Origin of the sequence: Clostridium minihomine, assembly GCF_900240385.1 — a bacterium.
In the GTDB taxonomy this organism is placed as follows: domain Bacteria; phylum Bacillota; class Clostridia; order Oscillospirales; family Acutalibacteraceae; genus Faecalispora; species Faecalispora minihomine.
Genome location: NZ_OEQH01000002.1, coordinates 573,090 through 630,760 on the forward strand (window position 1 = coordinate 573,090; position 57,671 = coordinate 630,760).

Sequence of the window (57,671 nt, forward strand, 5' to 3'; positions counted from 1 at the left end):
AATCTTCGCCATCTTTTCCAAAACGGCCTTGTCATCCTGATATTTCAGCAGCCGATCCAGACGGGCCGCATTATGAATATAGCTGTCGCCAATCAGTTCGGTAATCAAATCCGCATATTCCGGATTTGACTGGTTCAGCCAGCGGCGATAGGCAATTCCGTTGGTTACGTTGCGGAATTTTTCCGGCATTTCCGTATAAAAATCCTGAAATACCGTTTGTTTTAAAATCTCGCTGTGAAGCTTTGACACACCGTTTACCGAATGGGTGCTGACCACAGCCAGATTAGCCATTTTTACATATCCGTCATTCAGCGGCGCCATACGTCCCACTTTTTGGCCATCCACACCCCGCGCATGCATCTCTGCACAGAAACGCCGGTTAATTTCTTCTATAATCTGATAGATGCGGGGCAGTCGGCGGCGGAATAAATCCACACCCCAGCACTCAAGCGCTTCGGCCATAACGGTGTGATTGGTATACGCCACAGTGCGGTTTACAATACTCCATGCCTGATCCCAGCCATAGCCGCATTCATCCAGCATAACCCGCATCATTTCGGGAATAGCCAGCACCGGGTGGGTATCGTTCAGGTGAATGGCCGCTTTTTCCGGCAGATTGTCAAGCGTGCTGTAGCGGAACAGATGGCGGCGAATGATATCCTGCACGGTAGCCGAAACCAGAAAATACTGCTGGGTCAGGCGCAGGCTTTTTCCTTCCGGGTGGTTATCTTCGGGATATAGTACCTTTGTAATCACCTCTGCCATAGCATTCTGCTCCATGGCGCGCAGATAATCGCCGCCGTTAAACAGCTTCATGTCAAAATCCGCTTCCGCAGAAGTCGCCGCCCAAACCCGAAGGCGGCTGACGCCCCGGCCGTCCATTCCCGCCACATACAGATCATAGGGAACCGCCAGAACCTTGGTGTAATCCTTATGGTTAACCACATGATATTGGTTGTTCCAAGATTCCTCAATGAATCCGTCAAAATGCACTTCCACAGCGCGGGTAGGCACCGGCTGAAACCATACCTGGCCGCCCGGCAGCCAGAAATCCGGCAGTTCGGTCTGCCAGCCTTCCACCAACTTTTGGCGGAAAATACCGTATTCATACCGCAGTGAATAGCCCATGGCCGGATAGCCCTGAGTCGCAAGCGCATCTAAAAAGCAGGCGGCAAGCCGCCCCAATCCGCCATTGCCCAGCCCGGCATCCGGCTCCATTTCATACAGATTATCCAAACGCACGTTTAGGTCAGAAAGTGCCTTTCGAAAATCATCCTCTATCCCCAGATTAAACAAATTATTTTTCAGCGAACGGCCCAGCAAAAACTCCATACATAAATAATAGATGTTCTTTGTGTCAGTTTGTTCCGCCACATCTTTAAATTTCTTGCGCCCTTTCACCAACATATCACGCACAATCAGCGCCACCGCTTTATAATAGTGCTCATCGGTAGCGTCCTGCCACTCCACACTGAGTTCATGAGTCAGCTTATCCTTAATTTGCTCCTGTATTTCTTTCTTGGATATTTTATAATTCATGTGGGGTATCCTCCGCTCTGATCCCAAAAGGGATGATAAATAAATCTTTTTCCCATAATATTACCAATTTAGCTTTATGTTTATTGTATACCAAAATACCGGCAATTACAATTCTAATAAACATACAGAATCCAAATGTAAAAAACGTAAATATTGCCCGTATTTACCTATGAAACAGTGCGGATTTCTTCTTTTTCTTTTCGCGCCCTGTTATTGGCAATTTACCCCTCTGTTTTTGTGCATATTAAACAAATGTCTTGACATGAACTTTGCTTTGCTCCCGGACAGGCTCTAAAGAAAATCCGGCAAAACGGCCCAGCCCCTTTTCTATTTTTATAAAATAGCTTATAATAAAGGGGATTATATTGAAAGTTTGCCTGCTGATGGGGCTGTGAAAGGATGGTCAGCATGAATAAAAATAAAATCCGCCTGAATATCTGCGGCGCAGAGTGCACGATCACTTCGGAAGACAACGAAACCTATGTGCTTGCACTGGGGGATGAGGTTGAAAAAAGCATCCAAGGCATCATGTCCAAAAACGACCGGGTCTCTTTGACCTTGGCCGCGATTATAACCGCCCTTAGTTTCTGCGACGAATCCAAAAAGGCCGTAGCGGCGGCGGACAACCTTCGCTCACAAATCAAAGACTATTTGGAAGATTCTTCCCGCAGCCGGCTGGAAGCCGATGAAGCCCGGCGGGAAATTGAGCGCATGAAGCAAGAGATTCAAACTTTGCGCACCCGGTTGGCCGCCGGGGAATCTGCCCAAGCAGCAGAACCGCCAAAGGCACCTGCCGCACCCATAGAGCCTGCACAAGCTTCGGCTATGGAAGAAACCGCACCGGAACCCATGCCGGAAAACGAAGCGGAAGAACTTCCGGCAGAGTCGGCACCGGTTCAGATTCCTGCTGTACCCAATGTACAAACCGGCAGCTACTCGCGGCCTCAATCTGTCGAAAGAGCGTTAACCCCAGAAGATTTTGACCGCAACAGCTTTATGAGCTTTTTTGAAAAAAAAGAAGTCGACTAAGGCATTTTGAACATAGAAAACAAAGGTGTTTTCCCAAATATCCAAAAGCGCCTTGCCTGTAGTCCCGTAATATCATATGGTTCGGGCGGGCGGAAAGGACACCGTTATGAATAACCGAAGTTATACAATCACCATCATTGCGGGTGCGGTGATGGTCTTAATCGGTTACAACCTGCTGAACTTATTTCTTCCCAACGAAGCGGCATCTTCTACCTTTGGCATTATGCTCACTGTGGTATTCGCTTTATTTTTGTCTTCTATGGGAAGAAAGAAGCCCAAAGGATAAGCCTGCCTTTTCGGCACAGCCGAAAGACGGCCCAATCTAAATTTCATCTTATTGTCATTTTATGCTTTTAAAAGGTTGGTATACAAACCATGGAAATTTTATCACCCGCCGGTTCTCCGGAATCCCTAATTGCCGCGGTGCGCTCTGGTGCAGACGCGGTTTATTTGGGGGGCAGCGCCTTTTCCGCCCGGGCGTCCGCCAAAAATTTTGACAACGACGCTCTGCGGCAGGCTGTGGAATACTGTCATGCCCGGGGCGTTAAGGTCTATCTGGCATTAAATACGCTTTTGCGGCAAGAAGAACTTCCCGCCGCACTGGAACTGGTGGAATATGCCTGTTCTTTGCCTGTGGATGCACTCATCATACAGGATATGGGTCTTGTAAACCTGATTCAGGAGCGGGCCCCCGATTTGCAGCTGAATGCTTCCACCCAAATGTCAATTACCTGTCCCGCCGGGGCCCGGTTACTGGCCAAAAACGGTTTTGGCCGTGTGGTGCTGGCACGGGAACTTTCGCTTGCCCAAATACGCGAAATTAAAGAAGGAACGGCGGCGGCCCCCATTGAACTGGAAAGTTTTGTTCACGGGGCGCTGTGCATGTCTGTATCCGGCCAATGTTATTTCAGTTCGGTCTTAGGGTCGCGCAGCGGAAACCGGGGCATGTGCGCCCAACCCTGCCGCCTTCCCTTTTCGGTTCCCGGCGGCACAGGCCACGATCTGAGTTTGAAAGATTTGTCTATGATCTCTCGTCTTTCAGACCTATCGGAGGCCGGGGTTATCAGTGCCAAAATCGAAGGGCGCATGAAGCGGCCAGAATACGTTGCGGCAGCCACCTCTGCCTGCCGAATCTCTGCCGACGGTCTGCCCGTCCCAGAAGAGCTGACCCGCGATTTAACGGCGGTTTTCTCCCGCTCGGGTTTTACCACCGGCTACCCGGATGGAAAACTGGGGCGGCATATGTTCGGCATCCGCTCCAAAGAGGATGTGACCGGAGCCACCAAAGAAGTTTACGCAAACCTGCACGGGCTGTATAAGGACGAGATGTCCCGAATTCCGGTGCGGCTCACGCTTTCCATTCAGACCGGGGAGCCAGTGACCCTGACCGCCAAAGACGGAGAAGGGCATACCGCTCAGGCCAGCGGCGACTGTCCAGAGCCTGCGGTTAACCGCCCCATTGACACCGAACGATGTCAGACACAGCTGCAAAAAACGGGGGGAACCCCTTTTCTTGCTGAAGAAGTGGAGTGTCAGATTGGGGAAGGGCTTTCCATTCCTATCTCGATGCTCAATCGTCTGCGGCGGGAAGTTTTGGAACAGCTTTTGGCTATGCGAGCCCAGAGGGCTCCCGTGGCTTTTCATCGCCTTCCCATTTCAGAATCCTCTTATCGGGCAGGGCCGATGCGGCTGCGCGCCAGCTTTCGGCAGGCAGCGGATGTGCCGGAGCTTGCCAAGCAGTGTGAACTGGTTTATCTTCCTGCTTTGGCACCAGAAGCGCAATTTGAGGACTTGCTGTCCCGGGGATTTTCGGTAGCAGCGGCGCTACCCCGGGGAATTTTTGGAACCGAGCAACCGCTCAAAACCAAACTAAAGTGCCTGAAAGACAAGGGAATCCACCACGTTTGGGCGGGAACCCTCGGCGCGGCAGGTCTTGCTTTGGAGAACGGCATGGAGGTTCACGGTGGATTTTCTCTCAACACCATGAACACCCCGGCGCTGAACTGGCTGGAACAGCAGGGATTGCGCGACACCGAGCTTTCTTTTGAACTGACTTTGGCACAGGCAGCAGCTTTAGGCGGCAATTTGCACCGGGGACTGGTTCTGTACGGCCGTCTTCCACTGATGCTTTGCCGCAACTGTCCCGGAAAAAACGGAGAAACAGACTGTGCCGTCTGCGGCAAAAACGCACAGCTGACCGACCGCCGGGGAACCGATTTCCCCCTGCAATGCGATGGGGATGCCAGCGAAGTGTTAAATTCGGTTCCGCTGTATTTGGCAGACCGAATGAGGGAGGTTCGCAACCAGGATTTCGGAGTTTTACGCTTCACTGTTGAAAACTCTGTTGAAATTGAGGAAATCTTTCGGAATTATCTTGGTTTGCAGACTGTGGAAAACACAAAACGCGACAAAAACAGCGATCCTTTTACCAGAGGACTGTATTACCGCGGCATAGAATAGAAAAAAACAGGCAGGAGGAATTTTTAGATGCAAGCCATCCAATTTCAAAAATTACACCCCCAAGCGGTCATCCCCCGCAGGGCCACCCCGGGCAGTGCCGGCATGGATTTAACCGCCTGCCTGGAACAGCCCGTCGTTCTTGCACCAGGGGAACGCACCATGATTTCCACCGGACTGGCTCTGGCTCTTCCCACTGAGGAATGGGTGGCACTGGTCTATGCCCGCAGCGGGCTGGCGGTGCGCCACGGCATTTGCCTTTCGAACAGTGCGGGCGTGGTGGACAGCGATTATCGCGGGGAACTGAAGGTGGGGCTGTGCAATTTGGGCAGCGAACCTTATACCATTGAGCCGGGCGAGCGAATTGCCCAGCTGGTTATCACGCCGGTTTTGCTGCCGCCCATTGAAGAGGTTTCTGCTCTGGATGAAACTGAGCGGGGAACCGGCGGATTCGGCTCCACCGGAAAGCAGTAGCAGACAAACAGCGAAAGGGGAAAACGCCCATGAAACACAATTTGCTAAGAAATCTGTTTTTAATTATTTTACTGCTTCTTGCTGTGGTGCTGGGGAAGGTAATCGGCACGGTCACACAGGGCATTTCTTTTTTGTCTTGGCTGGGCGTAGGGGCAAATTTTGGTCTGGAGCCGGTTACCGTCAATTTATCTGTGGTCACATTTACCCTGGGAATGATGGTCAGCATCAACGTGGCACAGGCATTGCTGCTGGCAATCGCCATTTTGATCTTCAACACCGTAAAACTGCGCGGTTAACGGGCAAAACCGCAAAAACCCTTCCGGCCACAAAACGCTTTTGACTCCGCAAGGAAAGATAAAGTCTGCGCTAACGTCTGCAAAAGCTTATTTAAAACGGCTTTTGGACCGACAATTTTAGAACCAATAACCATAACCTTACAAAAAAATGAATTTTTTGTGATTATTTCGGATTCTTGTTGAGAATTGGATTCTCAGCGGTTATAATAGTATCATTCTAAGGGTTTTCTGCGCTTTTTTAAGTGCTGCTGAAAACAAAAAACCAACAAATGCTTTGCTGCGGGCACATTAGGGCAATAAAAACCGCAGAAGCAAATAAAGCATTTTTAACACAGAAATCATCTTTTGCAGAAAAGGCAAATAAAGGATGCGGTGTTTTCGGGCAGCTTTTAGACGAAAAAATGAAATGAATCTCTAATTTAATTTTTAGATGTAGATAAAACGGGCGGGAATGAAAGGGGAACTTCCATGTTTGCAAAGGATATCGGTATAGATTTAGGAACAGCCAACACATTGGTGTTTATGAAGGGAAAAGGAATCGTGATGCGCGAGCCGTCGGTTGTGGCGGTAGACATCCGCACCGACACGGTTTTGGCTGTGGGAACCCAGGCAAAGGAAATGATCGGCCGTACCCCGGGCTCTATCGTTGCAGTTCGTCCGCTGAAGGACGGTGTAATCGCCGATTTTGACATTACCGCGACGATGCTCAAGCATTTTATTAAAAGAGCAACCAAATCCAATATGTTCAGCCGGCCCCACATTGTGGTTTGCATCCCTTCCGGTGTTACCGAAGTGGAGCGCCGCGCAGTGGAAGACGCCGCACGGCAGGCGGGCGCCAGTCAGGTGGATTTGATTGAAGAGCCCATGGCCGCAGCCATCGGTGCAGGCCTTCCCGTGGCGGAACCCACCGGAAGCATGGTGGTCGACTTGGGCGGCGGAACCACAGAAGTGGCCGTTATCTCTTTGGGCGACATCGTAACCTCTTGTTCCGTTCGTGTGGCTGGGGACAAGTTCGATGAATCCATTATTTCTTATGTGAAGAAAAAATATAACCTGCTCATCGGTGAGCGCACTTCTGAAGAAATCAAGATCACCATCGGATCTGCTTATCCCACAGAAGAAACCGAAGACGCTTCTATCGTAATCAAAGGCCGCAACCTACTGGACGGGCTCCCCAAAAACGTAACCATTCATGCAGACGAGGTGCGGGAAGCACTGTATGATCCGCTGGCTTTGATTGTGGATGCCATTAAGAGCACTTTGGAAAAAACACCGCCGGAGCTTTCCGCGGATATTATCGATCACGGCATCATGCTGACCGGCGGCGGCGCATTGCTGCGCGGTTTGGATTTGCTGATTTCAAAAGAAACCAACATGCCGGTTCATGTGGCCGAAAGCCCGCTGGACTGCGTGGTGGACGGCACCGGAAAACGGCTGGAAGTCACCATGCCGTCTGAATACTACAAGGCGCGGAAGAGATAAGCCTTGCTGCAATAATACTTTCGCGGAGGGTTCTGAAACGGCTCTCCGCTTTTTTCACTCCAGAGTATTTTTGAAAACAGAAAACAGCCGGAAAATTTGCTGAAAACAGACTGATGCAAGGCAGAAAAGTGCTGGAACAGCCCAATGTATTCCAAGTATTTTTCACCCGGCAGGTGTTGTTTGCAGTGGAATTTACCAAAAGTTTGGGGTTTTCAGAAACACCCCAGTGGACTTTTTAGCGATGTTTATGGAGGTGACGTTTTGAAGGATGTGTTTCACAGCAGGGGATTTAAAGCCTTGCTTGCCACAGTATTTGTAATGCTGGGAATCCTGATCTATTCGGCGGGAGCCGGGGGTAGCTCTGTGTTTGCAAGTACATTGGGGCAGGTCTTTACCCCCATGCAAAAAGTTTCCACCGTCATTTCCAACAATGCGGCGGCCAGCGTTAACCGCTCCGCCGAAGATCTGGAACAGGAAAACCGGGAACTGAAAAAAGAGGTCGACGCTATGCGAGCCAAGCTGATTGACTATTATCAGGTTAAGCAGGAAAACGAACAGTACCGAACTTTTTTGGAACTGAAAAACGAAAATAAAGATTTTACCTTTGTGGCCGGCTCAGTGGTGGGCCGCGACCCCAATGATTTATTTTATAGTTTCACTGTTGATAAGGGTTCTTTGGCCGGGGTCACCGTGAACAGCCCGGTAATTACCGAAAGCGGTGTGGTGGGCTGGGTATCCAGCGTCAGTTCTACTTTTTGTGAAGTGACCACCATGCTATCCGCTGAAACCAGCATCGCTGCGCTGGATCAGGGAACCCGAGAAAGCGGCGTCATCAGCAGCAATATCAAGCTGGCAGAACAGGGGCTGGTGAAACTGAACTATCTGGCCGCCGATACCAAAGTCAAAGAAGGCGACCTTATTGTCACCAGCGGATTGGGCGGCCTTTACCCCAAAAACCTGCCGGTGGGCAAAGTGAAATCCATTGGGCCAGAAGAGTACAATGTTTCTTATATGGCGGTGGTTGAGCCTTTTGTCAATGTAAAAACCGTGCGTGACGTTTTTATTATCACCGGCTTTTTGGGAAAGGGAGATGTTCTTGAAAAGGTGCCGGAGCCGTCTGTGCCGGATGCGGAGGCATCCAAATGACGGATCGTAAAAAACTGCTTCGCTATTTTGCCTATACCATTGAAATCATCGTGATTTACCTAATCAATCAAACACCGGGGCTGATTCCTTCTGTTTTTGAGGTGCGCCCCGTATTGCTTTTGCCCGTGGCCGTGTCCATCGCTGTTTTTGAAAGCGAGACCGCCGCCATGGGTTTTGGGCTTTTTTGCGGGCTGCTGCTGGATTTTGGAATGACCGGCGGGGCATCTTTGGGCTTTCACGCTCTTTTGCTTTGCGTGCTCTGTTATTGCGTGGGCCTGATGGTGATTCATTTGATGCGCACCAATTTACTGACTACGGTTTTGCTTTCTGCTCTGGTAATTCTGTTGATATTTTTACTGCAATGGCTGTTTTACTATGTATTGGTCGGGTACGAATACCCCGGATATGCATTAGTCCGGAATTTCCTTCCCCGCTTTGTTTACACCTTGCTTCCGACGCCCCTTATTTATGCTTTTAACAGGGCTTTTGCTTTGACCATCCGGGAACGCGCCGGCTGACAGGAGGTTTTTCATGAATCGGTTAAAGGGTTCTTCCCGTTATGTTTTTTGTATTGCCGTGGTTGTTTTTGCCTTTGCCATCTATGGCCTTCGGCTAATCGACTGGCAAATCATTAACGGCGAACACTGGCTGAATGTTTCCACCAAAACCAACACCTCCTCGGTTAAAATGACAGCTGCCAGAGGGGAAATTCTGGATCGGAACGGCAATCCGCTGGCTGTGAACAAAACAGTCTATGCGATTGTATTTGATAAAGTATATTTAACCAAAGAAACTCAGAATAAAACGATTTTGCAGCTGACTTCCCTTTTGGATAAACGGGGGGAGGCCTGGCGCGACGAGTTCCCCATTCAGGTAACGGCTTCCGGTGCTTACGAATTTATTCCCGACCGGGAAAAAGATGTGGATGCCCTGAAAAAGAATCTTTTTCGCGGCAACACCTATGTGACCGCAGAGCAATGTATTCTGGAACTGGTGGGAAAATACGACTGTGCCGGATATTCGCCCCAACAAACCAGAACCATTGTTTCGGTTCGGTATAACATGGAGAATTCCGGATTTTCGGTATCTACTCCTTATACCTTTGCTACGGGAATCTCTTCCGATACTGTGGGAATCATCAGCGAAAACGCCCAAAATCTTCCCGGCGCCACCATTGAAGTGACCACTGTGCGGGATTATCCCGACGGAACAGTGGCCCCTCATATTTTGGGAACTCTGGGCGCAATTTCTCAGGAAGAATACGCAAAAAAGAAGGATGAGGGAAAAACCTACAACTCCGATAATCCCAGCGGTTATGCATATAATGATTCCATTGGAAAAAGCGGTGTAGAATCTGCCTTTGAAAACTATCTGCGAGGGAAAAACGGGGTAAAGGTGATTGAAACCACCCGAACCGGTGCACTGGCCTCCAGCACGGTCACCCAGCCCCCGGTGGCGGGAAACTCCATCTTTTTAACCATTGATAAAAACATTCAGAAAGTGGCTCAGGTTTCTTTGGCCAACAATGTAAAGAACGCTCAGGCAGAGGGAAAGCGCGCCCGTGACGGCCGAGGTGCAGACTGCGTGGCAGGCGGTGCCGTAGTTCTGAATGTAAAGGACTTTTCAGTTTTGGCGGCCGCCACTTTTCCCAACTATGATCTGAATCAATATACCAACGATCCAACTTATGTATCCAATCTGTTTAAAGATACCACAAAACCCATGTACGACCGGGCTCTAGTCGGCTCCTTTATGCCCGGTTCCTCCTTTAAACCGGTCGTGGCCGCGGCCGCTTTGCAGGAAGGTACCATCACCTCTTCCTCTATCGTCACTTGTCACAGAGTTTATACCTTTTGGCAGGATTACCGCCCCACCTGCATGGGGTATCATGGGCCTTTAAATGTGATACAGGCACTTCAAAAATCCTGCAACATTTTCTTTTATGACACCGGCCGCCGTTTGGGCATTGATACGCTGGATTTATATGCCAAGCGTTTTGGTCTGGGGCAAAAAACCGGGCTTGAGATTAACGAGGGAACCGGAATTCTGGCCAGCCCGCAGGTTCGAACCGCGGCAGGCGGAACCTGGGAGGGCGGCGATGTGGTTCAGGCTGCCATCGGACAGGCCGACAACTCATTTACCCCTTTGCAGCTGGCTACTTATGTGGCAACTTTAGTTAATGACGGGGAGCGTTTAAAAACCCATGTGATCAGCAAAATCACAAATTATAATCGCGATCAATCCGTGATGGAGAACTCTGCGGATTCTCCTCAGGTGGTCGATAATGTGAATATCTCCAAAGAAAATCTTGATATCGTTAAAAAGGGTATGCGTGCGGTTACCCAACCCGGGGGAACAGCAGCCTCTTTTGCCAACTATGGCATTGCCATAGCCGGTAAAACCGGTACCGCAGAGGTACCGCCCCATTCCGACAACACCGTGTTTGTGGCTTTTGCCCCTTATGACAACCCAGAAATCGCGGTGGCGGTGGTGCTGGAATACGGTGCCTATGGCAAATACTCCACTGCGGTGGCCAGAGATATTTTCGACGCTTATTTCTTTGGAAAAACAGTTGATGAGTCCGGCAATCTGGTATTCCCCAAAAAAGAAACCCCGGCGGAATCTCAGGGAGCTTCCAGCTCATCGGCAACCGAAACAGCAAGCCAGACCACATCATCTACCCCCGAACAGGGATAACCAAGGGTTTGCGTTCTATTTTTTAATGTAATTTATGGATTGTAACCATCCTCCGTTAAAAAATAAAAAAAACTTTGACGGAGATACACAATTGTGTTAGTATGATAAACGAGGAAGTGACATATGGGAGCGGTAACTGTAATCACGTCGGGCAAAGGCGGGGTGGGCAAATCCACTGTCTGCGCTGGGCTTGGCCGGGCTTTGGCTGAACGAGGCCGCCGGGTTTTGCTCATTGACGGTGACGCCGGCCTTCGGTGTCTTGACCGCATGTTTGCCTTGGATGACCGGATTCTGTTTGATATTTCCGATGTAGTCAACGGCGCCTGTGAGCCAATCCGGGCGATTTATGACTGTGATGTACCGGGCCTTTATTTGCTGCCCGCCCCCTTTCGGGAAGAAAAAACGGTGCAGCCGTCTTTGATGCGGCAGCTGGTGCCCATTCTTTCCCGGTATTACGATCACATTCTAATTGACTGCCCCGCCGGAATCGGCCTGGGGTTTGATTCTGCAACTGTCGGCGCCACAAGAGCGTTGGTCGTGGCAACGCCCGACCCCGTGTGTCTTCGCGGCAGTGATAAGGTACGTTTGCTTTTAATGCAAAAAAATATTGCTTCACAGCGTCTTGTAGTGAACCGGTTTCACTATCAGAACTTTATAAAATCCAGCCTATACGACGATTTGGACAGCGTGATCGATTCCGCCGGAATCCGGCTGATAGGAATCGTTCCGGAAGATCCCATGCTGGCAGCCTGCCTGACCGGCGGCAGAACCGTTCCATCCAATTTTTCCGCCGCAAAAGCATTCCACAGGCTGGCGGCCCGGCTGGAAGGTGAGCCGGTACCCTTGGCCCGGCTGGAAAAATTATAGTATTTTTACTATATCAGACAAAGGAGGATAAGCCATGAACATTGCACTCATTGCCCACGACGCCAAAAAAGAACTGATGGTTCAGTTTTGCATCGCATACTGCGGGGTACTAAGCCGCCATAGTCTGTGTGCCACCGGCACAACCGGCAAGCTTGTAGCAGAAGCCACCGGGCTCAGCATTCAGCGCTTTTTAAGCGGCGCTCAAGGCGGCGACCAGCAAATCGCCGCGCGGATTTCTTACAACGAGGTCGACCTTCTTCTGTTTTTCCGCGATCCTTTGAGCCCGAAGCCCCATGAGCCCAACGACATGAACCTGCTGAGTCTGTGCGATATGCATAATATCCCGGTCGCCACCAACATTGCCACTGCAGAGGTTCTGATTCACGGATTGGAGCGCGGTGACTTAGACTGGCGCAACATTTTAAATCCGAAGTACTAATCTTGGGATTTATCACCATTTTGGGTATTATGTCCCTCGCTCTCAGCAGAGCGGGGGTTTTTGTTTTCACGACGCGTCTGTCCCGGCGCGCCGCAGATGTTATGGATAAGGAGCGATTATACTATGGCTTTATTAACTCAGGCACCCAAAGGAACACAGGATCTGCTGCCCGAACAGACTGCACACTGGCAGACAGTAGAACAGGTAATCCGCGAAGAAGCGGCTTTGTTCGGCTTTGGCGAAATCCGCACTCCTGTTTTTGAGCACACCGAGTTGTTTCAGCGTTCTGTGGGCGAAACCACAGATGTGGTGCAAAAGGAAATGTACACATTCGAGGATAAAGGCGGACGTTCGATCACTCTGCGTCCCGAAGGAACCGCAGGGGCGGTGCGCGCTCTTTTGGAACACGCCATGTATAACGACGGCCTGCCGGTGAAGCTGTATTATTTCACCTCTTGCTATCGCTACGAAAAACCACAAGCCGGCCGCCTGCGGGAATTCCATCAGTTTGGAATCGAGGTCTTCGGTCCGGCCAGCCCCAGTGCCGACGCTGATGTGATTTGCATGGTCAACTCCCTGTACAATCGGTTGCAGATAAAAAACTTTTCTCTGCAAATTAACTCCATCGGCTGCCCCGAATGCCGAGCCAAATACCACCAGGCCCTCAAAGAGTATTTTGCAGGTTCTGTGGACAAGCTTTGCGACACCTGTAAAGGTCGTCTGGATCGCAATCCCATGCGGATTTTGGACTGCAAAAATCCGCCCTGTGGTGAGGTGGCGAAAAACGCCCCTGTGGTTTTGGACTATTTGTGCAATGACTGCCACGATCACTTTGAAGAAGTAAAAAGCTATCTGGACTTAGCCGGACTGAGCTATCAGATCAATCCCACCATTGTTAGGGGATTGGATTATTATACCCGCACCGTATTCGAGTTTGTTTCGAACGAAATCGGCTCTCAGGGTACTTTGTGCGGCGGCGGACGCTATGACGGCCTGGTGCAGGAAATGGGCGGGAAGCCGCTTCCCGCATGTGGCTGCGCCATGGGGCTGGAACGCCTGATGATGGTCATGCAGAATCAGGGAATTGAACTCCCCGAACCGTCTAAGTGCGAACTGTTTATTGCTTCCATCGGCAATCAGGCACAGAAAAAAGCCTTTTTGCTGGCACGGCAAATGCAGGAAAGATCGGTATTCGCTCTGTTTGATACCTGCGACCGCAGCCTGAAAGCACAGATGAAATATGCAGATAAAATCGGCGCGGCTTTCACTCTGGTTTTGGGGGAAGACGAGCTTGCCAGCGGGCGTGCCCAGCTGAAAAATATGAAGACCGGGGAAAAGACCGAAATTTCTCTTTCTGAAGAGGAGTTTGCGTCCCAATTCCTAACGGCTTCCACAGATTCCCTCCCTTCCCTGTAACCACTGGGATTTGACGGAATGATGCTTTTTTACTATAATAGGATTATCATTTTGAAACTGGCAGGCTGAGCCTGAGGATAGAGGAACGAGAGATATGGCAGAATTTATGAGCGGATTAAAGCGTACCCATTACTGTGGGGAGCTTCGGCAGGAACACGTTGGAACAGAAGTAACTGTATGCGGCTGGGTGCAGCGCCAGCGTGATTTGGGACAGCTGATTTTTGTGGATCTGCGGGATCGCACCGGAATTTTACAACTGGCCTTTGATCAAAACACCCAAAGGGAAATTTTTGAAAAAGCAGCGGGAGTGCGGGCCGAATATGTACTGGCTGTTCGCGGCTTGGTACGAGAGCGTTCTGCAAAAAATTCCGATTTACCCACCGGTGACATTGAAATCGAGGTAAAAGAGCTGCGGGTTTTGGCCAAAGCAGAAACCCCGCCCTTTGAAATTACCGAGGATTCCAAAGTAAAAGAAGAACTGCGCCTGAAATATCGGTATTTGGATCTTCGCCGCCCCGATATGCAGGATAAAATTATTCAGCGCCATAAAATCGTAAAAATTGCGCGGGACTATTTTGACAACAACGGGTTTTTGGAAATCGAAACTCCGGTTCTGATCAAATCCACACCGGAAGGCGCCCGCGACTATTTGGTGCCCTCTCGTGTATTCCCGGGGCAGTTCTTTGCGTTGCCCCAATCTCCTCAGCAGTATAAACAGCTTTTGATGCTGTCGGGTTTTGACCGCTATATGCAGGTAGCCCGATGCTTCCGCGATGAAGATCTTCGTGCCGACCGCCAGCCGGAATTTACCCAAATCGACTTAGAAATGTCCTTTGTGGATCCGGATGACGTAATGTCTATCGGCGAAGGCTTTATCCGCGATGTATATCAGAAACTTCAGGGCATTGATGTTCCGGTTCCTTTCCCGCGCATGAGCTGGAAAGAAGCGATGGAACGTTTCGGTTCCGATAAACCCGACCTGCGCTTTGGGCTGGAACTGGTCAACCTGAGTGAAGTTTTAAAAGACACCCAGTTCCGTGTGTTCGCCGGCGCATTGGCGGCTGGCGGTGCGGTTCGCGGTATTAATTTAAAAGGCAAGGCCGATGAGCTGAGCCGCAAAGAAATTGATAAGCTGACTGAAAGCCTGAAGGCTTATGGCGCTCAGGGACTTGCCTGGACACGATTGACTTCTGCCGCTGAAAGCTCCAGCTATGAAAAATTCCTGACAGAACAGGAAGCTTCTGCCGTAAGATCTGCCCTTGGCGCAGAAACCGGCGACGTGCTGCTTCTGGTTGCCAGTGAAAAACCCAGCGTGGTATTTGCCGCTTTGGGTGCGCTGCGCTGTGAACTGGCCAAGCGCTTTGATTTAATCGACCGCTCGAAACCCAGTTTGCTTTGGGTCACTGAATTCCCGTTGTTTGAATACGATGAGGAAGAAAACCGTTATATGGCGATGCACCATCCCTTCACCGCCCCACAGGAAGAAGACTTGGATAAACTTTCTACTGACCCGGGCAGCGTTCGTGCAAAGGCATACGACATGGTACTCAATGGCAATGAGGTGGGCGGCGGCTCTATCCGCATCAACACGCCAGAGCTTCAGCGTAAAATGTTTGAAGCCCTTGGCTTTACGCCGGAGCAGGCTCAGGAGCGTTTTGGATTTTTAATTGACGCGTTCCGTTTTGGCGCCCCGCCCCACGGCGGCATGGCATTTGGGCTGGACCGCCTGGTCATGCTGATGCTGGACTGCGAAAGCATTCGGGACGTAATCGCGTTCCCCAAGGTTGCAAATTCCAGTGAGCTGATGAGCAATGCACCGTCTTTTGTGGATGAAAAACAGCTGACGGAGCTTGGACTATCCATTTCAACTCAGCCGGCAAAGAATTAGTCATTTCAACGCCGTTCTGTGAGCAGAGCGGCGTTTTCTCTATTACTAGAAAATTATTTTCTAAATTTTTCTTAAAACATGCAATAAAACGGCATGTATTTTCATTATGTTAACAGAGGGATCTAAATGTTGAGTGGAAACGGAAACAGTAACCATCAATCATATCAAGCCCCCACAGACCAACTAATGCGGCAGGTTGCCGCAGGAGATGATCAGGCTTTTGCTCAGCTTTATCTGGGTACGCAGCATGCGATTTACGCTTTGCTGCTTTCGCTGGTTAAAAATCCTGCAACCGCAGAAGATCTGATGCAAGATACTTATCTCTCGATTCGGCAGTCTGTTAATGCTTATATCCCTCAGGGCAAGCCAATGGCGTGGATCTTTACCATCGCCAAAAACCTTGCCTATCAGGAGTTGCGCCGCGCAAAAAAGCAGGGCACTGACAGTTACGATGATAATGAAGAGATTTCTGACGAGATATCCAGTGAGGATGAAATTTCGCAGGCTCTTGACAACATCGTTCTGAGAAGCGCCTTGACGATTCTAGAGGAGCGCGAACGGAAAATCGTGCTTTTGCACGTTGCCGCCGGAATGAAATTTGTAGAAATTGCATCTTTGACGGAAACGCCGCTTGGCACAGTGTTATCCTCTTATCACCGTGCGATGCGCAAGCTTCAAAAATCTGTCCGAGAGGAGTCAGTTCAATGAAACGATCTGAACTGAAGCAGTCGCTGAAACTCGCTGTACTGCAATCCACCCCGGACTTACTTCCAACCCTTCTGCCGGGCTATTCGGCAGAGGAAGCCCTTTGCGGAATCAACCAACCGGCTGAGCCAAGAAAAAGGCCCCGATTTCAGATTGCATGCGTCATGGCAGCCGTGTGCATCATGTTCTTGGGAGTTTTTCACTTGGTCCAGCCCGAGGTGGATTCTATCGTCAGTATTGACGTGAACCCCAGCATCGAGCTTACAATTGATCAGAATGACCGCGTCATCAAGTCAAAAGCATCCAACGATGACGCAGCCGCCATCTTGAAGAATATGAAGCTGCGGGACAAAGATTTGCAGGAAGCCACCGGAACCATCATTCATGAAATGTTGGAAACAGGCTATTTGAGTGCGAACAGCACTGATAATGCAATTCTGATTTCTGTAGCCAGCCGGAACGAGCAAAAAACAGGACATTTGCAGGATAAAATTACGGACAGTATTGACGCTGTTCTGACACAGAACAATGCCAGTGCCAAGGTGCTTCGCCAAGCAGATACCCTGTCGGACGATTTGCAGGATTTTGCCCGGCAGAACAGCGTATCGGTCGGCAAAGCGGATTTGGTTCGTAAGTTAATGGAAAAAGACAGTTCTTTAGAAGCGGAAGCGCTGTGCAAAATGCCGCTGAAAGAACTGAACTCCCTGATTGAAGCGAAAAGTTTAGAAATCAACGGACTGGTGATAAAAGAAGAGGGTGGAAAATCCACTTCTTCTGAGCTTCCACCCGTCGATCCTTCCTCTTCTTCCAATCAGCTGGTGTCAAAGCCTGACAACAACTCGCTCCCGGCCACAGAAGGCCCCGCAACCGAAAGCTCCCGAAAGCCCGGATGGTCTTCCTCAAGACCCCGGCCCTCTTCGTCTCAGCCAAGCAGCAGCGGCTATTTCGGTAATTCCTCCAGTGAGGGCACCGAAAGTGAAGAACCCATTGATATTCCTCCGGATATTGAAGATCCGGACGGTGTACCGGACTATCCCTTTGACGATCCGGATGATGTTTCCTCTGGTTCTGTCAGTTCGGGTTCCTCTGCTCCTGCTTCTTCCTCAAGCGGTGCCTCATCTTCTTCCAGCTCTTCAGCGGTGTCTGAAAAGCCGGCATCCAGCAAACCTTCTTCCTCGTCGGCCGCATCCAGCGGTTCTTCGTCCCAGAAGGCAAGCTCCGGTTCCTCTGATAAATCGGAAGCTTCTTCGCAAAAATCCGCTTCCTCACGGGACAAAAGCTAAGATTCCGGTACAGCGAAAAGAAAAACTCCCGCTTCTTCCTTTGGGAAGAGCGGGAATTTTTTATGAGTAAAGCTGTTTTACATTTCTTCTTTGAATAAGTCAGGTTTTGTTCCACCCACACCAAGGTATCAACACAGTTTTTCGCCCGTAAAGCACTCCTTTTTTCCACAACCCGCAGGGAATCTGTTAAAAACTTTTGGGTTCGAGTGATTCCTGAGGTATGGTTCGGTTCATTTGGCCACAAAATTGCCGCAGAACAGCAGGAAAGAGAACAGTCCCCAGACATCGAATAAACGCTTCAAAGCGGGCATAACGGCCGTATGGCAACCGAAAACCACAGTTCCTCTCAAAAGCAGGGGCGAAGGGGTAACCCGCCCCATTATCCGGCCGGGAATCAGCCGGCGTCAGTCAATTTATGTTTAAACCGGCTTCTTTTTTTGTTCTGTCACTCTTTGTTTTCAAAAAAATATCACAAAATATTTTAACTAAAAATCCACCGATAACGAACCCCAGATCCGCTTGAACAAATAGGGGATCTGTGTTACACTCAGTAACGATAAGTTTTGATTTAAAGGGGGGAGCCTCCGGTGAAAAAAGAAAAAGAAAAAGAAAAAAAGAAAAAGAGAATCCGGCAGGCAGCCGCACTGGCTGAACAGCCCCAGGATCTCACCGCTTTCCCCCAGGAAGAAGCTCTGCATCTTCTTCATCAAAAATTGGGCGGAAAATGGAAGATGCGTATTCTGTGGGCACTGCGCAGCCAAAAAAGTATACGGTATGGCGAAATTAAATTGGAGATTCCCGGCATAACAGACATGATGCTTAGCCAAAGCCTGCGCGATCTTTGTGCCGACGGGCTGGTGGAACGCCACCAGTTTCAGGAAATCCCGCCTCGGGTGGAATACCAAATTACCTCGCTTGGTTTCGGGGCGCTGCCGGGGATAGAATTGCTGGCCAAATGGATTACAAATAACTTTTAGTAAGGGGATTTTCATGAATAGTTATTGGTTCCTTGTGGAGCAAGGACTGGACAAACTGCAAGATGCCCGGGCAATTCGCCACAGTGTCTTTGTGGAAGAACAAGGCTTCTGCAATGAGTTTGACGAGATCGACGCAACTGCGCACCATTTGGTTATTTACAGCGGCAACACACCCATGGCAACTGGCCGTGTGTTTCAAAAAGCGGACAAGCAATTTACTATTGGCCGGGTTGCTGTACTAAAATCTTATCGTGGCGATGGATTTGGCCGTATTATTATGGAAAATTTAGAAAACCAGGCTCGGGTACTGGGCGCGGAAACCATTGTATTATCCGCCCAACTTCATGCCAAAGGATTTTATGAAGCCCTGGGCTATCAGGCACAGGGAGAAATCTATATGGACCAGCACTGCCCCCATATCACCATGGAAAAATCATTGTAGCCCATGTCTCAGGCTTAGATCAAGCCTTGACATCCTACACTATACGGTGTACAATAAATATCATTCACCCTACATATAGTGTTATGATGGGAAATCCTGAAAGATAAGAGGGAATAAAATATGGCTATGTCGAAAAAAGCAAAAAGACCGGTTGATTCCGGAACCTTTTCTTCGATTATCAAGCGCAACGGAGTTACCGCGCCTTTTGATGCGGTAAAAATCCGCAACGCAATTTTTAAAGCAAACATTCAAATTGCCGATGAAAGAATCAGCGATGAGGGTCTGGATCGTCTGACCGGCTCTGTGATTGCTGCGCTGCCGTCCAATGAAATTCCCACCGTGGAACAAATTCAGGATAAAGTAGAAGAGAAATTAATCGCCGCCGGCTATGCCAAAACGGCGAAAGCATATATTATCTATCGGGCAGAACACACCAAACTGCGTGAAATGGATCAGAACCTGATGAAAATTTATGAGGATCTGACCTTTAAGCCCTCAGCAGAAGCAGACTTAAAACGCGAAAACGCCAATATAGATGCCGACACCGCCATGGGAACCATGCTCAAATATGGTTCGGAAGGTGCCAAGTGCTTCTATAATACTTATGTGCTGCCGCCCGATATTGCAGAGGCTCACCGCAGCGGTGACATTCATATTCATGATATGGACTTTTATGCTCTGACCGAAACCTGCTGCCAGATTGACTTGATTAAGCTGTTTAAAGACGGTTTTTCTACCGGACACGGCTTTTTGCGGGAACCCAATGACATCCGAAGCTATGCGGCACTGGCTTGTATTGCCATTCAGGCCAACCAAAACGAAATGCATGGCGGGCAAAGTGTGCCGAATTTTGATTATGCCATGGCACAGGGCGTGGCGAAAACTTTTCGCAAATGCTATTACCGGGCTCTGATTCAATATCTGCATATTAAGGAAGACATGACCTTGGAAGACGCCGGCCTTTTAGTGGATGAAATCAAAGCTTCTGTAACAGAACCTGTCACGCTGGGCAATATGGACAGATATCGTGAAATTATCAGCGAATGGCTGCCGGAACATCAGCGGAGCCATTTGTTCCAAGAAATCAGCTGGGTTTCTGCGGCAGCAGCTCACGATTACGCCAAAGAAATTGCCACCCGCGAAACCAATGAAGCCACCTATCAGGCAATGGAGGCTTTAATTCACAATTTGAACACCATGAATTCCCGTGCCGGCGCTCAGGTTCCTTTTTCTTCGATCAATTACGGAACCGACATTTCTCCGGAAGGCCGCATGGTAATGCGCAATATGCTGTTAGCCACAGAGCGGGGTCTTGGTGAGGGAGAGACTGCCATTTTCCCCATTCAGATCTTTAAAGTCAAAGAGGGCGTTAACTACAACGAGTGTGACCCCAACTATGATTTGTTCCAGCTGTCCTGCCGTGTATCCGCCAAACGCCTGTTTCCGAATTTCAGCTTCATCGATGCTCCTTATAATTTACAATATTATAAGTCCGGTCATCCTGAAACAGAAATCGCTTATATGGGCTGCCGCACCCGGGTTATCAGCAACGTATATGATCCCGAGCGTCAGGTAGTCAACGGCCGCGGCAATTTAAGCTTTACCTCCATTAACCTTCCCCGGTTGGGAATTCTGGCAGAAGGAAATTTGGAGCAATTCTATGAATTGCTGGATGACAAAATTGATTTGGTCATGCGCCAGCTGATGCACCGCTTTAAAATTCAGTGCGGCAAAAAAGTTTATAACTATCCTTTCCTGATGGGACAAGGGGTTTGGCTTGATTCCGATAAGCTGGATTTCAGTGACAGTATTGCTGAAATTTTAAAACATGGCACCTTATCCATCGGATTTATCGGCTTGGCAGAAACTTTGGTCTCTCTGATTGGAAAGCACCACGGTGAAAGCGAAGAAGCGCAAAAACTTGGACTTGAAATTGTGGGGCATATGCGCCGCCGCATGGATGACGAGTCTCAAAAGACGGGCCTTAACTGGAGCCTTTTAGCCACCCCGGCAGAAGGACTTTCGGGTCGGTTTATTAAAATTGATAAAAAACGCTTTGGTGAGCTGCCCGGTATTACCGATCGGGAATATTACACCAACAGCTTCCATATTCCGGTTTATTACCCCATTTCTGCCTATAAAAAGATTCAGCTGGAAGCACCTTATCACCAGCTGACCAACGCCGGACACATCAGTTATGTAGAGCTGGACGGTGATACCTGCAAGAATCCCGAAGCTTTTGAATCCGTTATCCGCTGCATGAAAGATGCCGGAATCGGCTATGGCTCTGTCAATCATCCGGTAGACCGGGATCCGGTTTGCGGTTACAACGGAATTATCGACAACGAATGCCCCAAGTGCCATCGGCATGAGGAAGAGGGAATTCAGTTTGAGCGGATTCGCCGCATTACCGGTTATTTGGTGGGTACAACCGACCGATGGAATAACGCCAAACGAGCAGAGGAACACGATCGTGTCAAACATGGCTGCACCTGCGGACACTGATAGGAGCAATGGCTTATGTTAATGCTGTCCGGCATTGAACCGGAATCCATTGTAGACGGCCCGGGGATTCGCTATGTGCTGTTTACTCAGGGCTGTCCGCACCACTGTCCCGGCTGCCACAACCCCAAAACCCACCCGTTTGAGGGCGGCACCCCGGCAGATATCCCCGCTATTTTACAGGCAATTCGAGAAAACCCACTTCTCAAAGGTGTAACTTTCAGTGGAGGAGAGCCTTTCTGTCAGGCAGAAGACCTGGCAGAACTTGCGCAAAAAATCCGCAAGGAGTTTCCCCGGCTGGATATTGCCGTGTACACAGGCTATACCCTCGAGCAATTGCAGCAGATGCAGACGCCCGGTGTAACACAGCTTCTAGAGCAGACTGACTGGCTGATTGACGGCCTGTTCCTGCTGGAGCAAAAGGATTTAACCTTGCGTTTTCGCGGCAGCCACAACCAGCGTTTCATCGACATGAGGGGCTCAGAACCCAAAATAGTGGAATCATAACTTAAAATAAAGCTTTCTTTCTTTGAGAAACCAGATGTTTTGGGTTAACTCTTTTCACTGAAGGGTCAAAGCGGAATCCTGTTATAAAAACCTGTGCGGTTTCAAATCGCACAGGTTTTTTGATTTTCAGTATGCAAAATCACTGCTTTTTTTTATTTAAAAAACAGAATTCCATCCTAAAGGAAGAACTTTTTGAGATAAAAGAAAAAAGAAAAAATTATTTAAAAAAATTTGTGAAACCATGTCACAAAAATGGGGTTTCAATTGTTATGTATAGTAAGAGGCAACGCTAAGAAGGCAACTTTAACAAATATGATTTCTTCCATTGCAACAAAAGACTGTTCTGCCTTCTGCCTCTTGTGATTCCAGCTTTTTGGCAATCCCATTCCGGCTTTATGGCGGCCGGAAAAAGAGTCCGCCTTTGTCCCTCCTAAAACATATGCTTTTCCCACAAAGCAATAAGGCCGTTTCTAAAACTTCAACGATTCAAAACCCTCCAATAAAAATCGCTTATAACCAAAATACTGGGATTGTCATAGCGTCATTGCAAAGGACGGGCGGGGATAAATAATCCCGCCCGTCCTTTGCATATCATCTTTCTTTTTGATAAAAACCGGAATGGTATTACAGAGTAGACTGCACCAATCCGTTTGCCGCCACCGTTTTGGTGCCCTCCACCAGGCCCAGCACATTCTTTTCTGTTACCAAACCTTGAGCATTGCCGTCCACCACTGCCAGATAGCGACGATCGCTCACCGCATAATACTGCACTGTTACCGGCTTCTTGGCGGCATCATAAAAACGGAACCGAACAGTATAAACCGGATCGGTCTTTAGAGCATTGGCAACCCCGTCAGAATCGGAATGGGCTTCTTCCAATAGCTGAACAGCCACTATATTCTGATAATATTTCTGAAAGTTGGGGTCATAGGTCAGCCCTTTTCCGTTGCAGGTTACTGTATAAGCATAGACCTCATTATCCTCAGTGGATTTTTGGGTATCCTTGGTTCGGGGTTTTTCAAATACATAAGTGTTTCCGCCGGTTGTAACGTCCAGGCCGCTCACATCCACAATATTGGGAATGACTACAAATTTGCTTCGCAGCGTGTAAAGAGTTGTTCCTGCCCAAACCTTTGCTGTTTCTTCTTTAAGCCCAAATACCGCCGGAACATTGTCCGCCATAATATAACGGATGCCGTTTTCTTCTTTTCCGGCCTTCAGGGTGTGCTGATTGCCGCCCGCCGTAAAGGTAAGCGTCATTACCGGTGCATCCAATCCATACTGCTTGCGCTGCTCTGCCGAGGGGTTAATCTCCACCACTTGATCCGCCGTCACTGTGGATATGGCTGTGGCAAGCGAGGAATACTGAGCCTCGTCCACACGGACATTCTGCTTACCGTCAGAAACATACACAACGCCATCCTGTCCCGACGTCAGCTGAAGCTGTTCGCCAAAATAACTGCTGTGCAGTGTAATATTAGAAATCGCAGGTGTTTCCTCGCCGCTGGACGGATTTGTAAGGGTATAAAGTTCTTTCTTTACAAAGTCTTTGGTTCCGCCAAAAATCCCTTCATCCACCGAAACCACATAAACATTGTCGGAATTTTTCCCCGACATATAATACCCCTCAGACCCGGCCGCTTCATTGCCTAAAATATAGTGAAAATTGGTGCCATCCTTAAAATTTACTTGTACTTCTGCTTTGGGGGCTTCCAATCCATATTCCGAAAGGCTGCTCACATCCCCCAAATTTTTAGATGCCACCAGACTAAATCCGTCTTTTACCACATTCTCTGCTGCGGTTTCATACAGGGGCAAACCTTCCAGCCCCTGCACCGTATAACTGGTCTGTGAAGTGGATGCTCCAGAAGAATTGGTTATTTCAACTGTCTTTGGTACAATCGTAAAACCGCCCTTTTCGTTTGTAACCTTCATAGACTGCACATCCTCGATTTGCTTGGACAACAGGCTGATAGCGGTATCTTCTGGCAAAGAAGTCTCGGGTTCGGGCTCTTTCTCTGTCAGCTTTAAGGCGGCAAATATGCCGCCCAGCACCACCAACACAGCAACGACTGCCAACAAATTTCTGGTACTGTTTTTCATCCTACAGGTGCCTCCTCTTCAGGTACACAATAAATCCTGCTATCAGGACACAAAGGGGAATAAACACGGTAAATACAAACCCCAAAATCAAACTGGATGCCTGAGACAGATTAATATCGATCTGGTTCATTTGAATCTGAGTTACGGGCAAACCCGTGTTAGAATCGGTTTCTCCGGTGGCATACCGCACCAAATCCGTTACATATGTGCCATTTCCATAGGCAGATGCGTTGATAATGCCTTCGGCAAACATGGGGGAGCTTCCGGCCACAATCACATTCTGTTTATAGCTGCCCATATTTTTCTGAGCCAGCGCCACTGTGGTATAAGACTGCGTTGACGGAGTTTTCGTGTTTTCGTTGATGGAACTGGCATCGACCAGATAAGTGCTGTCATAAGAAGCTGCCAAGGCCTTGGTTGTTACACCGTCCCGAGACGTAAACAGCAGATTGATAGGGCAGGATGCGGGCATTACCACATATCCGTAATCCTTGGTTCCAGAACCGAAGTCCACTGTGGAATCCACCCCGGTTTTGGTGAGAATATACGACTGGTCTGTTTGCGCAATATGGCTTTGGTCTGTTTCTACTATGATAGAGCGGGGAACTTCAATTCCCCATTCCTTCAAAAAGTTTGAAAAATTAGGCAATTCCCCTTGACTGGGATAAAAAGTAATCAGCAAAGAACGATCTGTTTCTGTTGTATTGTTAGCTAAGAAAGCGTCCAAATTTTCCAGCTCTTCTGCCGTATAATCCTTGGTTGGAGAAGCCAGCATCACCATCTGGGCATTTTCCGGAACAGCATCCGTCAGAATATTAAAACTTTTAATTTCAAAATTAGCATTTCCTAAAACGGATTGCAGTGCCGTGGTATCATAAATTTCTTCATGCCCGGTGGCAAACGCAATCACCGGCAGCCTTTCACTGTTGGTCTGACTGATGGCAGAAGCCAAAGCGGTTCCCACCATGGAATAATAGTTGGTTTGTCCGGTAGTATAGTCTGTCTGCAGACTGAACAAATCGGTCGCTTGCAGCACGCGGTTGCGCTTTTCTGTGCTGACCACCACACTGCCCGCATTCAGATTTGGTTCTCCAATACTAGAAGCATAGGTGGGGTTTTTATCCAAATCCACATACTCCACTTTAATATTCGGGTTGCGCTCTTTCATTTTATCCGCCAAAATGGCCACTTGGCTGTACTGAAACCCATATTCCGAATACATCACGTTGTCCCTGACATCCGATTCTGCACCAAGAATGGTAATAGTAGTGGGCAGTTTTATGGTATCCAACGCCTTTAGAACATCTTCCGAAAGCGTATTTACCTTCTGGGCGGTCAAATCCAGATTTATGGAAGGGAACCGCTCGCCCAGCATTGAAACCACTACATTCAGTAAAATAATAATCGCCAAAAATCCTGCGGTAAACACAGTGGACATTCCGCGCCGTTTTACTTTTTGAGAATGTAAAATGTTTTTGATTTTATAGGACGATTCCTGAGGCGCCTCCGTTTCGGTTTGATCCGCTTCTGGCGAAACCCCTCGTTCCGGTTCCGGAACTGCCGTCTCGTCTGGTTCTGTAGCCTCTTGCTGCGGCAAGTCTTCAGTTCCTTCTTCGGGCGGTTGTTGTGAAATGTCTTTTGCGTGCACAACATCCTCTGAGTTTTCCGACGGTGAAACTTTATTTTCTTCCTTCATGAATTTCAGCCTCCCTTCAGCTCCAGCGTTTGCTTTCCAGGCGTCGGGCGGTTAAAAAAACAAATACCGCCGAAACACTCAGAAAAAATACGATACTCGATATTTGAAACACTCCGGTAGTAAAGGGTGTATACCGGGTGTTAAAGGAAATCCAGCCAATGATTTTGGCCAAGATTGCATTGCTCACCGAACCAGACATCTGATCCACAATCAGCAGAAATATAGATGCGGCAAAGGTTCCGATCGCTGCGATAATTTGGCTTTGGGTCAAACTGGACACAAATACCCCAATAGAAATCAACGCTGCCCCATAAAGCAAGGCTCCAAACACGGTTCCTAACACAGAGGCCCATTTCATGGCAGAAACAAAAGAAATGACAACCGCCGGCAAAAGGCTGCCCAAAAGCGCAATGGCAAACACCGACAAGCAGGCCAAAAATTTTCCCATGACAATTCCCGTCACCCCTACCGGTGCGGTAAGAAGCGCCTGATCGGTCTTATTGCGCTGTTCCTCGCTCATCGAACGCATGGTTAAAATCGGCACCACCATCATGCACCAAATAAACATGGTGCCATAAACAAAAGTAATGTTGGAAGAAGAACGGGAATTCATTACCATAGCGTAATAAAACCCGAACAAGGCCAATAAAACCGCCACACAAACATAACCAATGGGAGAGGCAAAATAAGATTTTAGCTCCCTTTTATAAATCGCTATCATGCCGTTTCCTCCTTTTGTACTTCTGCCTCTTCCAGCGAACCGCTGGTCAGGCGCAGGAACACTTCTTCCAGAGTCAGATCATTGGTTTTCAGGGAAAGAATCGGCCATCCTTTGCGGGAAGCAAGAAAAAATAAATCCCGGCGAAGATCCATCCCTTGATCCCCTTCTATCGTAAATTCAAACACATCCGGCTCTTTTTGGCCCAAACTGATCACTTCTTTTACCTGGTGCAAAGTCATCAGGCCCTGCCGAAGTTCTTTTTCCTTTCCTTCTAACCGAACAATCAGCTTATGGTTTCCGGTCATTTGATGAGATAACGTATCCGGCTTGCCGTCTGCTACAATTTTACCCTGATGAATGACCAGCACCCTGTCACAAACCGCCTGAACTTCCGGCAGGATGTGAGAACTTAAAATTACCGTATGGCTGCGGCTCAGATTTTTAATCAGGTTTCGTATTTCGATGATCTGCTTTGGGTCCAAACCCACCGTAGGCTCATCCAAAATCAGAACAGAGGGGTTCCCTAACAGAGCTTGTGCAATCCCCACACGCTGTTTATAACCTTTCGAAAGATTCGCAATCAGCCGCCCATACACCTCTTCCAAACGAACCAATGCACAAATTTCCTGAATATGCTGTTGCCGGGGTAACGTCACTTTTTTCAGCTCATACATAAAATTCAGGTATTCTTTTACCGTCATATCCATATAAAGAGGGGGCTGTTCGGGTAAATACCCAATCTTCTTTTTCACCTCATTGGGATAATCCAAAATATTTTGGCCGCCCACAGTGACTTCTCCACTGCTGGCAGAAAGATATCCGGTAATGATATTCATTGTTGTGGATTTTCCGGCTCCGTTCGGCCCCAAAAAGCCCAAAACCGTACCCTCTTCCACCGTAAAGCTAACCTGATCCAAAGCTGTTTTCGATCCATATCGCTTTGTCAGGTTTTTTACCTCTATCATTGCTTTCCCTCCTTAAAAATACTATCATAAAAATAAAATCAAGAGCACAACGTAAAAGCTCTGATTTTTATTGTTGACAATATTGTAATAAAACTATCATAGCAATGCAGGGACTAACATATGTAAACAAAGTTTAAAATTTTAAAGGATTTTCAAGAAAATCCGTATTTTTGCCCCATTCTTTCTTCACTCTTGACGAACTTTCCCAAAAGCTCTAAAATGGAACAATACCTTATTAAAATGAAATCGGGAGTGGTACCAGTGGCAGAAATCAAAGCATTCCGCGCACTGCGCTTTTGTACGGAAAAAGCCGGTGAAATCTCTCAACTTGTTTGCCCGCCCTATGACATCATCAGTGAAGAGGAACGCCAGGCATTCCTAAAAACCAATGAACATAATATTATCCGGCTGGAACTCCCCCGGGGAGAAGAGCCTTATGCCCAAGCTGGGGCAACTTTGTCGGACTGGCTTTCGTCCAAAATTTTGCAGCGCGACACAGAACCGGGAATTTACATTTATGAAGAAGAGTTTGAAGCGTATGGACAGCTGCACCGTTTCAAAGGATTTATTTCCCTGGTAAAGCTGGAAGAATTCTCTGCCGGAGTTGTACTGCCCCATGAAGAGACTTTGAGCAAGGCCAAAACCGACCGTTTTAATCTGATGAAGGCAACCAATTGCGATTTCAGCCAGATCTATTGTCTTTATATGGACGAAGAACATCAGACTTTAGCGCGAATCGATGCGCTTTCTCAAGATACACCCCGCTATGAGTTCAATGACGGGGCAGTGACACACCGCCTGTGGCTGGTAAATGACCCGGTGGTAATCCGTACCATAGAAGAGGATTTCGCTAACCGCCGCCTATACATTGCCGATGGCCATCACCGGTATGAAACCGCACTCAATTACCGCAATCACTGCCGGGAAAACGGAATTAGCCAGCCGGGCGATGCTCAGGATTATGTGATGATGATGCTGGTAGATATGCAGCACCCGGGGTTGGTGGTATTCCCAACCCACCGTTTGATTCGAAATTTAGACGGTTTTGATGCTGCTGCGCTGCTGGAACGCTGCAAAGAGCAATTTGATATTCTTCCCATGGAACACAAAGAAGAAATAGAAGAAAAACTTTCGGAATACTATTCCCAAGGCAAAAAAGCCTTTGGTTTTTACAATGGGGGAGAAACCTTTACCCTGTTGGTACTCAAAGATATTGCCATCATGCAGGAACTTTTACCCGAAAAAAGTGCTGCCTCTCAGGGTCTGGACGTCACAGTCCTGCACAGCCTGATTCTGGAGCGGTTTTTGGGCATTGATAAAGAAAACATGGCCCAGCAAATTAACCTGACCTATACCCGCTCTTTGCCTGAGGCCATTTCCTCGGTTGAGTCCGGGGAATCTCAGTGTGCTTTTCTTCTGAACCCCACCCGGGTGGAAGAAATTCGTGATATCGCTGCTGCCGGTGAAAAAATGCCACAAAAATCCACTTATTTCTATCCGAAGCTTATCACCGGTTTGGTGATGAATCAGCTGGAGGAGTAATCGAAAACCCACCGCGTCCGTTACGTTCCAAAAAATCGGGCATTCATGGGGCGAAAAGATTGCTTTTTTATGCTGCACATCTTATTTTTAAAATGGAAGGTGCCCATATGGAACTGATAATAAAAGAAAAAACGGACAGCAGATTGTCATTGCCGAAACAGCAGAACTGATGATAACGGACTTACCGTCTGCACTGGATTTTATCATGACAGTGCAATATGAATCCGGATGTAATCGGGTTGCCGTGAAAAAAGAAGCCATTATTGAGGACTTCTTTCGTTTAAGCACCGGCTTGGCAGGAGAGGTTTTGCAAAAGTTTATTAATTACCACACAAAGCTGGCTATCTATGGCGATTTTTCTCACTATACCAGCAAGCCGCTGCACGATTTTATTTATGAGTGCAACAATGGAAATGATATCTTTTTTGTTTCTACCCTTGAAAAAGCGGAAGAAGCATTGGCAAATGCGAAATAAATGCTTTTCTTTAAAAACCAGAAGGACGGAAAATTCCGTCCTTCTGGTTTTTTTATTTTCTTGTCATTTTTTCATTGCCAAATAGAAAACGAAAGCTTCAATGCATTATGGGATAGATGCCCCAGACGACTCCAGAATTGCCACTGCCTGACGGCCCAATGCCTGATACCTGCGTTCCACCAGTTTTTTCGGGTACGATACCACCCCTTTGGTTTCATAGGGATCGTTAAAGTAATAAGAAGACCTATCGTATCCCACCAATACCAAACAGTGCTCGCCTGCAATCCATTGAAACTTTTTTCCGGTATCCTTTAATGTCCAGCTGTCCCCCGGCTTCGGCTCTGTCATGTTCATCGTTGCCCACAACAGCACCGGGCGATCTCGATCGATAAAATCCGAAATCAGTGTTTGCATTTCTTTCCCAGTTAAATCCACTGCCTTTTTCTCTTCTTGCGGTAAAAACTGATTGATCGTGTCCACAACCACAGGCGCATAACAGCCAAAACCCGTGTCAGAATGAGGATCGCCAATAAACGCGCTGGCCGGATGAACACCCACCAACCCTTTTTCGGTTTCCTCTAAATCTGATTTCGGAACGGCCTGAATCATTTCTTCCACAGTTACTTTTTTTCCATGATACTGAAGCAGCATGGTTGCGCTCACCAGCTCGCACCCAGTGGCAGCTTTTTTTTCTTGGCTTAGGTATGGCACCTCAATGATTTTCTTCTGTGCCGAGGCCGTACAGCCAATTACGCCGGCCAAAAGACAGACCGCTGCAAGAATCAAGCGGCGATAGACCCGAGTTGAATATTTTTTTCCCTTTTTCATTCACGGCTTCCCTTTCCCTTGGAATCAACACCTCTGATTTCAGTATTCCCGATTCCGTGGATTTTAAAAATCCTGAGAAATTTTCCACAAGGGCTGTTGAAACCGTGGAAAGCCATTTTTAAAATTATAATTTTTTCTGTCGAACAAGATGATCGATCTTTAAAACCAATGTTTGCGTTTTGGCATCGGGAAGTTGATTCTCTAAAACCATATTTACCGCTTGTTCCAGCGGAATGCGCTGAACTTCTAAAAATTCATCTTCATCCGGACTGTTTTCTCCCTGCGTTTTCAGGCGGCAGGCATACAGACGGATAATTTCATCACAGTATCCCGGCGACGGGTATAAATCCCCCAGAAACTGGTAATCCTCTCCCACAGCACCGGTCTCTTCCAACAGCTCGCGTTTGCCCGCTTCCAAAGGATCCTCGCCGCGTTCCAGCTTACCGGCCGGAAGTTCGGTCACCACATGCCCATAAGGGTAGCGAAACTGCCGGACAAATAAAAGCTCGTTCTTCTCTGTTAAAGCACCGATGCAAACTCCGCCGGGGTGTTCGACCACTTCTCGAAGCGCCGTGGCACCGTTTTCTAAAAGTGCCTGATCCACCCGCAGGTTCACTATTTTCCCCTGATAGCGGTATTCCTGATGCAAAGTCTTTTCTGAAAGCTTCATTGGAAAGTCCCCTTCCATGAGCAAAGCCCATTTTCATATTCTGATGATAAATCCATCGGCAGTCCAGCGCCCCAAAAATACACAAGCAAAGAAAAGGGCTTTGCCCTAAAAACCGAAATCAAAGTGAGGTGATGGCAAAACACTAAAAAATATTCATCCATTCTTTTGAAAATTTGCAAATTCACTTTGTTTTACCCGGCTTTTCGCGGCATAAGTGCGGGTTCAGCCCGACGAAAGATTTGTTTTTGTAAAAACTTTTATTATTATAACCCATCTGCAAAAGAGGATCAAATGGCTCAGCCTCCTGCCTGCGACAAAGTTTTTGTAGCGGGATCCCTTATACTTTGCATATCAGAACAATGAGGGGGCTAACGTATGGAACGGCCAACCGTGCCGCCGGATTATGACTATTTAAAAAAGGAAATTCACCGGCTGGGTAAATTTCCCTTCGCTTTTACCGGATCCATCGGTTGCAGCGTATGTAACCGTCAAATTTTTTCTTTTTCAGTGGGTGCCGTGAAAGAACGGGTTTTATTCGCTGGCGCGTTTCATGGGATGGAATGGATTACCACATTAATCCTATTGCGCTTTGCCAATAGACTGTGTCAGGCACTGCAGGATAATACCAAAATAGCCGGAGAAGATCCGGCTCCGCTGCTGAAAAAAAGAGGACTTTGCATCATTCCCTGTGTGAATCCTGACGGCGTGGCAATTCAGCTGAATTGCCCGGAAAAGCGCTGGCAGGCAAACGCCCGAGGAGTGGACATCAACCACAATTTTAACGCTGGCTGGTGTGAATTGCGTCAATTGGAAATCGAGTCCGGGATTACCGGCCCGGGCCCCACCCGATATGGCGGCCCTTGCCCTGAAAGTGAACCGGAAACAGCAGCTATGACCCAATTATGCCGGCAAAACTGTTTTTGTCAGGCACTGGCATTTCACAGCCAGGGCGAAGTTATTTTCTATGATTTTGGCAAAAACACGCCGCCCTGCTCTTTGGAAATGGCTCAGATTCTAGCGGATGCGTCAGGCTATCAAGTCAGCGCACCGGAAGGTCTGGCTGTGGGAGGTGGATTTAAAGATTGGTTTATTGACTGCCTTCGCAGACCCGCCTTTACGATAGAGGTCGGCCTGGGGGAAAATCCATTGCCCATTGAGCAGTTTGAACCCATTTATCAGCAATTGGAACCCATGTTGATGCGGGCCTTAAGATTATAGTAAGATTTTAGTTAGAAACGTGTGATTGAAAGCACAAGGAAGTTATGGTAAAGTTAATTACGAACCAAAGGAAAAGAGTTCGTAATTTACTTTTAGAAAGGATGTTATGGTGATGACAAAAATGAAAACAGCATCATTGCTGATCGCTTCAATAATGGTCTTTTCCGTATTTTTTGGATGTAATCGAAATGTGGAGGAAACTTCTTCTCTGGCTTCCACCCCAACCATATCTGCTCCGGAATCGGCGGTTATCTCTGAGCCGAATCTGTCGGCCCCTTCTTCTTCTACACCCAATGCTTCTGCATCCAGTGAAGATGGAACACCGTCTGACGGCGCAACTACTCTGAAAAATATTGTAACCAGCAACAAGGAATTTAACAAGCTGTTTGAAAAGAACCCCATCGATAAGGCCTATCTGGCCGAAATGGAGAAAGCTTCTTCCACAGCAGACATGATTGCTGTCAATGAGAAGTACACCAAACTGTGGCAGACCGAAGTGGACACCGGATACAAAAAGCTTTTGGCAAAAGCACCGGATGCCAAAAAGAAAACCTATCAAAACCGTCAGGAAAAATGGGTAACCGGCACACCGGAAGACTTGCAGAAAATTGCCACAAAGGCGCAAAACGCAGGCTCTACCGCTCAGCTTCAGATTTCCAGAGACACCATGGAACATTACAGAGAGCGCGCTGCTGCGATCTACAAAAATCTGTACACCCATGATGCTAAATTCACTTACACTTATTCTGCAAAATAAAACAATAAAAACCTGCCATGCGAAAAACGCGAAGGCAGGTTTTTTTATGCTTTTTTAATCAAAAGAACATTCAGACATCTGGTATTCTAAAAAATGAAAAAGGGAATATCGGCATTGAAAACAGCCATAATTCGTTCTGTAAAAATGATTGCTCCGCTTATTCTGAACCCACTTCGTTAAAAACAGCAATTTGTTCGTTTTGGCGCAAGGATTTTGCCGTATGGAGCAAAATCTTTCCCGACCGGGAACCGGTTGCTTTTCCTTCTAGTAACGCCGGGACTCCTTCTACAATCACATGGGAAATACCCGCAGGCTGCCGCATAGAATCCAGATAAGTGGAACGATCCTCTATGGTCTTTTCATCAAATATAGTAAGATCCGCCACCTTGCCCGGAGCAAGGACGCCCCGATCTGAAAGCCCTAAAATTGCGGCAGGAAGCCCTGTCATTTTATAAACCGCATCTTCCACAGACATCAGCTGATGTTCCCGCACCGTTTGCAAAAAGCGGGGGAAGGTCCCAAAATTGCGGGGATGAACCGCAGTTTTTAGGATGGTTTTATCATATGGATAATTGATCCCATCACTGCCCACCGCAATTCGCTTATCTTTCATAATTTCCAGCACATCATCCATGCTGACACAAAAATAGTTACAGGACACTGCACCCCGGCTTTGCACCAGACACCTAGCCGCGGCTTCTTCCGGAGTGCACACCAACAATTCGGCCAGTTCCTTTAAATTTTTGCCGTGAGCCTGGGGCATTCGGTCCATGGTGGATAAAATCATTACCGCCTCAGCACCGCCCCGGTTGTTCATTTCCGTTTGGATATCAGACAAAAGAGACGGTTCTGGCTGCTCTAGCCGCTCCACCAGCCTTTCTGTACCGCCATCGTGGGCCCATTTGGGGCAAAGGGCCGTCAAACTGGTAGAGGTAGCGTTATAAGGGTACTGGTCACAGGTGATAGTCAGCCCTTCTTTTCGCGCCTCTTCCATTTTGGCCAACAGTTCCGCCGCACGCCCCCATTGGGGTTTTCCCATCAGCTTTAAATGAGAAATCTGCAAGTGAACACCGGAACGTCTGGTTACTTCTAACATTTCATCCAATGCCTCAAAAATTTTAGGCCCCTCGCTTCTCATATGTACTGATAAAATTCCATCGTGTTTTTGAATCACCTGAGCCAAAGAGACGATTTCTTCCAGCTTGCCAAAACTGCTGGGCGGATAAATCAGGCCCAAAGACATTCCAAAGGCTCCCCGGGCAAGTTCTCTGTCCAGAATCTGTTCCATTTGCTCCATTTCGCCCGGATTGGGATCCCTAAGATCAAATCCCATCACATTTCCACGCAGCGTCCCATGGCCAATCAGAACGCCGTAATGAATGGAAGGGGGCTTTTGCCTAACCCTTTCTACTAAATCAGAGATAGAGTCTTCCTCGATTTTAAGGCTGCCCAAAGGAACCCCCAATGTGGACTGATAATAACGGTTGATTTCTTCCCGGCGCCGGGAATGGCTGGGCACTGTAGAAATCCCGCAATTCCCTGTAATTTCTAGAGTTACCCCTTGATACAACTTTGCCAAAGGCTCAAATTCCTGAATCAGGGGAAAGGCATCCGAATGGGTGTGAATATCAATAAAACCCGGCGCCACAATTTGACCCAATGCATCGATTTTGTGTTTTGCATCCCCGGTAAAATTGTCGCAGATTTCAATAATTTTTCCCTGATGCACACAAACATCTGCCCGATATTGTTTTTCACCCGTTCCATTCACGATACTTCCGTTTTTAATGACAAGGTCGTACAAAAGAACACCTCCTAATAATGAAAAATAACTTTTTATGGGTAATTTTATTTTTATTTGTCTTGCGGCAAATTAGAATGCAAAAAGCAAAAAAGATCCGATGGGTTACAGAACTGCAACGCATTGAATCTTTTTGTTTCAGGAACCGGGGGGAACCGGTCTCTTCTATAAAGTTATTCTCTATTTGATATTAGGACAATCATTCTATATTTGTGTGGTTACCGTCCGTCTGAAAAAAGCGCTTTCAGGAGGCACCCTTCAGACGGACGGTGGAAGCATGGAAAAAAATATTTCGAAGGAAGTCTTGCATATATTATTACCACACTTTAAATGCAACGTCAATACAATATTTTGTTTTTTGTGTAAATAATCAATTAATCTTCTTTTAACTTCAAATAGTAACGCAAAATATCTAAAATTATAAGGTTGTTTTTCATTGTGTTAAGTTATTAATATTCTATGAATGAAATCTAAATTATAATATCCTTCATTTTTTAAAATAAAATGATTAAAATATTCTGGTTAAGGGAATAAAATTTAAAAATAAAAAATTTTACTTTTAAATTATACCTTGTTTTTTATCAATAAATAAAACAAAAAAGCACAATACGCCTTATCACAACAAATAAGCTGTGATAAGGCGTATGAAAAGTTTAAAAATATTATTCTTCTAGCTCTGTCGTTTCTAAATCGGCTATTGCTTCTGCTGTTTCTTCGGCAGCATCTTCTACCAAATCATCAGCGCTTTCAGCGGTTCCATCGTCCTCAATCAAAGAGTCATCGGTTTCTTCCTCATCATCATGGGGGGCACGAGCCAAGGTAACCACGCAATTTTCGACTCCGTCTACCCGCATGACGCGAACTCCCTTACTGGGGCGCGCACACACCCGAATCGACTGAGCATGAATGCGGATGATAACACCGTCAGACGAAATAATAATGACGTCATCGTCCAAATCAACCACCTTAATGGCAGCCACATCCCCATACTTTTTGACATGGTAATTCAAAAGGCCCTTACCGCCGCGGGACTGAGTACGATAATCGGTAATGGGGGAGAGTCTTCCATATCCGGTTTCAGAAACCGTAAGCACCAATCCATCTTCCCGAATTGTAGATAACCCGGTTACATAGTCCCCTTCTTTCAGGGTGATGGCTTTCACGCCGCGGGCAGTTCGGCCCATGGCACGCACATCGGTTTCTTTAAAGCGAATTGCCATACCTTTTTTGGTCGCAACCAGAAGTTCCCGGTTCCCGTCAGTACGGCGCACCCAGGACAGCGAATCGCCCTCATCCAGATCAATGGCAATCACGCCGCCTTTACGAGCCGTATTATAAGCACTGAGAACAGTTCTTTTCACAATTCCGTTGCGTGTCACCATAACCAAATAGCTTTCTTCATCAAATTCCGATACACGCACCATAGAAGTAATGCTTTCCCCTGCGGCCAAAGGCAGAAGGTTTGCAATATTAATCCCCTTGCTGGTACGAGAACCCTCCGGAACCTCGTAACACTTCAGGCGGTACACACGGCCCAAATTAGAGAAGAACAGCACATAGTCGTGGCTGTTGATGACAAACATTTCTGTGGCGACGTCTTCTTCCCGGCGGGTCATGCCGGCAATGCCACGTCCACCACGCCGCTGAATGTGATAGGTGTCTACTTTCTGACGCTTTACATAACCAAAGTTGGTCATCGTCAGAACACATTCTTCACGGGGAATCAAATCTTCAATATCCACTTCTCCGCTCACTGTCGCAATTTCTGTGCGGCGTTCGTCTCCAAACTCGGCTTTCACAGCCAAAGCTTCTTCCTTGATGATGGAGAGACGGCGGGGCTCATTGATTAAGATGTCTTCCAAATCGGCGATTTTCGCCAGAAGTGCCTGCAGCTCGTCTTCCAGCTTTTGACGCTCCAATCCGGTCAAGCGGCCCAAAGGCATCTGAACAATGGCCTGAGACTGAATCTCATCCAGTCCAAAGCGTGCCATCAGCCGTTCTTTTGCTTCGGGAATGGACTTGGAACTGCGAATAATGGAAATAACCTCGTCAATATGATCCAAAGCAATTTGCAATCCACGCAGAATATGAGCTCTATCCTGAGCTTTTTTCAATTCAAACTCGGTACGCCGAATAATAACATTTTCTTGAAACTGAATATATTCCTCTAAAATTTCTTTCAGAGTCAACGTTTTCGGTTCGCCGTCTACAATGGCTATCATAATAACGCCAAAGGTGGTTTGCATCTGGGTATAAGAATACAGCTGGTTCAGAACAATCTGGGGGGATGCGTCACGCTTGATATCAATGACCACATGCATGCCATTCCGGTCAGAATGATCTTCAATGTTGCTGATTCCTTCCAAACGTTTGTCTTTCACCAAATCGGCGATATTTTCAATCAGCCTTGCTTTATTCACCTGATAGGGAAGTTCAGAAACGATGATTTTAAACCGGCCGTTCTTTTCTTCCTCAATCTCTGCTCTGGCGCGAACAATCACACGGCCGCGTCCGGTTCCATAGGCTGCCCGAATTCCGCTGCGGCCCATAATAATGCCCCCTGTGGGGAAATCAGGCCCTTTGATGTGTTCCATCAGTTCTTCCAGCGTAGCATCCGGATGATCAATTAAAGTACACAAACCATCAATAACCTCGCACATATTGTGAGGGGGAATATTGGTGGCCATACCAACAGCAATACCGGTGGAGCCGTTTATCAACAAGTTTGGAAAACGAACCGGAAGAACCACAGGTTCCTTTAAACGGTCATCATAGTTCGGGCGAAAGTCAACCGTATCTTTTTCAATATCCGTTAGCATCCGCACTGCGGGCTTGCCCAAACGTGCTTCTGTATAACGGTAAGCAGCAGGCGGATCACCGTCTACCGAACCAAAGTTTCCGTGCCCGTCTACCAGCATATAGCGCATGGAAAAATCCTGAGCCAAACGTACCAGTGCGTCATAAACAGAGGCGTCACCATGGGGATGATACCGCGCCAAAACCGCACCGACCGTATCCGCACACTTGCGGTACGCTTTTTCCGGCATCAGGCCGTTTTCAAACATCGTATACAAAATCCTTCGGTGAACCGGCTTCAGGCCGTCTCGCACATCCGGAAGTGCACGCGATATAATTACCGACATGGAATAATCCAGAAAGGATTGTTTCATTTCTTTTTCCAGGTCAACACTAATTACCCGGTCTGTTTGCATTTCATCCATTTATCGGACACCTTCCCGCTTATAATTTTCATTCCTTTTCAGAAGCTCCCGAACCTTCATCAGATCCCAGGGGGGCAACGCCCGTTTGGGAATTACCCACACTTCATCTCGTCCTGTATATAATAAAAATACCTTTCCATCCTCATATACCCGGTGCAAAAATTCCAAAGGGATTTCCGCCTGGTAACGGTCAGTGGTAATGGATATTTTCTCATTGTAAAATTGGATGGTCTGTGCCAGAATTCGTTCCCCCCGGCTGTCATAAAAGCGTTGGGCCTGCCACCGAACCAGAAGAGGCTGCCAATTGTCAATATAAAACCCAATTAAAGTTCCAAGCAGCACCATCAGCATATAGACTGTTTTGCTGTAAGCATTGGGGGCAAAAAAGACACGCAGAACCAACCCGGAAAGCACCAGAAAAAACCCGGACCAACGCAAAAAATCAATTTCTCCATGCCGGTATGCCGCACGGCTGGCGGCAATTTTTCCGTTGGAATAGTCTTCTTTGGTCAGTAGAAAACTCAGGATCACTTGATGTCCCTGCTGTTTTGATTCACTCATTTTGATCTCCTGTGCATTTCACACCGATAACGACCTACAAAAGTATTGCTGAAATGAAGCGTCAGCTGTTCTGCCTGCTGCGATGTCAGGCTGCTTTTTTTTAGAACCAACAGTGACCGGGAAATTCCACCCCACAGCACATAATACTCGGAATCTTCTACACAACCAGAAAAATCGGTCCAATATTCCTGCCAGCTTTCATAGCTGTTTTTCAGAAGAAAATGATCACGAAAAATCGATATTTCTGACGGCAGCGCCAGCATTCGGTTACTTTTGTAAAGATCCAATACATTCTGGCGGTGGCGGCGGGGCTGTTCCCTCCAAAAATATAAGGTCAGCGACAAAAACACAAGAATTCCCGTTACAGGAAAATAAACTGTTGCATACTGCACGGAATACCATGGAACCAAAGAGCCTAACAATATGGCAGCACAAAGACTGATTCCCGATCGAACCTGAGGCCGGCGCAGGGGAGAAAGGCTGTATTCATACAGCAAACAGGCATCGGAATATTCTTCTGCACTCAGCTGCTGCTGAAAAGTCAAACCCTGCTGTTCCTGAAAAAGATTCGCCATTGCTCCGTCCTCCTTTTCTAAGCTGACAGCCAAAAACACCCATAAGAACTCAGGAAAACCGCCTTCTGGTTCCTGCTGTCAAAATTGCCAGAACATCTGCCCGAATCGCCGGCTCAATGCAGCGCTGGGGAATTACCAGGATTTTATCATCGGTATAAAGAGCAATGACTTTTGCAGACAAATCCAGCTTTGCAGTGCCATCCATAGGAATATTCCAAGCTCCGTCGCCTTCGCCGATTTCCACTTCATCCGGATATACAGCAATAGAAACTTCCTGCCCGGTAATTGCCCGTTTTGCAAGACCTTTTCGTGACATGGTGGGAGCAATACAGACAAGCAAAGCCACCGTCGCACAAAGTACAGAGCTTTTTAAATACCCTTCTCCCTGAGGAAGAAACAGCCCTAAAAACAGAAATATGACCGTTAAAGAACCCATTATCCCCAACCGGCGAAGCATTTTTTTACGAACCGGCCCGTGGGCATCCTCCCGGCGCAGTGCTTCATACGCTTCATCCTCTTGCAGGACAAATGAAAACCTGACACCCATATGTTGCTCTTCATATTCGGCGGCATCTTCATCCGCCACCAAATTTAATTTTACCGATCCCCTGTTTTGCGGAGGTTCCGCACTTTCTTCCAGCTCCGGCTGTTCGGCCAGATTTGGCTGCGTTCGATAGTCGTCCATAATTTCCTCCTGATTATTTTGCGGCTTAATTCCATCCAAAAAAAGAATTTGCCTTAAATGTCCAGATTTGAAACATATCTGGCATTTTGTTCAATAAAGAGCCGGCGGGGCTCCACCTTATCGCCCATCAGAATCGTAAACGTCTCATCGGCGGCGGCGGCATCCTCTACCTCTACACGCTTCATGGTGCGGGTTTCCGGATTCATAGTGGTTTCCCAAAGCTGATCCGCGTCCATTTCACCAAGACCTTTATAGCGCTGAATTTCATAACCGGTGACCATTTCCGCCATAACCCGATCCCGTTCTTTATCGGTATATGCATACACCAATTTCTTTCCTTTGCCCAAACGATATAAAGGGGGCTGAGCCAAATAGACATGCCCTTGCTCTACCAAAGGACGCATAAAGCGGAAAAAGAAGGTTAGCAGTAAGGTGCGGATATGCGAACCGTCCACATCAGCATCGGCCATGATAATAATCTTGCCGTAACGAAGCTTGTTCAAATCAAATTCTTCACCAAGGCCACAGCCCAAAGCAGTGACCACAGGCATTAACTTTTCGTTTCCGTAAACTTTATCAAGACGTGCCTTTTCAACGTTGAGCATCTTGCCCCAAAGGGGAAGAATTGCCTGGAATCTGCGATCGCGCCCGCCTTTGGCGGAACCGCCCGCAGAGTCACCCTCAACAATATAGATTTCGGTTTCTTCTGGATTGCGTGATTGACAGTCAGCCAATTTGCCCGGCAAAGAGGCAGATTCCAAAGCAGACTTGCGGCGCACCAAGTCTCTGGCCTTGCGGGCAGCCTCACGAGCGCGGGCCGCTGCCAAAGCTTTATCAAAAATAGCTTTAGCCACAGATGGATTTTCTTCCAGATAAGTCATCAGCTTATCACTCATCATCTGAGAAACCAAAGTGCTGATCTCCGTATTTCCTAACCGCGCTTTGGTCTGGCCTTCAAACTGAGCCTCTTTCAGCTTGACGCTGATAATGACAGTCAAACCCTCGCGCACATCATCGCCCGAAAGGTTCTTATCATTCTCTTTTAGAATATTATATTTTCTGGCGTAATCATTCATGATACGGGTTAAGGCACGCTTAAATCCATCTTCATGAGTACCGCCGTCTGTGGTATGAATATTATTGGCAAACGAAAGCATGAGTTCGTTGTAGCTTTCGGTATACTGCATAGCGATTTCTGCAGTGGAATTATTGTCGGATGCCACAGCAGAAAAATGGATTACATCCGGATGGACAACTTCTACAGATTTTTTCTTATTCAGATACTCTACAAAGCTTCTGATTCCGCCTTCATATTCATAGCTGTTTTCAATAACATGATCTGGATCGCGTTCATCAATCAGATCAATATGAACGCCACCGTTTAAAAATGCTTGTTCTCTCAGGCGGTTTTGCAGAATATCATATTCGAATTCAATGCTTTCCTGAAAGATTTCCCTATCCGGCTGAAAACGAACCAAAGTACCGGTTCTGGAAGCATCACCCTTGCGAACCAAACCGGTAACAGCCACACCACGCTCAAACCGCTGGGAGTAAACTCCTTCATCAGTAGAAACCTCTACTTCCAGCCATTCCGACAAAGCATTAACAACCGAAGCACCCACACCGTGAAGGCCGCCGGACACTTTATAGCCGCCGCCGCCGAATTTTCCGCCGGCATGCAAAACCGTGAATACAACCGTAACTGCCGGAATCCCCATTTTATGCTGGATTCCAACCGGAATTCCTCGTCCGTTATCTTCTACTGTAATAATATTTCCCGGTAAAAGCTTTACAATAATCCGGTCACAGAAACCCGCAAGCGTTTCATCAATGGCGTTGTCTACGATTTCATATACCAGATGATGCAAGCCCCGGGGGCCTGTGGAACCGATGTACATTCCCGGGCGCTTTCGGACAGCCTCAAGGCCCTCTAAAACCTGTATTTGATTTTCGTCATAATTTTGATCTGTTTGTGTAATTTCGCTGAACTCCAAGTATAACCCTCCTATAAAAATACAGAGTGTAATTTTTTATTGTCGTCTGATATGATGAAACCCATCCTGCTCTAATTTGTAAAACGAGACGGAGGGATATTTCCTCTTTGTGGCGGAGGCTGTGGTCTTTTTCGTGGTGTCGGTTTTCGAAGTCGAATCAAAAAAGGAGCAATCAGGAAAAAAAGCAAATAGGGTACCGCCATGATAGCAACCCCCAGTAACGAGATGCTTCCGGTAAAGATACGAAATATCAAAAAGATTATCACGGATGCAATCACTGCCACAGAACCAAATAACGGTGCACCAGCGTCTAAAAACACATTGGAAGAACCGCCGCAATAGGGGCAGCGATATTCCCCCTCTTGTTTTAAAAACCATGCTTTGGCAAAACCGACCTTTTCTCCGCAATGCGGACAATTCGGTAAATGAAGCCTCATAAAGTTTTCGCCTTCCTTTTCCTGTCAACTTCCAAACTCACACAGCAAAGCGGCGTTATACATTGGATAAATTCGCCATAAAACGACTGCGCTTTAACAAGGTAGTGGAAGAGATCTGCGAAATATATACTGTTATTTTTTCCCTTTTGTCACAGCATAGTACAAAAGACTTCGGCATTTCCATACTCACATTGACTACCCGGCCATCTTTTTCGGCTCTCGCCAGATATTCTCTGGTATTTTTGGAAATAGTAGAGGTTTCCAAATCGAAAATGCCAACGATGTCGTCTGTTTTGATCACGGTATCCTGCCCCAGATGAAGATACATAAAACACATCCTTCTATGGGGCGAAAATCTGCCCCTGTTTCATTTCAAATCTGCCGCCGCCGGAATAGCGGGCAACCGTTTCTGGATCACAGCAAGTCAAAAACACCTGTTTTTCTCCCAGCTGATGCAAAAGATAATCCTGACGGCCACTATCCAGCTCGCTCATCACATCGTCCAGCAAAATCACGGGCGGCTCTTCAGCCAAACGGTGCAAAAGTTCCGCTTCTGCCAGTTTTAATGCCAGCACACAAGAACGCTGCTGCCCTTGGGATGCAAATGTTCTGGCAGCACGGCCGTCCACCAAGATTTCTAAATCATCCCGATGGGGGCCAATCGTAGTAAATCCTGCGGAAAGATCTTCCCGGCGGGATTTTTCCAGCGCTTGCCGGAATGCTTCCTGCCATTGTTCCGCTCCTGCACTGGATTCAATCGAATCAAAGGCCTGATATCGAACTGAAAAATCTTCCTGTCCGCTAGAAATTCCCTGATACACCTTGTGAGCCGGCTGTGTAAGCCAGTGTACATAACGATCTCGTTCCAAAATCAATTGGCTGCCTTTTTGGGCCAGTTTGTCGTCCCAGATATCCAAAGTATCCAATAATTCGGAATGACGGGGGATATCTTTTAACAAGGCGTTCCTTTGCTGCAGGATTCGGTTATATTGAAATAAAATTCGGGCATATACCGGTTTTAACTGACAGATTGCGCCGTCCAAAAAACTGCGGCGCAGTGCAGGCCCTTCTTTTACCAAAGACAAATGCTCCGGTGAAAAAATAACTGCGCGGAACTTCCCCACCAATTCCATCACACCGCCATGCTCTACCCCGTTAATGGTGGCCGCACGTTTTTTGCCCTCAATGGTCAGCACTGCATTCTGTTGCCGTTCTTCACTGAAAAAATCCAATTCCAATCTGGCGGAATTCTGACCGAAAGCAATCAGCTCCCCATCCCGGGATCCGCGAAAAGATCGCCCGCCGGTAAACAGCCAAAGAGCCTCTAGTAAATTGGTTTTTCCCTGAGCATTCTGCCCATAGATTACATTCATTTTGGGATCGGGAAACAAAACCCCTTCCCGCAGATTGCGGTAGTTTCGAAAGGAAAGCCGCTCGACTTTCACAGATTCTTCACCTCAAACGTTTCTCCCTCAAATTCTGCCTGATCGCCATTTCGCATCTTTTTTCCGCGCATAGTACATACCTGCCCGTTGACCAGAACTTCTCCGTTCTGAACGACTATCTTGGCATGGCCACCTGTTTCTACAGCACCAGCCAACTTCAAAAGAGCGTCCAGCCGGATAAATTCCGTATCAATCGTTATAATCTGCATAAAGCCTCCTCACACTACACGCCGCTCTTCAAACGTACCGGCAACACCAGGAACAAAAAGCTGCTGCCATCTTTGGGCACAACTTTCATGGGGCTCAAAGCGCCGCTCAGCTGAATTTTCACTTCATCGCATTCCGTATTGCGCAATGCGTCCAGCAAATAGCGGTTATTAAAACCCATTTCAAGATTACCGCCGGTACTTTTGGCTTCAAACTGATCATTTGCCCGGCCAATGGCAGTAGAGCAGGACAGTTTGATCTCGTTTTCTTCAAACACACAGCGCAGCGGACTTTTCAGGCGATCGGTAATCAAAAGAGAAACACGCTCTACACTGTCAATGAAAGTTCTGGTTTTTACCAAAATTTCTACTGTGTGAGAAGCCGGGATGGCTGCATTATAATCTAAAAATTCCCCTTCCAAAAGACGGGAAATTAAGGTGTAACTACCAATTTGAAATAAAATATGGCGACGCCCCACATGCAAAGTCAAGGTTTCTTCATTCTCGGGCAAAAGCTTTAAAACTTCCGAAAGGGTTTTTCCCGGCACCACAAAACTGGTGTCCTGATTGCAGGCAATGGGTTCTTCTCTTACCGCTAAACGGTAACCGTCCACAGAAACCAATCGAATCTTATTTTCACTCAGTTCAAACAAGGTTCCGGTATGAACCGGTTTCATATCACTTTCTGACACAGCGAAAATGGTTTGCCGAATCATGCTTTTTAAAATACCATGGGGAACAGCAATTGACGTTTCATCCGAGACGGAAGGAAGTTCCGGATATTCTTCAGCCGGAATACCAGCAATTGAAAATTCACTGGCTCCGCTGACAATGGTTGCCAGATTTTTTTCGTCTACGCTCAATGCTACCTCATCCCCGGGAAGCCTGCGAACAATATCTCCAAATAAGCGTGCCGATAAAACAATACTTCCTGGTTCTTCGATCTGTGCCGGAATTACGGTAGTCATTCCCAACTCCAGATCGTAGCCACACAAGAAAAGATCTGATCCTTTTGTTTGGATCAAGATCCCCTCCAAGGCAGGGATCGAAGATTTGGAAGAAACTGCTCGCTGAATATTCAACACTGCTTCCACTAATTCCTTGCGGTCGCATATCATTTTCATAATCTAGCCACCTTACGTTATTTAAGATAGAAATTAAAGGTAATATTTTAGTTGTAGTAGTAGGAAAGGCTGAAAAGTGGAAAAACGGTAATAAGTCAAAGCCCATGCGGCTTTCGAGCTTCATTACTTTCCAATTGGACTGTTGACTCTTTGTTAACAGTATGTATTAATTTTTGATGTTTTAACAGGTTGTTGAAAACTCTGTGGGGAATGTTGAAAACAAGTTTAAAATTTTAGAGAGAAAATTTTGTGCTTTTCCCCTGATTTGTGGAAAAGTGGAGGAATTCTCCACTTTTCCAATTATACTATTTGTAATATTCGAGAACGGTACACGATCAGCGATCGCGAATATTTTTAATGATATCCTGAACGGTATCTTTGATTTTCGGATCTTTGGCAATATTTTTTTCCACTTGTTGTATGGCATACACCACAGTGGAATGATCCCGTCCGCCAAATGCTTCACCGATAGAAGTCATGGGAAGCTGCGTAATATCGCGAACCACATACATGGCGATTTGCCTTGCACTGGAAATATTGGCAGATCGTTTTGGGGAACGAATGTCCTCTGGTGAAGTACCAAAAGTTCGAGCCACTTCCTCAATGATCTTTTCAATGGTCATGGGGGCAGGCTGGTGATTATTGATAATATCGCTGATGGCAGCCTGGGCGGTAGAGATGCTCAAAGGTTCCCCGGCTAAAAGATAATAGGCTTTCATCTTTTTCACGGCACCTTCCAGCTGACGAATGTTGTTCTTCAGCCGGTTAGCGATATATTCCGCCACATTATCAGGCAGATCAATTTCTAAAAGCTCTGCTTTGCGCTTTATAATCGCAATCCGGGTTTCAAAATCCGGTGGCTGAACGTCGGCAGTCAGACCCCATTCAAAACGGGTCAAAAGACGCTCTTCCAGCGTGGCAATGTCTTTTGGCGGCCGGTCAGATGTCAGTACGATTTGCTTTTTGGCTTCGTACAGGGTATTAAAAGTATGGAAGAATTCTTCCTGTGTCGAATCCTTGCCGGCGATAAACTGAATATCATCCACCAGCAGGATGTCCGCTTTTCGATAGCGCTGATGAAATTCCGCTGTGGTGCCCCGGCGGATGGCTTCGATCAATTCGTTGGTAAATTCATCCCCCTTAATATAGATAATATCCATTGTAGGGTGATTTTTCGAAATTTCACTGCAAATGGCATACAATAAATGGGTTTTTCCAAGGCCGGAATTTCCATAAATGAATAAGGGGTTGTACAACACTGCGGGTTTGGTGGCCACCGCCATAGACGCCGCGTGAGCAAATTTGTTAGAAGGCCCTACGATAAAGGTGTCAAAAGTGAATTCATAATCATCTTTTGACAAAGGAGTAGAGTCTGGCTTATTGTTTTGTACCAGTTGTTCTGGGGTGCAAAGCTGAATTTGAATCCCTTCGCCGAAAATTTCATTAAACGCTTCCTGCAGCAGGGAGGTGTAGCACCGGGTCAATGTTTGCAAATGAAATTCGTTTGGGACCTCCAGCACGGCAATTCCCTTGGAAAAATCCAAGCTGACGGGGCGGATCCGATGGATCCAGGTTGTGTAGGCAACCTCTGTAATGCGGGTTTTGCAAAAATCGCATACAAGGCTCCAGGCTTCGGTAAAGGATTCCATAAAAACAATCATACCTTTCGGTGAGATAAGAAAATAAAGAAAAACCGAGATTCTGCGTATAACAATCGCCAAAGCGGCACGTTTTGAAAGCGAATCCGGTTGTTATGTGGATAATTGATCTTATGATAGCATAAAGAAAGGAATTTTTCAAATGGTTTTAAACGGATTCTCAACAGCGTTGTTTAAAACTTATGTCGTTTATTGGCGGTGTCGCTGGATTTCCACAAAGAGGTTTGAAAACTGTGGATATTTTTGTTTTCTTTGAAAATTTGTGGAAGAATCGCTTTTCTTTTGGGAAATAGTATGTTATGATAAGTCAAAAGCTCAATCGACGTATTTGTATTTTTTTATTGACAGTTTGCCTGTGATTAGGCTATAATGCTAAATTGCAAGGTTTCTACCCGAAAGGAGGGTTTTTTCATGCTGAGAACTTATCAGCCTAAGAAGCTCCATAGAAAAAAAGAGCATGGGTTCAGAAAGAGAATGTCCGATAGAAACGGCCGCAAAGTTTTGGCGCGCCGCAGGGCCAAGGGAAGAGCGCGCTTGTCTTACTGAAGCTTTGAAAGGGCCACCGCTGTGTGGCCTTTCTTTGTTTTATTTTTTTTCAGTCAGGCAGCGGGCGTTATAGGAAGGAAGGTTTTTCACTGTGAGCCAAATAGTTCCAATTTGTGAAAACAGCAGCTTCCGTCGCGCCTATGCCAGAGGAAAGTCCTTTGTGTCTCCCGTTTTGGTAACCTATGTAATGAAAAACCGCACCCGTCGCATTCGGGTGGGGATTACCACGAGCAAAAAAACCGGAAATGCCGTAAAGCGCAACCGTTCCCGCCGAATCATTCGGGAAGCGGCGCGGCAGCTGGTGCCGCAGCTTTCTGGGGGATATGATTTGATATTTGTGGCGCGGGCAAAGACACCATATGTAAAAAGCACGGACATTGTAAGGGATATGAAGAAACATCTGACAGAAGCGGGTGTTCTGAAATGAAGCGTCTGTTTATTTCACTGATTCGGGGATATCAAAAATGGATTTCTCCAATCAAAAAACCGTGCTGCCGGTTTATTCCAACCTGCAGTAACTACGCGGTACAAGCGATTGAGCGTTTTGGGATTGTAAAAGGCTCTTTTTTGGCGCTGTACCGCATTCTTCGCTGCAATCCTTTCTGCCGCGGCGGTTACGATCCCGTGCCGGAAAAAAAAGACTGCGCGCTTTGCCTGTCGGACAAGCCGCGCTTAAAAGGTAAATAGCAGCCGGGTGGGCTTTTCTGCTTTGTCTGCTGGTTACAATATTTTCAAAAATAATTTATCCTATATTGTGAGGTTATTCTATGGCTGGTTTGGGTAATTTTTTCGGCAGTTTTCTGGGATACCTGCTGTGGGTTTTTTATGCCTTTTTTCAGAATTACGGCATAGCAATTATCATTTTTACTATTTTACTTAAAATTGTAATGTTTCCCTTTTCGATCAAGCAGCAGAAATCTCTGGCAGCAAACAGCAAGCTGTCCGTTAAGCAAAAGGAGCTGCAAAAAAAATACGCCAACGATCGCGTGAAATTGAATGAAGAAATTCAGAAGATGTATGATAAGGAAGGGTACAATCCGGCCAGCGGCTGCCTTCCCATGCTGATACCTTTCCCGATTATGATAGGCCTTTATTATACCGTTATTAATCCTTTGTCCAACGCACTTCATTTGGGCAAAGAATCGGTGGCTCAGGCGGTGGCTGTTCTTCAAAGAGTTCCTGGCATTAGCAGCACATTCCAATATCGGGGCGGATTTTACAACGAAATGGAAATTGTCCGTCATTTTTCTGAGCTGCGCCCCTATCTGACGATGTTTACAGATGAAGAGCTCAATAAGATTGGCTCCTTTAGCAGAAGCTTTGACTTTTTAGGGCTGAATCTTTTGGGCACCCCCACAGATAATACCGCCGGCTGGATGGGTAAAATCGTATCCATGTTTGACACCAATCTGTGGATGATTCCCGTATTCTGCCTAGTGGCATCTTTGGTGACTCAGGTGATTACCATGAAGCTGCAGCCGGGCATGCAACAGCAGCAACAGGGTTGCATGAAAGGCATGATGTACACCCTGCCGATGGTTTCTGCTGTATTTGCCATGTCTGTTCCTGCGGCAGTTGGTTTTTACTGGATTATTTCTACCTTGACCAGCTTGGTTCAGGTGATATTGGTTCATATCTTTTTCAGTCCCGCATCGCTGACTGCAAAGGCCGAAGCCCAAAGAGTGGCGCTGCTGATGCAGGAAGAAGCGAAAAAAGAACCTTTACCGGCTCATTTGCAGCAGCCGGTGGCAGATACTCCTTCGGTTTCTTCTAAGAAAAAGGAGCAGCAGCCAGGGAAAAAAGAACCCGGTTCCAAAAAGAAGGGCGGTAAAACCGGAGGTAGTTCCGATTCCTACCTTGGGATGAAAAAATAGCGGTTTCCTATTGATTATTGGAGGTGCGAAGGTGGTTAAAGAAGCGATTGCGACAGGAGATTCCGTGGAGCAGGCGTTTGAACAAGCCTGTAAAATGCTTGGAGTGGAATCACACGAAGCGGAGTTTGAAATTTTAGAGCTTCCCGGAAAAAAGAAATTTGGTCTTTTTGGCGGCGCACCCGCGAAAGTCCGCGCGTTCACCAAAACCGGCCCTGCTCAGGCAGCGGCAGAGTATCTGCAAAAAGTGCTGGAGGGAATGGGAATTCCTTCTGTACAGATTGAAACAGTAGAACAAGAAGGCGGTGCTCTTTTATCCCTGACCGGGGATGATATCGGCTTTATCATCGGCCATAGAGGGGAAACGCTGGATGCTTTGCAGTATTTGTCTGGACTGGTAGCAAATCATGTGGAGGATTCTTATTACCGAATTACGCTGGATATTGGAAACTACCGTGAAAAGAGAAAAGAAACCTTAGAAGCTCTTGGGAAAAAGATGGCCGCAAAAGCACTGAAAACACAGCGCAATTGTTCCTTGGAACCAATGAATCCCTATGAGCGCCGCATCATTCATACTGCCGTGCAGGAAGTGGAAGGCGTGAAGTCCTGGAGTGAAGGGGAAGATTTGGGCCGTCATGTGGTCATTGGGCCGGAAGGCGGCGAAAAGCCAATGTTCCGGCGGCAGGGGAACCGTTCCCGCAGTGGAGATTTCCATAAGGATCGCGGCGGACGTCCTCCTCAAGGCAATAAGTATGCCGGGGGGAATCGTTCTTCTAAAAACGGCGGTCATTCAGATTACAGGGGCTCTTCTTCACGAGAGAGCCGCCCGCCCCAGAAAACCCCCGCCGGCTCTTTGTACGGCAAAGTAGATGTTGCGAAAAAGGCAGACTGAGCCTTTTGATAAGAAATGAAAGAAAAGCGGTTCGTGTTACGAGCCGCTTTTTGTGGTACAAAAGGAGAGAAAGATGGAAAAGAAACCATCCGCAATTGCGGCAATTTCCACCGCTCAGGCCCCCGGCGGGATTGGGGTTATACGAATTTCCGGTCCGGATGCCCGCCAAATAGCCGACCGGGTTTTTGTTTCTGCCAAACAGAAAAAACTGACCGAAACACCCGGATATACTGCTTTGTATGGGTGGGTATATCGTTTTGAATCCGACCCTGCAGAAAAGCTGGATGAGGCAGTGGCTACCGTATTTACTGCACCTCACAGTTATACCGGAGAAGATGTGGTGGAGTTTTCTTGCCATGGCGGTTTATATGTTTTGCGCCGCGTGTTGGATTCGGTTCTTGCCGCCGGTGCAGTTGCGGCAGAGGCAGGGGAATTTACACGACGGGCATTTTTAAACGGAAAAATGGATTTAACCCAGGCAGAATCCGTTATGCAGCTGATAGGTGCCCAAGGGCAGCAAGCGCTTCGCGCTGCGTTGGCCGGCCGGGAGGGGGCACTGTTTCAACGCATTCAAAAAAGCAGAGAGCAGCTTTTGTCTACGGCTGCCCATCTTTCTGCTTGGGCAGATTATCCCGAAGAGGATATTCCGGAATTGGATTCTTCTTCTTTGGGGGAATCCCTTCGTATTGTTCGCCGTGATTTGACCCGGTTATTGGATCAGTTTGATGCGGGACGAGTTCTTCGAGAAGGCGTCAATACGGTTATTGTGGGAAGACCCAATGTGGGAAAGTCCACTTTAATGAACCTGCTGGCAGGCTGCGAGCGTTCGATTGTGACTCAGTTTGAAGGAACTACCCGGGATATTGTAGAAGAAACTGTTTTGTTGGGCGGTGTGCCTTTGCGCTTGGCAGATACCGCAGGACTGCGGCAGACAGAGGATCCGGTGGAAAGTATTGGGGTAACTCGTGCCAAAGACAGATTAAAAACAGCTCAGCTGATTTTAGCGGTATTTGATTCTTCATCGCCTTTGACACAAGAAGATAAAGAACTGATTCAAGAGATTCGGGATGTTCCCGCTTTGGCGGTAGTAAATAAAAATGATTTAAAACGAGAAATTGACTTAAAGTATATTTATGACAATTTTAAACATTGGGTATATATTTCTGCTCAAAGCGGACAGGGTGTCAAAGACTTGGAGCAGGCAGTGGAAGAATTGCTTCACACGGCTGACTTAAATCCTTCAGAAGGAATTTTGTTTACCGAACGCCAGCGGGATACTGCTCGAAGAGCAAAAGAGTATGTGGAAGAAGCCATTGATGCGCTGGAAAGCGGAATCACTTTGGATGCCGTTACCGTATCGGTAGAGGGCGCGGTTTCTGCCTTACTGGAATTGACTGGTGAGAGGGCATCCACCGCAATTGTGGATACCGTGTTCTCTCAGTTTTGTGTTGGAAAATAGAAAAATCAATCTGCCGCCAAAATGGCGGAAAGGGATAAGGTGCAAGAAAGAATGTATCAAGCAGATCAGTATGATGTCATCGTAATCGGGGCCGGGCATGCCGGAATTGAAGCGGCGCTGGCTGCGGCACGGCTTGGCTGCCGCACGGTTATTTTTACGATTAATATGGATTCGGTAGGAAACTGCCCTTGTAATCCTTCTATAGGGGGAACGGCTAAAGGGCATTTGGTGCGTGAGATTGATGCACTTGGCGGCGAGATGGGGAAAACGGCAGATGCCTGCACCCTGCAAAGCCGGATGCTGAATCTGGGAAAAGGGCCTGCGGTTCACTCTTTGCGGGCGCAGATTGACCGGCGGGAATATTCCAAAATGATGAAACATAAATTGGAAACCCAGCCAAATCTGCAATTAAAGCAAGGGGAAATTGTGGATCTGTACCGGAATGAAGACGGAACCTGGCAAGCAGTTACCCGAATGGGTGCGGGCTATACCGGGAAAACAGTTATTTTAGCGACGGGTACTTATTTAAGTGGGCGGATTTATGTGGGAGAGGTTTCTTATGACAGTGGACCGGATGGATTGTTCCCTGCTGCTTTTTTAACCGAACCTTTGAAAAAATTAGGACTTCATCTGCGTCGCTTTAAAACAGGGACTCCTGCTCGGGTTCTGCGCTCTAGCATTGACTTTTCTAATTTAGAAGTGCAAAAAGGAGACGAGCCGGTCGTTCCGTTTTCTTACGAAACAGATGAACCTCTTGCAAATAAGGAAGTTTGTCATATAGCTTGGTCCAATAGCCAAACTAAAAAAATTATTCTTGAAAATATTCATCGGTCTCCTTTGTATGGCGGTAAGATAGAAGGGGTTGGCCCTCGATACTGTCCCAGCTTTGAAGATAAGATTATGCGCTTTGCCGATAAAGAGCGGCATCAGATTTTTATTGAGCCTTGTGGTTTAGACACGGAAGAACTGTATTTACAGGGAATGTCCTCTTCTTTGCCAGAAGATGTGCAGATTGCGTTTTATCGTACCATAAAAGGGATGGAACAAGTAGAAATTATGCGCTGTGCCTATGCGATTGAATATGATTGTGTAGATCCGCTGCAATTGGATGCTACCTTGGAATTCCAAGATCTTCCCGGCTTATACGGCGCTGGTCAATTTAACGGCAGCTCAGGTTATGAAGAAGCGGCGGCGCAAGGCCTTTTGGCCGGGATCAATGCGGCTCGCCGGGTTGCTGGCAAAGATCAAATTGTGCTGGATCGAGCCGGTTCTTATATTGGAACTTTGGTGGATGATTTGGTAACCAAAGGGGTTACCGATCCTTACCGCATGATGACGTCCCGATCCGAATATCGTTTGGTGCTGCGCCAGGATAACGCCGATGAACGGTTGACTGCAATTGGACATGATCTGGGATTAATTGATGAAGAGCGTTTTGCCAGATTCCAGATAAAACAAGCACAAAAAGAGGAAGAACTTCGTCGGGTTGCTAAAAAGGTGCTTTCACCCACCGAAGAACTGAATCGAATACTTGTTTCACGTGGAACAACTCCAGTAACCACCGGGGTAAGGATGATTGATTTGCTGCGCCGACCGGAACTGAATTATCAGGTGTTGTCCCCGGTAGATACCGATCGTCCGGAAATCCCCGATGCAGTTTTGGAAAATGTAGAGATTGAAATTAAGTACGAGGGGTATATTAAAAGACAAAAGGCAGATATTGCAGAAATGCGGCGTTTGGAACAAAAGCTGCTGCCAAAAGGGTTCGATTACCAAACTGTCACCGGTTTGCGTTTGGAAGCCCAGGAAAAACTGCAAAAGATTCGTCCCTTAAATATTGGCCAGGCATCTCGTATTTCTGGGGTCAGCCCGGCAGATATTTCTGTTTTGCTGATTTGGCTGACACGTCAGGGAGAAGAGGAGGAAACGCCCGTTCATGATAAAGATGGAACAAAAGCTGATTGAAACTGCTGCGGCTTATGATATTTTAATCAGCGCCGAGCAGGCACAGGCTTTTCAAACGTATATGGAGCTTTTGTTGGAATGGAATGAAAAAATTAATTTAACAGCCATTACGGAACCGGAACAAGTGGTGGAAAAGCATTTTTTAGATAGCCTTCTTTTGATCAAGGCGGTTGAGATTCCAGAGGGGGCCCGATTGATCGATGTGGGAACCGGAGCAGGATTTCCTGGAATTCCACTTTTATTGTATCGTCCGGATATTCGTCTGACTTTGCTGGACAGCCTGCAGAAACGATTGAACTTCTTAAAAGAGGTGTGCGATCGATTGGGGCTTTCTGCGCAACTGATTCATGCCCGTGCAGAAGAGGGGAGCCGCCAGCCAAAGCTGAGGGACGGTTTTGATTTGGCATGTGCCCGTGCGGTGGCACCGCTTCCGGTGCTGTGTGAATATTGTCTGCCGTTTGTAAAAAAAGGCGGAGCATTTGTGGCAATGAAAGGCCCGGGGGCAAGTGAAGAGCTTGCCGCTTCTCAAAAGGCAATTTCTTTTTTGGGTGCAAAAGCAGAGAGTTCCCAACAATTTATGCTTCCCGATGGGAGTGCCCGCAGTATTTTGGTATGCAGAAAGATAGCGTCAACCTCCGACAAATATCCCCGACACGGCTCAAAAATTGCGAAATCTCCCCTTTAATAGCCACAAATCCAAAGAAAAAATTATTTCCCGAAGTCATAATTCAACAGAACATGTGCCGCCTTCTATGCTATTCTGGTAAAAACGGACAAGCAAAGGGAGGGCGGCGCTTTTGTTTATGCTACAGGATAAACGGCGGGTTCAGGAGATCCCGCTCAATAAAATTCGGCCAAATCCGTCGCAGCCCCGAAGAACCTTTAGTCAGCGGGAGCTTCAGGAGCTGTCAGACAGTATTCGAGCCAACGGATTATTGCAGCCGCTGACTGTAAGAAGAGTTCCCGGTGGATATGAACTGATTGCCGGGGAACGCCGTTTGCGGGCCTGTTTTTTAGCCGGAATGCGGTTTGCATCTTGCATTGTGGTAGACTGCGATGAACAGCAATCTGCTGTATACGCAATTCTGGAAAATTTACAGCGTCAGGATTTACAGGTGTTTGAAGAAGCGGAAGGGATTCGCCGGCTGATTGAAGAGTGGGGGGTTACCCAAGAAGAGGCCGCTGCCAGATTGGGCAAAAGCCAATCGGCTATTGCGAACAAGCTGCGTCTGCTTCGACTGACTCAGCAGGAAAGAGAAATTATTTCAGAAGCCAGACTGACAGAACGCCACGCCCGTGCTTTGCTAAAAGTAGACGAGGAAAAACAACGGATGCGGATTCTTCACATAGTTGTGGATAGCGGACTCAATGTAAAGCAAACAGAAGAATTAATTGATGCAGAAATTCAAAAAGAAACGCAGGACAAGCCCAAATCCAAACGCACTTTTGTCATTAAGGATGTCAGGCTATTTTTAAATACAATTAAGCATGCCGTAGAAACCATGCGGCTGTCGGGGATTAATGCAGTGACACAAAGTCGGGAAACCGATGAATTTATTGAGTGTGTTGTGCGAATTCCCAAAGCACAGGCAGATTCCAGAAAGAAAAAACCTGCCTGAAATTATAATTTCGCTTACAAGGAAATTTCCCCATTCCCTTATTTATTTTCCACAGCAGGAAGGCGGAGCGTATGCTCCGCCTTCCTGCGTTATGTTTAGAAAAAAATCCTGTGCGTTATCATCTATTGAAATACTGCATTTTCATTTTCAAAAAAGAAGCTAAAAAAGAAAACATTAAGAAAGCAAAATAAATACAGCAAGAAAACAGTTTAGAATAGAAACCCACTAAAATCGTTGCTAAAGAGATGATTGATTTTTGTGGCCATTGAAATATCGGTGGTTATAATAAATACTGCAAATAGCAGGTTTCTATCTGCCTCAAAAAATTGATTGGATATATCCCATGAGTTTTACAATAAAAAGCAAAAGATATGTGAAGGGGAAGAGGCGGAATCTCTTATTTCAAAATAGATGTAGCAGGTAAGTTTGGGCCATCTAAAACAGAGTCCACTTAGAAATGGAAAATCAAATTTTTCAATTTTGAAAAATCAAGTTTTTCCTTTTTTAGGAAAAGCATTTCAAATTCTTTCTATACCTTCGCAGCAACAAAGGAAAGATATAAAAAGACATACAATGATAAATCCTAGCAAAAAGCTGTTTCAGTTGATTATTAGGATACAGGAACAAGTTTTCAAAGAATAGGGCTTGTCCGGATTGATTTTTCCACGGGGTTTCAACAGTTTGTGAAAAGTTGGTGGAAAAGTAAGCGGCGCTCTAGATTTCAGGCAAAAAGTCACTGCAATGCATTGTGTTCCACGTGAAACAACCACTTTTTAACCGAAACCTCTTTCTATCCCGCAGAAAGAGTGCTATAATAAAACACATCATGGATTTTAGGCGGGGAAAAAAACAATGGGTAAAATCATTGCAATTGCAAATCAAAAAGGCGGTGTAGGCAAAACAACGACCGCTGTGAATCTGGCGGCGTCTTTGGGCAGCCTTGGCAAAAAGACACTTTTAATTGATATTGATCCCCAGGGAAATTCCTCCAGTGGACTGGGTGTGGATCGCCGAAGGCTGAAAAGCACCGTTTACGAAATATTGCTGGAGGAAGCACCACCCAAAGAGGTGTTGATCCAAACGGGGTTTAAAAATCTGGATTTGATTCCTTCCAGTATGGATTTGGCGGCTGCGGAACTGGAACTGGTGAGCCAGAAAAACCGGGAGTCCGTGTTAAAGCGCGCCATTTTGCCGCTGCGTGCGGAATACGATTATATTCTGGTGGACTGCCCGCCTTCCCTTGGAATCATCACAACAAATGCACTGTGCCTGGCCGATACACTTTTGGTGCCGGTTCAGTGCGAATATTACGCGTTGGAAGGGTTATCTCAGCTGATGAATTCGGTTCGCCGGGTCAAGCGTCAATACAATGAACAGCTGGATATTGAAGGCGTACTTTTGACAATGTACGACGGGCGTTTGAACCTGACACAGCAGGTGGTGGAGGAAGTAAAGAAATATTTCCCCCGCAAAGTGTTTGCTACAGTGGTGCCGCGCACTGTGCGCTTGTCTGAAGCACCCAGCTTTGGGAAACCGGTGTTATATTTTGATCGAAGCTCAAAAGGTTCTGTTGCCTATGAAGAGCTTGCCCGAGAAATCATTCAGAATAATACATAAGGAGGCAGTCGGAATGAAAAAAAGAGGCGGTCTTGGAAAAGGCCTGGACGCCATCTTTGCGGAAAATGATACGGAAAAACAAAACGCATCCATTGCGTTGCCTCTGCGCGAAATTGAACCAAACCGCGGTCAGCCGCGAAAACAGTTTGATGAAGGCGCACTGGCCGAGCTGGCAGACTCTATTGCACAGCATGGGGTGCTGCAGCCGCTTTTGGTGCGTCCGCTGATGAGCGGAGGATATCAAGTTGTTGCGGGGGAACGCCGTTGGCGGGCTGCCCGTATGGCAGGACTGACAGAGGTCCCTGCTGTGGTTCGTGAACTGACGGATCAAGAGGTTATGCAGCTGGCGCTGATTGAAAATCTTCAACGGGAAGATTTAACATCGCTGGAAGAAGCGCAGGGATACCAGACCTTGCTGGAAACCTATGGGCTGACGCAAGAGGAAATTGCCCATATTGTGGGAAAATCCCGTCCTGCCGTGGCAAATGCCCTGCGACTGCTCAATCTGCCGGAACAGGTGCAGGATTTATTATCACAAGGGAAGCTTTCTGCCGGACATGCCCGAACCCTTTTATCGCTGCAATCTTCAGAAGATATGCTGCAAATGGCAGAACTGGTGGTAAAGCATGGTATTTCTGTCCGGGAATTGGAAAAAATGGTAAAGAAGTTTCTTTCTCAGGAGTCTGAAACAGCTAAAGAAACACCGAAAAAGCCCAAGACTCGTTATTTCGAAGAGGTAGAGCTTGCCCTGAATACCCATTTGGGCCGAAAGGTTAAAGTGGAGGGCGGAAAAAGCAAGGGTGTATTGCAAATAGAATTTTATGGGGAAGAGGATTTGGCGAATTTGGTAAACAGCCTGCGTTTTGAGGACGAC

At 47.2% G+C, this 57,671-nt stretch carries 54 protein-coding genes (2 of these 54 cut by a window edge); 35 read left to right on the plus strand and 19 right to left on the minus strand.

Going from position 1 to position 57,671, the window contains the following annotated elements:
- Nucleotides 1-1,539 carry the 5' portion of a glycogen/starch/alpha-glucan phosphorylase gene (locus C1A02_RS06645; protein WP_101697409.1) on the minus strand. 909 nt of this gene lie to the left of the window's left edge, so the window shows 1,539 of its 2,448 coding nt (coding positions 1-1,539); the start codon lies at nt 1,537-1,539; its stop codon lies off the left edge, out of view.
- A 408-nt stretch (nt 1,540-1,947) separates the two neighbouring features.
- Between C1A02_RS06645 and C1A02_RS06650 the strand changes: the two genes are divergently transcribed.
- The 20 genes from C1A02_RS06650 (at nt 1,948) to nrdG (ending at nt 22,146) form a co-directional block, all read left to right on the plus strand.
- Nucleotides 1,948-2,568, plus strand: a complete 621-nt coding sequence (locus C1A02_RS06650) for a cell division protein ZapA (protein WP_101697410.1) — start codon at nt 1,948-1,950, stop codon at nt 2,566-2,568.
- Between the two features lie 106 nt (nt 2,569-2,674).
- Nucleotides 2,675-2,854 carry a histidine kinase gene (locus C1A02_RS06655; protein WP_101697411.1) on the plus strand — a complete coding sequence of 60 codons (180 nt, stop codon included), beginning with the start codon at nt 2,675-2,677 and terminating at the stop codon, nt 2,852-2,854.
- A gap of 89 nt (nt 2,855-2,943) precedes the next feature.
- On the plus strand, nt 2,944-5,028 hold the full coding sequence (locus tag C1A02_RS06660; protein ID WP_101697412.1) for a U32 family peptidase: 2,085 nt from the start codon (nt 2,944-2,946) through the stop codon (nt 5,026-5,028).
- A 27-nt stretch (nt 5,029-5,055) separates the two neighbouring features.
- Entirely contained in the window at nt 5,056-5,499 is a 444-nt protein-coding gene (dut, locus tag C1A02_RS06665; RefSeq protein WP_101697413.1) for a dUTP diphosphatase, read from the plus strand.
- Nucleotides 5,500-5,528: 29 nt separating this feature from the next.
- Nucleotides 5,529-5,795, plus strand: a complete 267-nt coding sequence (locus C1A02_RS06670; protein WP_101697414.1) for a DUF4321 domain-containing protein — start codon at nt 5,529-5,531, stop codon at nt 5,793-5,795.
- Nucleotides 5,796-6,263: 468 nt separating this feature from the next.
- Nucleotides 6,264-7,277 (plus strand): rod shape-determining protein, encoded by a 1,014-nt coding sequence (locus tag C1A02_RS06675; RefSeq protein ID WP_101697415.1) that lies wholly within the window; start codon nt 6,264-6,266, stop codon nt 7,275-7,277.
- 113 nt (nt 7,278-7,390) lie between these two features.
- Nucleotides 7,391-7,516, plus strand: coding sequence for a hypothetical protein (locus C1A02_RS13840; RefSeq protein ID WP_279385502.1), 126 nt, complete (start codon nt 7,391-7,393; stop codon nt 7,514-7,516).
- 31 nt (nt 7,517-7,547) lie between these two features.
- Nucleotides 7,548-8,423 carry a rod shape-determining protein MreC gene (gene mreC, locus C1A02_RS06680; RefSeq protein ID WP_243577945.1) on the plus strand — a complete coding sequence of 292 codons (876 nt, stop codon included), beginning with the start codon at nt 7,548-7,550 and terminating at the stop codon, nt 8,421-8,423.
- Entirely contained in the window at nt 8,420-8,941 is a 522-nt protein-coding gene (mreD, locus tag C1A02_RS06685; protein ID WP_101697417.1) for a rod shape-determining protein MreD, read from the plus strand. Before mreC ends, mreD begins: the two co-directional genes overlap by 4 nt.
- Before the next feature lie 13 nt (nt 8,942-8,954).
- Complete coding sequence (locus C1A02_RS06690; protein WP_101697418.1) at nt 8,955-11,120, plus strand: peptidoglycan D,D-transpeptidase FtsI family protein; 2,166 nt, start codon at nt 8,955-8,957, stop codon at nt 11,118-11,120.
- 123 nt (nt 11,121-11,243) lie between these two features.
- Nucleotides 11,244-11,987, plus strand: coding sequence for a nucleotide-binding protein (locus tag C1A02_RS06695; protein WP_101697419.1), 744 nt, complete (start codon nt 11,244-11,246; stop codon nt 11,985-11,987).
- Nucleotides 11,988-12,021: 34 nt separating this feature from the next.
- Entirely contained in the window at nt 12,022-12,426 is a 405-nt protein-coding gene (gene mgsA, locus C1A02_RS06700; RefSeq protein ID WP_101697420.1) for a methylglyoxal synthase, read from the plus strand.
- A 123-nt stretch (nt 12,427-12,549) separates the two neighbouring features.
- On the plus strand, nt 12,550-13,842 hold the full coding sequence (hisS, locus tag C1A02_RS06705) for a histidine--tRNA ligase (RefSeq protein ID WP_101697421.1): 1,293 nt from the start codon (nt 12,550-12,552) through the stop codon (nt 13,840-13,842).
- Between the two features lie 94 nt (nt 13,843-13,936).
- Nucleotides 13,937-15,730: an aspartate--tRNA ligase gene (gene aspS, locus C1A02_RS06710; RefSeq protein ID WP_101697422.1), complete on the plus strand. Its 1,794-nt coding sequence runs from the start codon at nt 13,937-13,939 to the stop codon at nt 15,728-15,730.
- 126 nt (nt 15,731-15,856) lie between these two features.
- The gene (locus C1A02_RS06715) at nt 15,857-16,438 is read left to right on the plus strand and encodes an RNA polymerase sigma factor (RefSeq protein WP_101697423.1); all 582 of its coding nucleotides are present in this window, start codon (nt 15,857-15,859) and stop codon (nt 16,436-16,438) included.
- Nucleotides 16,435-17,718 carry an anti-sigma-I factor RsgI family protein gene (locus tag C1A02_RS06720; RefSeq protein ID WP_101697424.1) on the plus strand — a complete coding sequence of 428 codons (1,284 nt, stop codon included), beginning with the start codon at nt 16,435-16,437 and terminating at the stop codon, nt 17,716-17,718. The genes C1A02_RS06715 and C1A02_RS06720 overlap by 4 nt, the downstream gene beginning before the upstream one ends.
- Before the next feature lie 587 nt (nt 17,719-18,305).
- Nucleotides 18,306-18,695: a winged helix-turn-helix transcriptional regulator gene (locus tag C1A02_RS06725; RefSeq protein WP_101697425.1), complete on the plus strand. Its 390-nt coding sequence runs from the start codon at nt 18,306-18,308 to the stop codon at nt 18,693-18,695.
- 13 nt (nt 18,696-18,708) lie between these two features.
- Nucleotides 18,709-19,137, plus strand: coding sequence for a GNAT family N-acetyltransferase (locus tag C1A02_RS06730; RefSeq protein WP_101697426.1), 429 nt, complete (start codon nt 18,709-18,711; stop codon nt 19,135-19,137).
- A 120-nt stretch (nt 19,138-19,257) separates the two neighbouring features.
- The gene (locus C1A02_RS06735) at nt 19,258-21,642 is read left to right on the plus strand and encodes an anaerobic ribonucleoside triphosphate reductase (RefSeq protein WP_101697427.1); all 2,385 of its coding nucleotides are present in this window, start codon (nt 19,258-19,260) and stop codon (nt 21,640-21,642) included.
- A 15-nt stretch (nt 21,643-21,657) separates the two neighbouring features.
- Entirely contained in the window at nt 21,658-22,146 is a 489-nt protein-coding gene (nrdG, locus tag C1A02_RS06740; protein WP_101697428.1) for an anaerobic ribonucleoside-triphosphate reductase activating protein, read from the plus strand.
- A 624-nt stretch (nt 22,147-22,770) separates the two neighbouring features.
- On the opposite strand, the gene C1A02_RS06745 is transcribed toward nrdG, so the two are convergent.
- Genes C1A02_RS06745 through C1A02_RS06760 form a run of 4 tightly spaced genes read right to left on the minus strand, consistent with a single transcriptional unit; the run spans nt 22,771 to nt 27,631 of the window.
- A complete protein-coding gene (locus C1A02_RS06745; RefSeq protein WP_101697429.1) occupies nt 22,771-24,249 on the minus strand; it encodes a DUF4340 domain-containing protein in 1,479 nt (492 codons plus the stop codon).
- Between the two features lies 1 nt (nt 24,250).
- Nucleotides 24,251-25,945: a motility-associated ABC transporter substrate-binding family protein gene (locus tag C1A02_RS06750; RefSeq protein WP_101697430.1), complete on the minus strand. Its 1,695-nt coding sequence runs from the start codon at nt 25,943-25,945 to the stop codon at nt 24,251-24,253.
- Between the two features lie 16 nt (nt 25,946-25,961).
- Nucleotides 25,962-26,666 (minus strand): ABC transporter permease, encoded by a 705-nt coding sequence (locus C1A02_RS06755; RefSeq protein WP_101697431.1) that lies wholly within the window; start codon nt 26,664-26,666, stop codon nt 25,962-25,964.
- A complete protein-coding gene (locus tag C1A02_RS06760; RefSeq protein WP_101697432.1) occupies nt 26,663-27,631 on the minus strand; it encodes an ABC transporter ATP-binding protein in 969 nt (322 codons plus the stop codon). The genes C1A02_RS06755 and C1A02_RS06760 overlap by 4 nt, the downstream gene beginning before the upstream one ends.
- A 261-nt stretch (nt 27,632-27,892) precedes the next feature.
- On the opposite strand from C1A02_RS06760, the gene C1A02_RS06765 reads away from it, so the two are divergent.
- Together C1A02_RS06765 and C1A02_RS06770 are read left to right on the plus strand one after the other, a co-directional pair.
- Nucleotides 27,893-29,173 carry a DUF1015 domain-containing protein gene (locus C1A02_RS06765; protein WP_101697433.1) on the plus strand — a complete coding sequence of 427 codons (1,281 nt, stop codon included), beginning with the start codon at nt 27,893-27,895 and terminating at the stop codon, nt 29,171-29,173.
- Nucleotides 29,174-29,315: 142 nt separating this feature from the next.
- On the plus strand, nt 29,316-29,648 hold the full coding sequence (locus C1A02_RS06770) for a DUF4180 domain-containing protein (protein ID WP_243577946.1): 333 nt from the start codon (nt 29,316-29,318) through the stop codon (nt 29,646-29,648).
- Nucleotides 29,649-29,753: 105 nt separating this feature from the next.
- On the opposite strand, the gene C1A02_RS06775 is transcribed toward C1A02_RS06770, so the two are convergent.
- Both C1A02_RS06775 and C1A02_RS06780 read right to left on the minus strand, forming a co-directional pair.
- Nucleotides 29,754-30,476: a C39 family peptidase gene (locus C1A02_RS06775; protein WP_101697435.1), complete on the minus strand. Its 723-nt coding sequence runs from the start codon at nt 30,474-30,476 to the stop codon at nt 29,754-29,756.
- A gap of 124 nt (nt 30,477-30,600) precedes the next feature.
- A complete protein-coding gene (locus tag C1A02_RS06780; protein ID WP_101697436.1) occupies nt 30,601-31,146 on the minus strand; it encodes an NUDIX hydrolase in 546 nt (181 codons plus the stop codon).
- Between the two features lie 375 nt (nt 31,147-31,521).
- Here C1A02_RS06780 and C1A02_RS06785 point away from each other — a divergent pair, with 375 nt between their 5' ends.
- Both C1A02_RS06785 and C1A02_RS06790 read left to right on the plus strand, forming a co-directional pair.
- On the plus strand, nt 31,522-32,364 hold the full coding sequence (locus tag C1A02_RS06785; protein ID WP_101697437.1) for a M14 family metallopeptidase: 843 nt from the start codon (nt 31,522-31,524) through the stop codon (nt 32,362-32,364).
- A gap of 112 nt (nt 32,365-32,476) precedes the next feature.
- Nucleotides 32,477-33,121, plus strand: coding sequence for a lysozyme inhibitor LprI family protein (locus C1A02_RS06790; protein WP_101697438.1), 645 nt, complete (start codon nt 32,477-32,479; stop codon nt 33,119-33,121).
- A 157-nt stretch (nt 33,122-33,278) separates the two neighbouring features.
- Here C1A02_RS06790 and C1A02_RS06795 read toward each other — a convergent pair whose 3' ends face one another.
- From C1A02_RS06795 to dnaA, 12 genes are all read right to left on the minus strand, one after another.
- On the minus strand, nt 33,279-34,925 hold the full coding sequence (locus C1A02_RS06795) for an N-acyl-D-amino-acid deacylase family protein (protein ID WP_101697439.1): 1,647 nt from the start codon (nt 34,923-34,925) through the stop codon (nt 33,279-33,281).
- Nucleotides 34,926-35,584: 659 nt separating this feature from the next.
- The gene (gene gyrA / locus C1A02_RS06800; protein ID WP_101697440.1) at nt 35,585-38,143 is read right to left on the minus strand and encodes a DNA gyrase subunit A; all 2,559 of its coding nucleotides are present in this window, start codon (nt 38,141-38,143) and stop codon (nt 35,585-35,587) included.
- Nucleotides 38,144-38,704: a YcxB family protein gene (locus tag C1A02_RS06805; RefSeq protein ID WP_101697441.1), complete on the minus strand. Its 561-nt coding sequence runs from the start codon at nt 38,702-38,704 to the stop codon at nt 38,144-38,146.
- Nucleotides 38,701-39,279 carry a hypothetical protein gene (locus tag C1A02_RS06810; RefSeq protein ID WP_101697442.1) on the minus strand — a complete coding sequence of 193 codons (579 nt, stop codon included), beginning with the start codon at nt 39,277-39,279 and terminating at the stop codon, nt 38,701-38,703. The genes C1A02_RS06805 and C1A02_RS06810 overlap by 4 nt, the downstream gene beginning before the upstream one ends.
- Nucleotides 39,280-39,328: 49 nt before the next feature.
- Nucleotides 39,329-39,964 carry a hypothetical protein gene (locus tag C1A02_RS06815; RefSeq protein WP_101697443.1) on the minus strand — a complete coding sequence of 212 codons (636 nt, stop codon included), beginning with the start codon at nt 39,962-39,964 and terminating at the stop codon, nt 39,329-39,331.
- A gap of 53 nt (nt 39,965-40,017) precedes the next feature.
- Nucleotides 40,018-41,958, minus strand: a complete 1,941-nt coding sequence (gene gyrB / locus C1A02_RS06820) for a DNA topoisomerase (ATP-hydrolyzing) subunit B (protein WP_101697444.1) — start codon at nt 41,956-41,958, stop codon at nt 40,018-40,020.
- 71 nt (nt 41,959-42,029) lie between these two features.
- Complete coding sequence (locus tag C1A02_RS06825; RefSeq protein ID WP_101697445.1) at nt 42,030-42,395, minus strand: hypothetical protein; 366 nt, start codon at nt 42,393-42,395, stop codon at nt 42,030-42,032.
- Between the two features lie 55 nt (nt 42,396-42,450).
- Complete coding sequence (gene remB / locus C1A02_RS06830; protein ID WP_101697446.1) at nt 42,451-42,723, minus strand: extracellular matrix regulator RemB; 273 nt, start codon at nt 42,721-42,723, stop codon at nt 42,451-42,453.
- 13 nt (nt 42,724-42,736) lie between these two features.
- Nucleotides 42,737-43,840 carry a DNA replication/repair protein RecF gene (gene recF, locus C1A02_RS06835; RefSeq protein WP_101697447.1) on the minus strand — a complete coding sequence of 368 codons (1,104 nt, stop codon included), beginning with the start codon at nt 43,838-43,840 and terminating at the stop codon, nt 42,737-42,739.
- Nucleotides 43,837-44,049, minus strand: a complete 213-nt coding sequence (locus tag C1A02_RS06840) for an RNA-binding S4 domain-containing protein (protein ID WP_101697448.1) — start codon at nt 44,047-44,049, stop codon at nt 43,837-43,839. Before C1A02_RS06840 ends, recF begins: the two co-directional genes overlap by 4 nt.
- Before the next feature lie 14 nt (nt 44,050-44,063).
- Complete coding sequence (gene dnaN, locus C1A02_RS06845) at nt 44,064-45,170, minus strand: DNA polymerase III subunit beta (protein ID WP_101697449.1); 1,107 nt, start codon at nt 45,168-45,170, stop codon at nt 44,064-44,066.
- Nucleotides 45,171-45,505: 335 nt separating this feature from the next.
- Complete coding sequence (gene dnaA / locus C1A02_RS06850) at nt 45,506-46,819, minus strand: chromosomal replication initiator protein DnaA (protein WP_243577937.1); 1,314 nt, start codon at nt 46,817-46,819, stop codon at nt 45,506-45,508.
- A gap of 420 nt (nt 46,820-47,239) precedes the next feature.
- Between dnaA and rpmH the strand changes: the two genes are divergently transcribed.
- From rpmH to C1A02_RS06910, 11 genes are all read left to right on the plus strand, one after another.
- Nucleotides 47,240-47,374: a 50S ribosomal protein L34 gene (gene rpmH / locus C1A02_RS06855; RefSeq protein WP_009064849.1), complete on the plus strand. Its 135-nt coding sequence runs from the start codon at nt 47,240-47,242 to the stop codon at nt 47,372-47,374.
- Between the two features lie 91 nt (nt 47,375-47,465).
- On the plus strand, nt 47,466-47,801 hold the full coding sequence (gene rnpA / locus C1A02_RS06860; RefSeq protein ID WP_101697451.1) for a ribonuclease P protein component: 336 nt from the start codon (nt 47,466-47,468) through the stop codon (nt 47,799-47,801).
- Nucleotides 47,798-48,061: a membrane protein insertion efficiency factor YidD gene (gene yidD, locus C1A02_RS06865; protein WP_101697452.1), complete on the plus strand. Its 264-nt coding sequence runs from the start codon at nt 47,798-47,800 to the stop codon at nt 48,059-48,061. The genes rnpA and yidD overlap by 4 nt, the downstream gene beginning before the upstream one ends.
- An 80-nt stretch (nt 48,062-48,141) precedes the next feature.
- Nucleotides 48,142-49,248, plus strand: coding sequence for a YidC/Oxa1 family membrane protein insertase (locus C1A02_RS06870; RefSeq protein ID WP_101697453.1), 1,107 nt, complete (start codon nt 48,142-48,144; stop codon nt 49,246-49,248).
- Nucleotides 49,249-49,279: 31 nt separating this feature from the next.
- The gene (gene jag / locus C1A02_RS06875) at nt 49,280-50,137 is read left to right on the plus strand and encodes an RNA-binding cell elongation regulator Jag/EloR (protein ID WP_101697454.1); all 858 of its coding nucleotides are present in this window, start codon (nt 49,280-49,282) and stop codon (nt 50,135-50,137) included.
- 73 nt (nt 50,138-50,210) lie between these two features.
- The gene (gene mnmE / locus C1A02_RS06880) at nt 50,211-51,596 is read left to right on the plus strand and encodes a tRNA uridine-5-carboxymethylaminomethyl(34) synthesis GTPase MnmE (protein ID WP_101697455.1); all 1,386 of its coding nucleotides are present in this window, start codon (nt 50,211-50,213) and stop codon (nt 51,594-51,596) included.
- Nucleotides 51,597-51,647: 51 nt separating this feature from the next.
- Nucleotides 51,648-53,561, plus strand: a complete 1,914-nt coding sequence (mnmG, locus tag C1A02_RS06885; protein ID WP_101697456.1) for a tRNA uridine-5-carboxymethylaminomethyl(34) synthesis enzyme MnmG — start codon at nt 51,648-51,650, stop codon at nt 53,559-53,561.
- Nucleotides 53,533-54,246 (plus strand): 16S rRNA (guanine(527)-N(7))-methyltransferase RsmG, encoded by a 714-nt coding sequence (rsmG, locus tag C1A02_RS06890; RefSeq protein WP_101697457.1) that lies wholly within the window; start codon nt 53,533-53,535, stop codon nt 54,244-54,246. Before mnmG ends, rsmG begins: the two co-directional genes overlap by 29 nt.
- 118 nt (nt 54,247-54,364) lie before the next feature.
- Complete coding sequence (locus tag C1A02_RS06895) at nt 54,365-55,180, plus strand: ParB/RepB/Spo0J family partition protein (RefSeq protein WP_101697512.1); 816 nt, start codon at nt 54,365-54,367, stop codon at nt 55,178-55,180.
- Nucleotides 55,181-56,032: 852 nt separating this feature from the next.
- Nucleotides 56,033-56,797: a ParA family protein gene (locus tag C1A02_RS06905; protein ID WP_101697459.1), complete on the plus strand. Its 765-nt coding sequence runs from the start codon at nt 56,033-56,035 to the stop codon at nt 56,795-56,797.
- A gap of 13 nt (nt 56,798-56,810) precedes the next feature.
- Nucleotides 56,811-57,671 carry the 5' portion of a ParB/RepB/Spo0J family partition protein gene (locus C1A02_RS06910; protein ID WP_101697460.1) on the plus strand. The gene runs 3 nt beyond the window's last position, so the window shows 861 of its 864 coding nt (coding positions 1-861); it begins with the start codon at nt 56,811-56,813; its stop codon lies beyond the right edge, outside the window.

Excerpts from the sequence above, each read along its gene's own strand:
- C1A02_RS06870 (WP_101697453.1), top strand. The coding sequence starts at position 48,142 with ATGGCTGGTTTGGGTAATTTTTTCGGCAGTTTTCTGGGATACCTGCTG.
- nrdG (WP_101697428.1), top strand. The coding sequence starts at position 21,658 with ATGTTAATGCTGTCCGGCATTGAACCGGAATCCATTGTAGACGGCCCG.
- C1A02_RS06825 (WP_101697445.1), bottom strand. The coding sequence starts at position 42,395 with ATGAGGCTTCATTTACCGAATTGTCCGCATTGCGGAGAAAAGGTCGGT.
- C1A02_RS06715 (WP_101697423.1), top strand. The coding sequence starts at position 15,857 with ATGTTGAGTGGAAACGGAAACAGTAACCATCAATCATATCAAGCCCCC.
- C1A02_RS06810 (WP_101697442.1), bottom strand. The coding sequence starts at position 39,279 with ATGGCGAATCTTTTTCAGGAACAGCAGGGTTTGACTTTTCAGCAGCAG.
- C1A02_RS06790 (WP_101697438.1), top strand. The coding sequence starts at position 32,477 with ATGACAAAAATGAAAACAGCATCATTGCTGATCGCTTCAATAATGGTC.
- C1A02_RS06675 (WP_101697415.1), top strand. The coding sequence starts at position 6,264 with ATGTTTGCAAAGGATATCGGTATAGATTTAGGAACAGCCAACACATTG.
- C1A02_RS06840 (WP_101697448.1), bottom strand. The coding sequence starts at position 44,049 with ATGCAGATTATAACGATTGATACGGAATTTATCCGGCTGGACGCTCTT.
- dnaA (WP_243577937.1), bottom strand. The coding sequence starts at position 46,819 with ATGGAATCCTTTACCGAAGCCTGGAGCCTTGTATGCGATTTTTGCAAA.
- yidD (WP_101697452.1), top strand. The coding sequence starts at position 47,798 with ATGAAGCGTCTGTTTATTTCACTGATTCGGGGATATCAAAAATGGATT.
- C1A02_RS06730 (WP_101697426.1), top strand. The coding sequence starts at position 18,709 with ATGAATAGTTATTGGTTCCTTGTGGAGCAAGGACTGGACAAACTGCAA.
- C1A02_RS06775 (WP_101697435.1), bottom strand. The coding sequence starts at position 30,476 with ATGAAAAAGGGAAAAAAATATTCAACTCGGGTCTATCGCCGCTTGATT.
- C1A02_RS06655 (WP_101697411.1), top strand. The coding sequence starts at position 2,675 with ATGAATAACCGAAGTTATACAATCACCATCATTGCGGGTGCGGTGATG.
- rsmG (WP_101697457.1), top strand. The coding sequence starts at position 53,533 with ATGATAAAGATGGAACAAAAGCTGATTGAAACTGCTGCGGCTTATGAT.
- C1A02_RS06695 (WP_101697419.1), top strand. The coding sequence starts at position 11,244 with ATGGGAGCGGTAACTGTAATCACGTCGGGCAAAGGCGGGGTGGGCAAA.
- C1A02_RS06650 (WP_101697410.1), top strand. The coding sequence starts at position 1,948 with ATGAATAAAAATAAAATCCGCCTGAATATCTGCGGCGCAGAGTGCACG.
- C1A02_RS06735 (WP_101697427.1), top strand. The coding sequence starts at position 19,258 with ATGGCTATGTCGAAAAAAGCAAAAAGACCGGTTGATTCCGGAACCTTT.
- C1A02_RS06760 (WP_101697432.1), bottom strand. The coding sequence starts at position 27,631 with ATGATAGAGGTAAAAAACCTGACAAAGCGATATGGATCGAAAACAGCT.
- mnmE (WP_101697455.1), top strand. The coding sequence starts at position 50,211 with ATGGAAAAGAAACCATCCGCAATTGCGGCAATTTCCACCGCTCAGGCC.
- C1A02_RS06755 (WP_101697431.1), bottom strand. The coding sequence starts at position 26,666 with ATGATAGCGATTTATAAAAGGGAGCTAAAATCTTATTTTGCCTCTCCC.
- C1A02_RS06720 (WP_101697424.1), top strand. The coding sequence starts at position 16,435 with ATGAAACGATCTGAACTGAAGCAGTCGCTGAAACTCGCTGTACTGCAA.
- C1A02_RS06785 (WP_101697437.1), top strand. The coding sequence starts at position 31,522 with ATGGAACGGCCAACCGTGCCGCCGGATTATGACTATTTAAAAAAGGAA.
- mgsA (WP_101697420.1), top strand. The coding sequence starts at position 12,022 with ATGAACATTGCACTCATTGCCCACGACGCCAAAAAAGAACTGATGGTT.
- C1A02_RS06750 (WP_101697430.1), bottom strand. The coding sequence starts at position 25,945 with ATGAAGGAAGAAAATAAAGTTTCACCGTCGGAAAACTCAGAGGATGTT.
- C1A02_RS06660 (WP_101697412.1), top strand. The coding sequence starts at position 2,944 with ATGGAAATTTTATCACCCGCCGGTTCTCCGGAATCCCTAATTGCCGCG.
- C1A02_RS06690 (WP_101697418.1), top strand. The coding sequence starts at position 8,955 with ATGAATCGGTTAAAGGGTTCTTCCCGTTATGTTTTTTGTATTGCCGTG.
- mnmG (WP_101697456.1), top strand. The coding sequence starts at position 51,648 with ATGTATCAAGCAGATCAGTATGATGTCATCGTAATCGGGGCCGGGCAT.
- C1A02_RS06815 (WP_101697443.1), bottom strand. The coding sequence starts at position 39,964 with ATGGACGACTATCGAACGCAGCCAAATCTGGCCGAACAGCCGGAGCTG.
- rpmH (WP_009064849.1), top strand. The coding sequence starts at position 47,240 with ATGCTGAGAACTTATCAGCCTAAGAAGCTCCATAGAAAAAAAGAGCAT.
- C1A02_RS06805 (WP_101697441.1), bottom strand. The coding sequence starts at position 38,704 with ATGAGTGAATCAAAACAGCAGGGACATCAAGTGATCCTGAGTTTTCTA.
- gyrA (WP_101697440.1), bottom strand. The coding sequence starts at position 38,143 with ATGGATGAAATGCAAACAGACCGGGTAATTAGTGTTGACCTGGAAAAA.
- C1A02_RS06670 (WP_101697414.1), top strand. The coding sequence starts at position 5,529 with ATGAAACACAATTTGCTAAGAAATCTGTTTTTAATTATTTTACTGCTT.
- hisS (WP_101697421.1), top strand. The coding sequence starts at position 12,550 with ATGGCTTTATTAACTCAGGCACCCAAAGGAACACAGGATCTGCTGCCC.
- C1A02_RS06780 (WP_101697436.1), bottom strand. The coding sequence starts at position 31,146 with ATGAAGCTTTCAGAAAAGACTTTGCATCAGGAATACCGCTATCAGGGG.
- mreD (WP_101697417.1), top strand. The coding sequence starts at position 8,420 with ATGACGGATCGTAAAAAACTGCTTCGCTATTTTGCCTATACCATTGAA.
- remB (WP_101697446.1), bottom strand. The coding sequence starts at position 42,723 with ATGTATCTTCATCTGGGGCAGGATACCGTGATCAAAACAGACGACATC.
- C1A02_RS06745 (WP_101697429.1), bottom strand. The coding sequence starts at position 24,249 with ATGAAAAACAGTACCAGAAATTTGTTGGCAGTCGTTGCTGTGTTGGTG.
- C1A02_RS13840 (WP_279385502.1), top strand. The coding sequence starts at position 7,391 with ATGCAAGGCAGAAAAGTGCTGGAACAGCCCAATGTATTCCAAGTATTT.
- aspS (WP_101697422.1), top strand. The coding sequence starts at position 13,937 with ATGGCAGAATTTATGAGCGGATTAAAGCGTACCCATTACTGTGGGGAG.
- dnaN (WP_101697449.1), bottom strand. The coding sequence starts at position 45,170 with ATGAAAATGATATGCGACCGCAAGGAATTAGTGGAAGCAGTGTTGAAT.
- dut (WP_101697413.1), top strand. The coding sequence starts at position 5,056 with ATGCAAGCCATCCAATTTCAAAAATTACACCCCCAAGCGGTCATCCCC.
- C1A02_RS06905 (WP_101697459.1), top strand. The coding sequence starts at position 56,033 with ATGGGTAAAATCATTGCAATTGCAAATCAAAAAGGCGGTGTAGGCAAA.
- C1A02_RS06895 (WP_101697512.1), top strand. The coding sequence starts at position 54,365 with ATGCTACAGGATAAACGGCGGGTTCAGGAGATCCCGCTCAATAAAATT.